We start from the raw sequence: 57,671 nt of genomic DNA, 5'->3' as shown, positions 1-57,671 counted from the left end.
TAAAACCATGAAGATAAGACAGAACAACAGGCTAATAAAAGTTTAAAACTGTCATTCGTCATTCGCATGCATCGCAAACTAACCTGTTTTATTTTTTATGAGAAGATATATATAACGACTTAAAATCAACATATGGAGTAAAGTCACAAATTTTATAAATCAGGCTTATTTATAACGAATTTTTCTATGTAAACTTGCGCCAATTGAGTTAGAAAATTAAAAAATCGCTTTGTCAAGACATGGTAAAATATAAATGGAAAGTAGCAGCAAGATATCTATTCCAGATTATCAGACTCTAAGCATTGAATCGTTAGGGAAACCGATTCACATTATTCGGGATAAACTGGAAAGTCTAATATCCAGCTCGTGTAATGGCCTGACTTATGAGCTGCAAAACTGGTTAAAAACGCATCACGCAGAAGCTAATATAAATCTAGTTTCACTGCATACTTTTACACCAAATGAAATGGATAAGTCTTCTATCAGCACTTTCCGTCATGATGGTGGAGGGCAAGTATTTATCCATGCCGATAGTCAGACTCTAATTAAGTTAGCTGACAGCTTTTACGACGCCAAGATGCAAAGAAGCCACACGTCACTGAACAACAGTGATTTGCGTCTTCAGGAAAAAATCGGCCGGATGATCATTAACTGGCTGGCTCCAGAGGAAATGTGGTCCAAATGCGAGTTCGAGCCAGCACAAGGGACAGGTCTTTACGCCACCATTGACGTCAGCCTGAACGACCACCAAGGCACTATACACATTAAGCTAGACGAAATGCTTGTTGTCACATTGACAGAACAACTGGACTTGCAGCCCAAAGGGTCATTGTACGAGTCTTTTTGTCAATCTCTGACTTCAACACCAGTCAAACTCAATGTCTTACTTAGTAAAAAAACCATACCGCTCAGTGAGTTAATTTCACTGCAGCCTAACGATGTGTTACCGATCGAATTATTGTCTTCAGCTCCCGTCAGTATTGGCCAAGAACACCTTTTTTTCTGGTCGAGTCGCGGAGAATGATGGCCAGCTAGTTTTAATTCTTAATCAAGATAAGGAATCTTTTTAATGAGCGAGACAACAGAGAACCACGCATTTAATGGTGAAGAGCTGAACTTTGATGACTTTCAACTGGAAGAGACTCACAGCGACATTATCAATGCTGAGGTACCAACCCCAGAACGTGATCTGAGCTTTTTTAAGAATATTCCTGTGACCGTTACTTTGGAAGTTGCCAGTAAAGACATCGCGTTGGGCGATTTGATGAAAGCCGGTGAAGGCAGTGTCATCGAGCTCGACAAACTCAACGGCGAACCTCTAGACGTGAAAGTCAACGGATCCTTGATGGGCCACGCTGAAGTGGTCGTAGTTAACGAAAAATATGGTTTGAGACTGATTGATATTGTCGATTCAGCTCTGGCCTCTGCGGTTCAGTAAGGATTCACTGAAACATGACTAAGTCACCTTCCTTTCAGGGATGGGGGATCCTAATCGGTTTGGTTGGCCTGCTCTTCGCGTTCCCTTCTGTAGCGAATGAGTCAGGCTTAACCATCTTATCGGTCAGCGACGGAGCAACCCAGCAAGAGTACAGTGTCAAACTACAGATTCTGTTATTAATGACAGCCCTGAGTTTTCTCCCTGCATTTATACTGATGGCCACCAGCTTTACTCGCATTATAGTGGTTCTCGCGATTCTTCGTCAGGCTTTGGGGTTACAACAAAGTCCACCAAACCGAGTGTTAGTCGGTATTGCACTCGCGTTATCGCTGTTGATCATGCGCCCCGTTTGGACGGATATTTACCAAAATGCTTTCCAACCCTACGACCAGGGCGAAATTACCTTAATGGAAGCATTTTCTGTCGCAGAAAAACCCGTGCGTAATTTCATGTTGGCACAAACTCAACAGACGTCTCTTGAGCAAATGTTACGCATTGCCAATGAACCACTCGATACTGCGCTAGAGGACATCTCCTTTGCCGTGGTTCTGCCCGCTTTTGTTATCAGTGAGCTAAAAACCGCTTTTCAAATCGGTTTCATGCTGTTTATTCCTTTTCTGATCATTGACCTTGTCGTCGCGAGTGTCCTTATGGCAATGGGTATGATGATGCTCTCGCCATTGATCATCTCACTTCCATTCAAATTGGTGGTGTTTGTTCTAGTCGATGGCTGGGCCATGACTGTCGGCACCTTATCCGCCAGTTTTGGATAACAGGAGTTCACATGACACCAGAAATGACCGTCACGCTGTTTTCCAATGCGGTATGGCTGATCATCACTATGGTTGCAGTATTGGTTGTGCCAGGTCTGATTGTTGGCCTCGGCATTGCCATTTTCCAGGCCGCCACGCAAATCAATGAACAAACATTGAGTTTTCTGCCAAGGCTACTGGTCACCCTTTTGATGGTGATCTTTGCTGGACACTGGATGCTGCGCAAAATCATGGAGTTGTTTGACTACCTGTTCCACAACATTCCTGGAATGATTGGCTGATGGAAGTCAACTTCGCAGAAATATCTCGCCTGCTTGGCCAGTTATGGTGGCCTTTTTTCCGTATTGGCGCCGTGTTTATTTCCATGCCTTTCTTTGGTGACTCATTGATACCGGTTTGGGTACGTAGCTTGCTAGCCCTTTCGATTGTGATGGTCTCAGCACCACTGATGCCACCGATGCCAACCGTCGAATTTTTCTCAATGACCTCACTGTTTCTCGCCTTTGAGCAAGCCATTTGGGGGCTGTTCTTTGGCCTGATTTTGCACATGTTGTTTAGTATTTTTACGACGCTGGGCCAAATTGTCTCAATGCAGATGGGCTTAGGCATGGCGATGATGAACGACCCTGTTAATGGCATGTCTGTCGCTATTCTTGGTCGTATTTTCCTGATTTTCAGCACCTTATTGTTTTTGTCTCTCGAAGGCCATTTAGTGGTGATTGATGTGCTTATCCAGAGCTTTGTTGTTTGGCCAGTCGGTTCTGGCCTGACTACAGCGTCTTTGCAAGGCATCGTCAATTTGTTTAGCTGGATGTTCGCTTCAGCACTCGCACTGGCACTTCCCGCCATTGTTTCTATGTTGTTAGCGAACATCAGTTTTGGCGTAATGAACCGCGCTGCGCCTTCATTAAATGTCTATGCATTAGGATTCCCGATGACCATGTTACTTGGGCTATTCAGTGTCCTTATCTCTGTGTCGGGCGTGCCGGGCCGATATACAGTGCTGGTCAATGACACCCTACGTTTTATGAATCAATTCATGTTGGGGGGCGGATGAGCGAACAATCGTCACAGGACAAAACCGAAAAAGCCTCCCCGCAGAAAATCAAAAAGGCGCGTCAGGAAGGCCAAATACCCAGAGCGAAAGAATTCACCACTGCGGCTATTTTTCTCGCGGTAGCTTTGTATTTCTACAGTCAACTTTCTGTTATCTGGGAAAGCGTCGCAGGTATTTTTCGTTTTAACATGGCATTAACTAAGCAAGACCTTGCTCATCCGCAGCAAATGATCGAGCAGCTCGGTCATAGCCTTGGCATGATCATTACCCTGCTTCTGCCAATGTTCATCGTGATTATTGCCGTGACACTGGCGAGTACGATGGTGCTGGGTGGCTGGATGTTTCGTTTAGCAAATGCTTTTCCTAAACTGAGTAAACTTAACCCGCTTAGCGGCATCAAGCGCATATTTTCCACCCGTTCATTGGTTGAACTGCTCAAGTCTACCCTCAAAGTGCTGGTTATTTTTGGCGTGCTTTACGCGTATCTCGATAACCACTTGCAACCTTTGTTGGGAATGCAACGACTCTCGCTTGAGCAAGGTGTGGTTAATGTCATGCAGATCCTGTTCGATGGACTATTAATGATGGGGTTCGCTTTGCTGTTGTTCGGCGTGATTGATATCCCTTACCAACGCTGGGAACACATGAAAGAGCTCAAAATGACCAAACAGGAGCTCAAAGAAGAGTACAAAAATAACGAAGGACGACCTGAGGTCAAACAACGTATTCGTCAGATTCAGCAACAATTTGCTCGACGTAAAATTGATAAGATGGTGCCGACAGCGGATGTGGTCATCACCAACCCGACCCATTATGCCGTAGCGATGAAATATGACCCTGCTTTATCTGACGCTCCATTTGTCGTCGCTAAAGGGGTCGATGAAACGGCAATGCACATTCAACGTATCGCCCGTGAAAACAAGGTCGAAATCGTCAATTCGCCACCACTGACCCGTTCTATTTACTACACCACAGCAATCGAGCAAGCCGTACCAAGTCAGCTCTACATCGCTGTGGCACATATTCTGACCTACGTGATGCAATTGAAAGCATTCCGTACCGGAAATGGTGATAAGCCAATGCCTTTACCTCACTTCGCCATTCCAAAGCATTTACAACACTGATCATCCGTATATACCCAAGGACACCCACCTATGCTCAATCGGTTAAAACAGATACAACAATCCACAAAAGGCTTTGTCGGTATTCCGCTGGTCTTACTCATGGTGCTGGCAATGGTCATCCTGCCACTACCTCCCCTACTGCTGGATGCCTTGTTCACTTTTAATATCGTGCTCGCCATTTTGGTGCTCTTGGTCAGTACTACCGCAAAACGTCCACTCGACTTTTCTATTTTTCCAACCATTCTGTTGGTCGCGACGCTATTACGCTTAACCCTCAACGTCGCCTCGACTCGAGTCGTCCTACTTGAAGGTCACAATGGTGGCGATTCTGCGGGTAAGGTCATTCAAGCTTTCGGTGAAGTGGTGATCGGAGGTAACTATGTGGTCGGTATGGTAATTTTCGTTATCCTGATGATCATAAACTTCGTCGTGATCACCAAAGGTGGCGAACGGATTTCAGAAGTATCCGCACGTTTTACGCTTGACGCTTTACCCGGTAAACAGATGGCAATCGATGCAGACCTCAATGCGGGGTTGATCGATCAGGACGCCGCTCGCCAGCGCAGACGTGAAGTCGCCAACGAAGCTGATTTCCACGGTTCTATGGATGGTGCATCAAAATTTGTTCGTGGTGATGCAATTGCCGGCTTGTTGATCCTGTTCATCAACATCACAGGGGGTATCAGCATTGGTGTGTTCGAACACGGACTTGCCGCTTCAGAAGCATTCAAAACCTATGCCCTACTGACTATTGGTGATGGCTTAGTCGCGCAAATACCATCGCTGCTTTTAGCAACCGCAGCCGCGATTATCGTTACTCGCATCAACGATAGCGATAACGACATGTCAGAAACCATGCAAAAGCAGTTGTTAGCGTCACCGGCGACCCTATTTACCGTCTCCGCTGTGATGTTGATTATTGGCATGGTGCCGGGAATGCCCCACTTGGCCTTCTTTACCTTTGCAGCCGTACTCGCATTTGCAGCTTGGCGACAACACAAGAGCCCAGTTCATGATGCTCAGATTGAAGACGTCGAAGTGCTCACTCAAGCCATGCAGCAGGAAGACGCACCACTGAGCTGGGAAGATATTCCGCATGTGCACACACTGTCATTAGCGCTCGGCTACCGATTAGTTCATCTGGTCAACAAAGAGCAAGGAGCACCGCTCACCCAACGAATCCGCGGTGTAAGACGCAACCTGTCTGAGCAAGTCGGCTTCTTACTGCCAGAAGTACGCATTCGCGACAACTTGAGCCTAAAACCTAATCAATACACCATTTCACTCAATGGAGAAACCATAGAGCAAGGCTTTATTGAACCAGAGCGTTTGATGGCGATTGCCGTTGGCGAAACATATGGCGAGGTCGATGGCATTCTCGGCAGTGATCCGGCTTACCAATTGCCCGCGGTGTGGATTGAACATACGGATAAAGCTAAAGCGTTAAACATGGGTTATCAGGTGGTAGACGATGCAACGGTGATCGCTACTCATATCAGTAAAGTGATCAAAACCCATCTTTCTGAGCTGTTTAATCACGATGATGTCGACGCCATGATGCAGCGACTGACACAGCAAGCACCGAAATTGGCCGAAGCACTTGGCGCAGCGCTCAATCCAGGGCAACAACTCAAGGTGTATCGTCAACTTTTACTCGATCAGGTGCCTTTGCAAGACATTCGTACTATTTCAAACACCATGCTCGAGTCTTCAGAAAACACCAAAGACCCGATACTTTTGGCAGCCGATGTGCGCTGCGCATTACGCCGAACATTGGTGAACTTGATCGCTGGCCAACAAGTGGAACTCAAGGTGTATGCCCTTTCTGACGAACTGGAACAAATGCTGATGACCTCTCTGCAGCAGGCACAAGCGAGTGGCAATGTGAACCTCGACAGTTTTCCTGTCGAGCCTAACATTCTGTCTCAGTTCCAACAAAATTTACCTTTGATCAAACAGCAGCTAAAACAGCAAGGGCTGGCTCCCATACTTCTTGTGATGCCACAACTTAGACCCTTGATTGCCCGCTATGCTCGCACGTTTTCTCAAGGATTGGCGGTATTGTCATACAACGAAATACCAGAAACAAAACAAATCAACGTGGTAGGAAACCTTGGCTAACCTCAACTCAAATCAGGCGATGTACCGATACATCGCCAAGCTCATGGAAGAACATCTCGAGACCGAAGACGACCAAATCATCCATCAAGCACTGGTCCACAATGACATCCGACATGCTTGTCAGGCTATCCGCTCTACTGACTCTGGCGAAGTCGAGTTTCAGCACCTGACTCTCAGGTTTGGCGGTGATGGCGAACAAAGCGTGTATCAATTCGACCTGTCTCAAAAAGTCACATATTGCTTAGACTTATTTAGCCTGTACCTAGCCCTGCGCCAAACAGGCTTTCAACTCGAAACCTTTCATCCTGATTTGATCAGCAATGTAGTGGTGCCTCTTCAGGTTGATGCACTCGTTTGGGCACCGGGTGAACAGTTTTTAGAACAAGTGTTGCTTTGTCATAAGAAAGCATTTCAGCATGTCATTCCTTCATTGCAGCTCAGTCAATCTTTGGGGTTTCATACGTCGGTAGAAGCACTGATCGAGCGTGTGGAACAATGTGCTTATGCGCTGTGGTTTGAAGTGACTCCGCCCTGCACTTTGCTTGAACAGCTTGCTCACTATCAACCCTCCATGCTGAAACTCTCGGTGTCATTGAAAGAAAAGCAAGATCGCATGGCCTTTTTTGCCCATCGTGCGTTTTATGAAAAAACACAAATTAAAGTGGGTCGCCAGTCGGGTTGCTTGCCAAAGAGAGCTCAATCAATACAAATTACTGGGTGCCAGCTACTATTTTGGCTACTTCAGTGATATCCCGACCTCGCTCTCTTTTAAGACATTTACCAACGAATACGACATCTAATCAATCCACTAATCGGCGCTTACAGTGGCGATTAGTGGAATCAACTTCACTAAATCTGTCGCCAATCTCTATAAATTTTCGTTATTTACAATTTTTAATTAATCTTCGATATTATTCGTCCGCCTCTTGTTAGTGACCAGGGAAATCCTGAAGCCAAAATCTGAGTATTGTAATTATCGAAGGAGACCATAATGGCTTTATCAATGCACACTAACTACGCATCACTTGTTACACAGAACACGCTAAGCAGTACAAACGATCTGCTTTCTACTGCAATGGAGCGCCTAAGTACAGGTAAGCGTATCAACTCTGCAGCAGATGATGCCGCAGGTCTAACAATTGCCAACAAACTTGAAGCGCAAACTCGTGGTATGTCTGTGGCAATGCGTAACTCTCAAGACGCAATTTCAATGCTGCAAACAGCAGACGGCGCACTGGAAGAGCTAACTAACATCGCTTACCGAATGAAAGACCTTGCAACACAATCTGCGAACGACACGAACGGCACAACAGAACGTACAGCACTACAAGCAGAGTTTACAGAGCTAGGCAAAGAAGCTACACGTATCATGACTGAGACTTCATACGGTGCAGGTCAAAAACTTTTAACAGGTGGTAAACTTGATGGTAAAGTCATATTCCAAATTGGTGCCTCTGAAAATGAAACACTTGAGCTTGATCTTTCAGGACAGCTAGCTGGTATTAATTTCTCTACTGCTGGTGCCTTAACGGACCAAGGCACTTCAGCAGCGGCAATCACTAGTGTTGATGCTCTATTTGACACTATCAACACAGCACGCTCAACACTTGGTGCTAATATCAACCGTCTAGACCACACCATCAACAACCTAGCAAACGTCTCTGAAAACACAGCGGCAGCAAAAGGCCGTATCGTAGATGCTGACTTCGCAGTCGAATCTTCAAACATGACTAAGAACCAAATGCTAATGCAAGCAGGCACAACGGTTCTTGCGCAAACGAACCAAATGCCAAGCATGGCAATGTCTCTACTTCGCTAATTGGCGAGAGACACTCTTCTATTTATTTAACTCCAACAAGCTGATGGGCAGAATACCTGCTCATCAGGTACTCTCGAAGTAGCCCATCAGTGCAACACAAAACACCCTCAAGGTTTACTTGAGGGTGTTTTTTATTCATCGTTCTCTAGCTTCAACCTCATACGCTAAGGTTCCCTCGTTGCTTTTCAACACACCGCGGTTTTGAACCGATCAGACGTTAAGCTTAAACGTTCAAGAGGCTAGGCCGAAGCAGCACCTTAGCGAGTGATAATACCAAATGAAACAGCCTAGCTAGGCTATCACATTCGTGGCGTTGCCCCTCAGTCGCGCTAGGTGAATTTCTCGCTCAAAACTTGATGTTTACTCTAATGGATGGACGTGATGTTAACAGGTGTCCACAAGCTTAAATACTCAATTACCCTGTTATCTATGTGGTATTCGCTATTCAATTGATGGCTAGTTACGATGTTTAACTAAACGCACCGGCAACCCGAGTTTAACCAAATGATTAAGTACAAACCGACAGTTCCAAGCACAATCGTTTAACGAGATAAGATTATCATCAACACCAATCAGCTTTATATCTTGATCTATATACATTGTAGGTGGCACCGCATCCTCTGTTTTAGCTTGAATATCAGCGTAGCTAATATAAGCAATGGCGGCCCGTGATATTTTTCTGGATTCATGACCATTTATGCTGGGAGTTAGCAACCAAAGTCCTTCATTAGTGGCGCAAACCGCTTCAAATGTGGAAAATCTTACGTTGTGACAAAAGTTATATATGGCTGAGAAACAAGGCAAAGCAAATATGATAAACATAATGAACATCATAAAATGTACGCCAAAGTCAGGCATAGATTCAGTCCCATTTACCATATAACCAAACTTATTTTGATGACGTTCAACAGGGAACATAAACTCAAATAGGCTAGGCAACCAAAAGACGTAAGCGTACAAACAAACCAGGCTCAGTACAAATGGCGGTGCTGTATCTCGCCACGACTTTCTAGTCATAGTATCTCCCATAGTCGTGGATAAATGCTGATTGATCTCTGTAATGATAGTCGCCGCATCATCAGCTTCGAATGGTTCTTCTTCAAAAGAGATCGTACCCACAAACTCGAGTTCCCTCTCTTTATCCGCGCTTTGATAAGTCTCATCCACTGCAGATAGTGCAAGTACTTCAGCGGGCCGCTTGTCTATATAGATATCAAATCTTTGCATTAATAGGCAATTGGACTGCTTGTTCTCAAGCAGTAAATACTTATTCGTCAAAGGTAAAGCCAGTTCTTCTTGTTGATGCATCCATCTATAAACTAATACGGACAGACAAATTTGATAAGCCACATTACCAAGCATTAACATAGTGACATCAGCCCAAGCATAGGCATTGCCCACTACGGAAATCAAAATAAAACAGCATAATACTCGTTTATCAAGATTGGACATTAGTGCCGACTTTACTACATGAAGGCAGTCATCTTGCTTGTATATGTGCTGGTGTAACCTAGGCTTGAAAACAAAACTAACGATAACGTAAACCGTGGCTATTCCGCTTGTTACTAGCGTAATAGTCTGAGCATCATAGAAAAACGCACTAACAAGTATACACAGGCCAATCAGCAAAAAGGCTTTTTGATAAATACTTCGAGTAAATGGGGTGAGAACGGTATCTTGAATACTGACTATTGTATTCACTGTATCTCCTAGGTTTATCAGATGGTTCATTAGGGGAGTGAATCTATCGACAACGGCTAGCGAAGCCCTGAGCTACCATGAACAAAAGGCTGAGCTTTGGTGGTAAATACATCCTAGCATCGATGTCTCGTTATCACTTGGGAACAAGGATTCGTATCTTGTTGGCTTTTTGGGCATAACGATTTGTAAGCATTCGCTATAATTTCTTAGCCTTGTAAATAGCGGGAAGCTGATGTTCTTTGCTCAGTATTCTCTCCAATCTTTGTTCGAACTGCTTGGGCTTCTTAGAAACAAAAAAATACGTTTTAGGGGCTTCACGCTCAAATTCCTCGCCAGTAATTATCGCTTTTTTCCCATATTTCATGAAATCAACGATCTGGGACAACAAGAAGTTTTGGTTTCCATGTTTACTATTTGCGTGGCTTTTTGAGGTAGCTTCAAGACGAAATGGACGAGGCTTGTAGGTGCTGGAAGATAAGGTTTTCTCACCTAGTAAGCACACAAACCCTCCATGACAATTGATGTATCGGTAGCCTAGACTCTGGAATGAACATGCCGAAATCTTGCCTAAGCGCCATGTGTAAACAATCCCACGCCTTCGATCAAAGTGCAGATAAGCTCGGCGAGGAATAGCCAGAATAACGATAGATATAATGAGAGCAACGAGAAGATAAGCGGCAATAAATATTAGAGTTTCATTGAGCCGTTCTTTTTCTGATTCTGTGCCGTATGCCTGTATTGCTTGTACATATCGAATAGCCGAGCTTGTTCCCTTGTCAGATAACAACACTCTATAGAAATCTATCCTTCGCTGGTCCTCTTTGAGTAGGGTATCAATGTCCACTCCTCTGCGCTTTCGGCTATAGATATAGTACTCATAGGTATAGACCCGCGGGTTGATGGAAGCACGTGAGATTGTGCCGAGATACCGACTCTTATCGGGCGTGATACCTTGCTCTAACTCATCTAGAGTGCTGTTGGCAACGTCAATCATGAACTTACTTGGCCCAAAGTCAACGATACGCCATAAGCCAAAGGCCCAAATGGCGACTAAGATAGGTAGCAACAAAAACAGTCTCAGTTGATGCCAAGATACATCTTTAATAGTGAGTATATCGTCATTTACTGACATGATCGGTGACAATGGATCATCGTACGGCTGTGAATAAGCATGGTTCTCTGAACGAGCAACCCAGTCCAATATGGGCTGATAATGCTTTCGATTCAGAGAAGCCAATAATAGCAGAAGACTCCCACCAATTGCTGGCATAGCGGGGAAAGGAATTTCTCCATTTAAAATACGCTGAAAAAATTCCTTCCCCTCATTTAGCCAGTAAAGTACTGTTTCCAAATCCATCGATTGCCCTACCTCACTCTGTTCATTTAGGGATTTTTATTGCATCTACGCCTTGAGAACACGGGTAACATTATTCTCTGCCGAGATACTTCCAGCCACTCCGTATAAGTTTGATCCCGCTTTTGTCCGGATAGATTCCAGACAACTTGCCTCACTATGGCCTTGAGGTGGGGAAACAAGCCATTCATAATTTGAGTTGACCTTCTTTTTCCCTAAGTATTCAAAAATGAGCAATGCATATTTGTAATCATCGGAGTGACGCCCCGTTTGCAATTGGACTTTATAAACACTGTCATCTAGGGGCAGACCGTCGATACTTGTCTTGTGTCCTAGCAACTCAATCCCCATCAGCTCTGCTAGGGCAATGGCAGAGGCACTCTTATGCTCAGCCGCAACCTCTGGCTTGTAAGTCAGCGCCGGAATAGCGGTTTCTAGGCGAACTTTAATGCCACAATAAAAATCAGAAGCACCACCATCGAATAAGGAAGTTCCGCCTTCTGTATAATAAATTCCAGCATTGGCAGATTTCCAACTGACTTTAGACGTGGTCACATCACCACTTTGGACGCCAAACAAGTCTAACGTGGGCTGCTCTGTCTCTGTAATTTCAACAGAGACTGTCACCTCGGGATCTTTCGCAGAGAATGCGTCACTGAGACGTTTAATCACTTTGTCGACCGAGTAATCTTCGATACCTTTCTTAGCATTGATGCTGATGTTTACGTATCGGTTATCTCCTAACTTACCTGGTACTTTCTCCCACTCAAACCTATTAACGATAGCAATATCTTTGATGGCTGTTTTTATTTGATACTCGGCTTCTTCGATTTGGTCGACACTTCTTTCAAACTTAATATTGACTTGATCGCTACATCCTGTGATCAGTAACAAAAATAAAAGGGCAATGATTTTCATGCTTATACTTTCTGGCTAATTTTAATTCTGGAATACTAGCAGAAGTGTTGTTATTCATATACCGACCATATGACATGCTCATAGTGAGTAAAATAATTCCAGTAGCTTTATATTTTCTGTTAGTTTGTCTAAACCTTTAGTCAAAATGAAACTTCAAATAGAGAAAGTGAAGCTCTTTGTTATAATTTATATTTTTGTTTTTGTGATCTCTTACTAACAATTATATTTAATATCACAGAGTAGCTATAATCCAATCGCTGTACATTATTTGTACCATTGCTAGGATATGAACGTGCTAATGCCGCCTCGATGGGCAGATGGTAATGGCCTGTGGGCCGCACTACTCTTGTAAATACCGATACAATTTAGGAAGAACGTGTTCTTGTTGCAAAAGCTTTTCCAATCGTGCTTCGAAAGGCTCTGGTCTTTTATCAATCATAAAATATGTTTTAGGTTGAGGGCGGTAAAACTTCTCACCAGTAATGACGGCACTTTTGCCATTTTCCATAAAGTTGAAGATTTGTTGGAAGAAGTCATTATTGTCTCGAGCAGTATTAAGAATTATTTTACCCGTCGGTTGAATTCTGATCGGAACCATATCGTAGCCATCTTTACCCTTTCTATTTTCAGCGTATAAGTAGAGAACAATACCCGTACTTTTCTCTAAGAACCCCAAATGTTCAAATCGACAAGCGGCCACACGGCCATAGAACCACGTATATACAATCCCGCGTTTTCGATCAAAGAAAATATCAGTAGGCCTCAACGTTGTTATGAAAAACACACTCACAAGAAAAACGATCAAAGCCGACACACCTGTAGCTTTTAATTCTATTTCTAAGCCCTCACGTAATCCTTCATGACCATATTTGTAGACAGCTCGAATATAATTGACTAATGAATAATCGCCATTATTAGCAAACACTGTTTGATAAAATGAATAATCCCTTCGGTCATAGTCATCAAAATAAGCTCCTTTTTGTTCTTTTTGTTGGTAGCGACTCAATTTCTCTTTCCCATGAGATATGGAGGCTGAATTTAAGCCGAAATCACTGAGTATAACAATAAAGAGAAACCACACTACCACCACAACAGGAACAAGGTAAACGGAGCGAATAGTATGCCTTGCATCGCGAATGGATATAATATCGTCAGTCACCTGCATAAATGGCTCTGGTGGTTGATCTGTAGGCGTTATAACTTTCTGATTGACAAATTCATCTCGCCCATCCACCAACTTTTGTGCATACCGAAACCTAACCAGGGTTTCTTCGGTATTGGCTCTGCTCATCGATTAATCCCTTTTCACGCCTGTCTATCCTTCGTGACGGTATTGCATGGCCTGTGGGCCGCACTACTCTTGTAAATACCGATACAATTTAGGAAGAACGTGTTCTTGTTGCAAAAGCTTTTCCAATCGTGCTTCAAAAGGCTCTGGTCTTTTATCAATCATAAAATATGTTTTGGGTTGAGGGCGGTAAAACTTCTCACCAGTAATGACGGCACTTTTGCCATTTTCCATAAAGTTGAAGATTTGTTGAAAGAAGTCATTATTGTCTCGAGCAGTATTAAGAATTATTTTACCCGTCGGTTGAATTCTGATCGGAACCATATCGTAACCATCTTTACCCTTTCTATTTTCAGCGTATAAGTAGAGAACAATACCTGTACTTTTCTCCAAGAACCCCAAATGTTCAAATCGACAAGCGGCCACACGGCCATAGAACCACGTATATACAATCCCGCGTTTTCGATCAAAGAAAATATCAGTAGGCCTTAACGTTGTTATGAAAAACACACTCACAAGAAAAACGATCAAGGCCGAAATACATGTAGCTATGAATCGCTTTTTTAAGCCATTTTTTCGCTTTCATACCCAAATCTGTATACAGCTTGAATATAATTGACCAATGAATATTCTCCATTATTAGCAAACATTGTTTGATAATATGAATACTCCCTCCGTTGGTAATCACTAAAGTAACTGCCTTTTTGTTCTTTTTCTTGATAGCGACTCAATTGCTCTTTCCCATGAGATATAGAAGCTGAATTTGAGCCCAAATCACTGAGTATAACAATAAAGAGAAACCACACTACCACCACAACAGGAACAAGATAAACGGAGCGAATAGTATGCCTTGCATCGCGAATAGATATAATATCGTCAGTCACCTGCATAAATGGCTCTGGTGGTTGATCAGTAGGCGGTATAGCTTTCTGATTGACAAATGCATCTCGCCCATCCATCAACTTTTGTGCATACCGAAACCTAACCAGGGGTTCTTGGGTATTGACTCTGCTCATCGATTAATCCCTTTTCACGCCTGTCTATCCTTCGTGACGGTATTGGCCGCACTACTCTTGTAAATACCGATACAATTTAGGAAGAACGTGTTCTTGTTGCAAAAGCTTTTCCAATCGTGCTTCGAAAGGCTCTGGTCTTTTATCAATCATAAAATATGTTTTAGGTTGAGGGCGGTAAAACTTCTCACCGGTAATGACGGTACTTTTGCCATTTTCCATAAAGTTGAAGATTTGTTGAAAGAAGTCATTATTGTCTCGGGCAGTATTAAGAATTATTTTACCCGTCGGTTGAATTCTGATCGGCACCATATCGTAGCCATCTTTACCCTTTCTATTTTCAGCGTATAAGTACAGAACAATACCCGTACTTTTCTCCAAGAACCCCAAATGTTCAAATCGACAAGCGGCCACACGGCCATAGAACCACGTATATACAATCCCGCGTTTTCTATCAAAGAAAATATCAGTAGGCCTTAATGTTGTTATGAAAAACACACTCACAAGAAGAACGATCAAAGCCGACACACCTGTAGCTTTTAACTCTTTTCCTAAGCCCCTACGTGCACCTTCATGACCCAGTTTATGTACAGCTAGAATATAATTGATTAGTGAATAATCACCATTATCAGCAAAAATCATTTGATAATATGAATACTCCCACGATTGAAATTCATTAAAATAGCCTCCTTTTTGTTCTTTTTCTTGATAGCGACTCAATAGCTCTTTCCCATGAGATATAGAAGCTGAATTTAAGCCCAAATCACTGAGTATAAAAATAAAGAGAAACCACACTACCACCACAACAGGAACAAGATAAACGGAGCGAATAGTATGCCTTGCATCGCGAATAGATATAATATCGTCAGTCACCTGCATAAATGGCTCTGGTGGTTGATCAGTAGGCGGTATAGCTTTCTGATTGACAAATTCATCTCGCCCATCCACCAACTTTTGTGCATACCGAAACCTGACCAGGGTTTCTTGGGTATTGACTCTGCTCATCGATTAATCCTATTCAATATTGCTATGCTTACCATCAATCATGCCGTGGTAGGTTGTGACTAAATTGCCATCATTTGTGACCATACGCTTGGGTACTGTGACACCCGGGCTTTGCTCATAATACCAGCGAACTTCCAGTGTTTCTCCAGGTTCACTCTCCATTATGACCGAAAAGTAGATATTGAAATTTTGACAGAGTTCAGGCGGGCTATACTGTGGAAACCTCTCTAAGTCGGTCTCCGCCTCAGAGAATGCCTTTCTAAAAGCTTGCGTAGCTTCTGTATTTAAAGAAGCCTTTATTTGCATACTATTAGTTGCTGAATAAGTGTGCCCTAAATTGATCACTCTTTTGCTGTAAACCGCTGCAATGATATTTGATTGACCAAGCGTAAAGCTCGGTAGTCTAAACTCGTATTGATAACACTTTTTGGTTTTAGATATCTCGGAGACCTCCACAAGCATTCGTGGCTGGTAAAAATAATTTAAAAACTCTTGTTGTTCAATTTGCAGTGCAAGCTGAAATTTTTCATCATGATACTTTTCAGCTACAAATTTTAAGCGCATTGGAAGAGTAATCTTTCCACCTTCTTGAAAATACCAGAACGAATATTTATCACTTTTCCCCCAAAACCCACGATATAATAAGTTATCAAAATCTGACTTAAGGCCAATTTTTTTTTGCCATATCTGCCGCAAGCAAAAATACCATGCCAAAAAGGAAGAAATAGGCATTACCATACCTTATCGTCGCCATATTTTTTAACGCGATAACAGGCCCCGCTAAGAAAAAGGCAGAACTCAGTATTGTGTATATGTGGCCATTAAATAATTCTCGATTGCCCGTTTGATAGGCATCATAAGCTCCATAGCCAGATGAAGCCATGACTGCCAAGTTAGAAATCACAACTAGCTTAGAGACCGCTTTTCCAGTTGAAATTTTCTCTAAGCCTCCAATAATTGAATCCATCTTTGCCGTTATCGCGTTCCTTGCTCCAATGGTCGTTACCGCAAATAACTGGGGCAAACCAGACCTCAATGCATAATAAACGCGATTTGAATTTATCAATCTCTTTTGCAGGAGTAGATTTGCACGGGAAACACTCACATAATCGGTAATGCCCGCAGACAAAGCTGCGACTAATTTTGCATAGTCGAGCATCGAATCCGTTTCTGTTCCACGTTTGAGAGGATCGGCGTTCTCGAATGCACTATTTTGCAGTAGCTGAATAAGTACATCGATATTGGCGCGTAATGAAACCATAGCGATAACGCCATCTCCTCCTTTACCCAGTAGCTCCAATGATGACTCAGCAGTAAAATTAGAGTGGCGCCCACCAAACTTTGGAATTTCAAGTTCCGGCCATTGTGCACTTTTGGCACTTGATTCCATTTCAGGGATTCGGTTCTTCCATTGACTATTTGCCCAATTAATCATTTTCTTACCATTATGATGAGCAGTAAGTACTCTATTCAGAGGGCTGTCGTTTTTCCCAACAGAATCAATGTTTTTGGCTAACACTTCTGCCAGTTTATCCAGAGTGATTCTTACATTTCCGTCGAGTTCTTTGATACCGAACCCTTTTTCAAAGAAGATAGGGATGAAGTTTAATAGCTTGGTGAAAGCGAGCGGTCTTAAAATTAGTGCTGACGTTATCGTGCCTTTTTGTACATATTTTGCAGATGAACAGATCCAACAATAAACAAACTCTAAAATATTCGCTGTGTTTTTAATCAGTGCTTGGGTCACATCACTCCAATCAACACCATCCTGACATTGAAGTAGAATTGCTTCTAAATGCCGTTGGTACGTTACGTAGGCAGAATCTTCTGCGGCCTCGTCACTCACCATATAAAAGACAACTTTTTGGCCTTCTTCGGTCCCTTCTATTCCATCCAACGTGGTTTGCATCACTTTACTGAGCTTTTCAAGCTCTTTCACTTTATCCTTTGGTGATAGAGAATAAAAATAAAGGTCGAAATAAGCGTTTAAAGAACCTAAGGAGTTATCAGCAAGATCCTTATAAGCAAAAGAGGAATAGAGGTCTAAGATTTTTGTCCTTTGCGATGTCGCTTTCTCTTTAACAAAAGAGTTATCTTGGTAAAAGTTATTTAGTTCCGTAAGGTCAACATTTTCATTAATAGATTCTTTGACTGCTCCACTGCCGTTTTTTTGTAATTGTAAAATAATATCGCCAATAGTCTTTGGATAGACTCGACTTGCTTCAAAGGCTTTCTCTGCGAGAAACAGCATTGATAGTGATAATGCAATATCTGCCTGGCGCCCAACCGGGTCAAATAACACCACTAAGGTGCCGTCTTTTTTCTCGCTGTGGCTTTTTTGCATGGTTTCAGCCAGCTCATCAGCAGCAAGGTGATAATTGTTGGCTGTGGTAAACACATCCAAACCGTATTGACTGGGTTTGTCTTTGTTCTTATCTGCCAACCATTTGGTATCTGGGCTGCGGTAGTCTTCGACCAAAGCGCTTAACGTCTCTTGGCTGGCGGTGTCGCTAAAGTCATCGCTGGCGGTCATGTCGACTTGCTGCATGGCTTGGGTGCGCCACTCTTGGTCGCTGTTCATCTTATCGATGATTTCAGCGGCCCATTCGTGCTCTGAGTAAACGATCGAGATTTTTTGCGTGCCATGGGTAACAAACGCAAACGGGTAAAAGGTCGCGCCAGAGGAGGTATCGAGCGTTAAACCATCTTGGGCGTTTTCTTGGTTGGTGAAGTAGTATTTCTCAAACTTTTCCAGCACGCCAGTGGCGGTTTCCGTTTGCGCGTAGCGGAAGATATGAATTTGCTGGTTATCGGCTTGGCCCCCTTCCTCTTTGATGTAAATCCAGCCTTCACGCAGCAGGCGCAGAAGATAGCCGCCGGTGTCATTAAGGCCAGACGCGCTGGCCATGTCTGGCAAGGTAGGCGGCGCTTGAGCGGGCATAATGGTGTCAAAGAAGTTGGCATAGCCATAGCGCACGGGGTAAATGGGTAGCACATTGGCTATCTTGCCCGCGACTTCGTTCATAAAGGGTTCGACCACATCGATCGATTGTGTGGTATTGACAACGACTTCCGCCGTTTCCCCCTCGGTGGCAAAGACACTCTTACTGGCTTTGATAACTTCGACATTGTCGAGATGACTCAGCAGATTGGAGGCTCTGAGCTCCATTTTGCTGAACACGCCTGCCATCAAGTCGGGTAAGCCTTTGATGTAGGCTTTCATGGTGGAGATGTGCTTGTCAAACACTTCATCCGATAGGTAGGCGTATCGCAGCTTAGTGGCTTGGTCGTGGAGAAATTCCAGTCGAGACTGAAGTTTGCTCAGCAGCGACTCGAGGTTGTCACTGACCGCTTTCTTTGCCGCCGACCAGTCATACTCTTGCAGGTAACGCTGCGGGTTGCCCTGACCACGGGCACGCATGTACGCCAACATTCTATCGGTGGTTTCATACGGGGCAAGGCGTAATAATACCGAGAGTATTTCGCCCTCTTCGAGTACCTGTGGCATGCAGTAAGCCAATAAGGTTTCTGTGGTATGGGGCAGTGGCTGGTTGAGGTTGCCTATCACCGCCTCACAGAAATGGTCTAAGGCAAAGGGGCTTTCTGGGTGGAGATGGCTAAAGTGCAGCCGCGCCTCAACCTTAAGCATGTCGTGAAAGTAGCGGTCACTGCTCAGCTCATGACCTAGGCAGCCCCATGGCATCATGTTGGTTTCGACTCGCGCGGCTTGCCAGAACCCCTGATGACGGCCAATCGCTTGTGTAAAGAAATCCTCTTGTGAAATGTCTGGGTTATGGTGTGGGTTAGGGCGTCGAATTGGCTTAATGACAAAAGGATCTTGGCTTTCTTCGACGGTGATTTTCACGTTGTCGGACTTCAAGTCTCTGATGTATGACTCGCCTTTGCCACTCAATACGCCGTCTGCCATTGGCTGACCACTCTGATTGGTGAGCGTATACGGCGCATTCTTCAATAGCTGTCCATTAGGGTAGCGAGCTTTGATTACGATACTGTTCGGGATATCGAGATCGGGGTCGACGGTCACACTTGGGTTTTGTACACCGGCCAGGCACATGGTGTTGGCGTTGTTCATGGTCATCTGATCGCTGAGGCGAGCCACCCCTTTGCCTTCAATCAAGACCGTCGGTGAAGCGGTGATGAACTCCGCTTGCGCCTCGATAGTACCGGAGGCGATGCCTTTTTTATCACCGCCCGCATCGCCGGTACTTTTGGCAAACTTACTGCCTTGTATCGCTATGCTGTTTCCACCATCCGCGCTGACCGTGGTGGTGCCATCGACTAAGTCTTCTGATTTAGCATTATTGCCATAAGGAACGGGAACGACAGCAGAGCCCACTGTCGTTAAGCACACATCGGGGAGTGTCGCGTTGGCTTCACCGCCCGATCCTTTGTGAACAATACTTAACCCATTTGCATTAATCGTCACTGCCATGTTGTGTTCCCTCACAATTAGGTCACATTAGTTAAGGTCGATTTTTTGCGCTTGAAGTGTTTGCAGCTTTTCTGCTCTTGAAGCGATATAGTCTGCTTTCGACGTAATGCGACCTGACCGAGCATCGTAGTGAGTCGACGCCTGTTGACTCATTAATGTCAGGCTTTCCGTTCCTTCTAGGGTTATCTTATCGGCTTTAATGACCAGCGTTTCTTCGCCTAACAGGGAAAAATAGATATCGGTCAAGATAGGTTGAGCGAGGTCGTTGGCAATAAATTCAATTTTGCATGTCAATTGATTATCGATCGCCATATGTATCTCGGCGGAGGTAAATGCATGACCTATCGCCGCCCAAATCGGCACCCCCATCGGGTTACCGTCAAAATCCACACTCACCTTGTTATGCTCAGAGTCCGCTTCAAGGATACGACCAAAGCGTGCGAGTAGTTTTCCGTTTGTGTCATTTAAGTAAGTCATGTTGTTGCCTCTCCGTGATGGTTATGAACTTACCCTCAACCTACCATCAGCCCCTCTGGACCAAAACTGTCATAACAACTGGCTTTAACCGATAAAATCACCAAAAAAGGAACACATATATAGGTCAATTACCTATAAATGGCACCAAATTAAATTAAAGCATTTAAAAAACAACTGAATTAAATTGATCAAATTTTGATCAACCATGAATGGAGATCACATAATTTAGGATAAATTCACAATAGGTAAATAGGGTAAATCAACCAACCAAAAACAAGGCTTATCAGTATTTATGGTTACATAAAAACCAATGATATTTTTTACTCACCACACCACGATGAGACCACAACCTACACGTTGCACAGCCTTTCGCTTATGCAGCAATGACCTCACTCTTTCATTTAACAACCTCGACCATTGGGTCGCCTTAGACCCTTGAGCAAAGCTGAATTGACCATCTCCACAAGAATTTTTTTTCCTTTCTTGTTTGGAGCTTAAACTTTCATAAAAACCTTGAGTAATGAATGCAAGTTTTTCAGTTTCAATTGGGCCAGACGCGCTGGCCATGTCTGGCAAGGTAGGCGGCGCTTGAGCGGGCATAATGGTGTCAAAGAAGTTGGCATAACCAGAGCGCACGGGGTAAATGGGGAGCACATTGGCTATCTTGCCCGCGACTTCGCTCATAAAGGGCTCGACCACATCGATCGATTGTGTGGTATTAACAACGACTTCCGCGGTTTCCCCCTCGGTGGCAAAACACGCTTACTGGCCTTGATAACTTCGACATTGTCGAGATGACTCAACAGATTGGAGGCCTGAGTTCCATTTTGCTGAACACGCCCGCCATCAAGTCGGGTAAGCCTTTGATGTAGGCTTTCATGGTGGAGATGTGCTTATCAAACACTTCATCTGATAAGTAGGCGTATCGCAGCTTAGTGGCTTGGTCGTGGAGAAATTCCAGTCGAGACTGAAGTTTGCTCAGCAGCGACTCGAGGTTGTCACTGACCGCTTTCTTTGCCGCCGACCAGTCGACTCGTACTGGTAGCGCTGCGGATTGCCTTATTCGAGGGTGTCAGAAGTTCAACTCTTTACCCACTTTTCTGAGGTTAAACACCTCTACACTATTAGAAAATGTCTGAAGTTGCTGAGAATCCACCCCAGCGATAAATTTTGAATCTGGCTTTTCGAATGCCCCAAGTCCAGCAAAGAACTTGATTAGCGTTTTATTTTCACTTTGAGTCAGAGACTGCATCAGAGCGTCCGATTCTCGCTTTGAACAGCCATATAATTTCTCTTGGTAAAGATAAAACGTTACTCCCTTTTTCTTTTCCACATCCAAAGATTGGAACCAAGAATTATCAGGAAAACTTGCTTCGCTCGCTTCTGACAAGGCTAGGCACTTCTCTGTTTTCGCAACCCAATCAGTAATGGTTTGCTCTGTATTTGCTTGAGCTGCACATCCAGTTAATAACGCGATAGACGCCACGAATTTATATAGCTGCATTACTGACACACTCCCAAAACCTTTTTTCTTTACCAGATGTCTCCCACGACATTTGGCTAGCAACAAAATGTATTCTACTTTTGACGATAGCAGGAACCGAACCCATTAGTTTCCCAAACATTTCCCAATCATGCTCTCTGATAGTTAACATCATAGAGTAGGGAGTTTTAGTCATGCTTGGAGTGCCAAAAATATAATAAAATGGTGTAGCAGATAACGCACTCGCCAACAAATTTCCAGAAGACATGATCTCTTTCACTTCTGTGATTGCTCGCTTACTTCTATGATTCAGCTTCAAATCACTAATTTGACAATAACCTAACTCAGCCATTCTATTTTCTCCTATTGTAGATAAAGTTTTTATTTGACATCAATGAAATAATAAAATGATCATTGAATACGTGCGCGCATGTACGCCAACATTCGATCAGCGCTTGGATATGGGGCAATACACATGGTGTTGGCGTTGGTCATCTGATCGCTGAGGCGGGCCACCCCTTTGCCTTCAATCAAGACCGTCGGTGAAGCGGTGATGAACTCCGCTTGCGCCTCGATAGTACCGGAGGCGATGCTTTTTTATCACCGCCCGCATCGCCGGTACTTTTGGCAAACTTACAGCCTTGTATCGCTATGCTGTTTCCACCATCCGCGCTGACCGTGGTGGTGCCATCGACTAAGTCTTCTGATTTAGCATTATTGCCATAAGGAACGGGAACGACAGCAGAGCCCACTGTCGTTAAGCACACATCGGGGAGTGTCGCGTTAGCTTCACCGCCCGATCCTTTGTGAACAATACTTAACCCATTTGCATTAATCGTCACTGCCATGTTGTGCTCCTAATATCCAGATAGAAGGAAAGTTAACCACTGCTTTCAACCTACCATCAGCCCCTCTGGACAAAAACTGTCATAACAACTGGCTTTAACCGATAAAATCACCAAAAAAATGAACACATATACAGGTCAATTACCTATAAGTGGCAGCAAATCAAATTAAAGCATTTAAAAAACAACTGAATTAAATTGATCGAATTTTGATCAACCATAAATGGAGATCACATAATTTAGGATAAATTCACAATAGGTAAATGGGGTAAATCAACCAACCAAAAACAAGGCTTATCAGTATTTATGGTTACATAAAAACCAATGATATTTTTACTCACCACACCACGATGAGACCACAACCTACACGTTGCACAGCCTTTCGCTTATGCGGCAATGACCTCACTCTTTCCATTTAACAACCTCGACCATTGGGTCGCCTTAGACCCTTGAGCAAAGCTGAGTTTCATTCAAGGAAGCAGCGGAACTCATGATGGGAAGTCACACTTCCGCAAAACCAAGAATGAATACATAAACCTTTGATTTAAAAGAGCTAAACCTATGGCATTCATCTTGCTATTTCTCTAATCAAATCAGAATGATGATGGTATGAACCACAACGGTCATACGCAAAAGACAAGGGAGTACTCTGATGAGTTCAATTGATCCAGCAACGATGGCAAAGCAACTGGCTACCTTTGACGTCCAGTCGTTCAAACAACGCTATACCGAGCAATCCTCTCAGTATCAATCTCAACTGAATGCGCTTGGCAAAGTCGAATCTGCATTGCGTGAATTCCGTACTGCTGTGAATGAAATGAACAACAGCACATCAGGGATCATAAAAAACAGCGCTACCGTGTCGAGTGAAGGGTTCTTCACCGCGAGCGCAGATTCCAAAGCTCTTAAGGGCAGTTATCAGATTTTTGTTGAAAAAGTCGCCACCACGTATCAGGTGTCAACGGGTATGCCTGCGTCGCTACAGTCCACGACAGAAGTGCCGCTGACGGGCACGCTGACATTTGAAGTCAACAGCAAAACCATGACGCTGGACCTCTCCACACTAGACAGTGACGGAGACGGTAAAGCCACCATGGCTGACTTAACTTCTGCCATCAACAACGATCCCAATAATCCCGGCGTCAATGCGACCTTAGTTCGCTCAGATGGACAAACTCATTTCATGCTTTCTAGCGAAGAGACTGGAGAAGCGAACGCGATAAAGGTCTCGGCGGCGGGGACTGGGCAAAGCTGGTTCGAGGATGCCTTCACTAAGACTAACCTCAAACAGATCAGCGCAGCACAAAACGCCATCGTTTGGTTGGGAGAAAAGGACACTGGCCTAAAACTCGAAGGCAGTAGCAACACGTTTAGCAATGCGATCGACGGTCTCGACATCACTGTTACCAAAGCTCAGCAGGCGGGCGAATCTCCTTTAACGCTTAATGTCGATGGTGACAACGACGCGACCAAAGAGCAGGTCAACAAATTTATCGACGCTTATAACAGTTTGATGTCTACGGTTGATGAGTACACAAAAATAGACACGGAAAATAACACCCGAGCGGTGTTAGCGAGTGACCCTACCTTGCGCGCGATCGAAAGTCAGGTGAAATCTGTTGTACGTGGAGATTTCGGCGGTCTTCGACTGAGTCAGGTCGGTATCGAGATCGATCGCAACGGTAAAATGAAGCTGGATTCGGACAAGTTCGAACAGGCCCAAACCGATAATAGCCAGGGCCTTGAGGCGATGTTCAACGGAGATGGCAATCTGCTAGATAGCATCGATACCATCATCGAACCTTACCTTCAGTTCTCTTCTGGTCTGTTTAAATCTCGCAAAGACGCGTTGAAGCAGAACATCGATCGCATCAGCGACAAACAGGTCGTGCTGGAACGTAAATACGATATGGCATACGACCGATACCTCAAACAATTTACCCAAATGAACACAATTATGCGCCAGATGAACCAAACCATGTCGCTGTTTGGTTAACGGTCACCAGGAGACGTTTTTATGTTAATGGATTCGGGCTACAACTCTTATCAACAAGTCGATCTAGATGCTCAGGCAGCCGCAGCAAACCCACATCAATTGGTGGTAATGCTGATCGACGGTTTGCTCAATGAAATCGAACGAGTTCGTGGCCACATGGCCTCAGGTCGTCTTGCCGAGAAGGGAGCAGGCATCAATAAATGCATGAATATATTAGTAGGTCTAGATAGCGCGCTAGACGCAGATAATGGCGGCGAAATCGCGGCGAATCTTCACCAACTATACGACTTTTGTCAGGTTGAACTTTATCAAGCAAGCGTACAAAACAATCAGGATAAACTCACCAGTGTCGAACATGTGATGAACAATATACGCGAGGGGTGGATGCATTTTGGTCAGCAAGCATAAAGTATCCCCAGAGCGATTCCGCCATTTGGCGAAACGGATTCAAATCGCAACAAAAACTCAGGACTGGCAAGGGCTAAAGCGCTATGACCTTCTTTTGAGAGACCTGCTCGAAACTCATCAGCCTTATCTCAAAGATCCCTGCTCGCGCCTGTCATCACTGAGGTGAAGGCAGTACATAAGCAGGCTTTTGACGCACTGGATAAGGCCATCAACGAACTGGAAGCAGAAATTAATGTGGTCGACTCTCAACACGAGCGCGCAAAAAGCTTACCAGCTTGCTATGACCATGGAGTACTAGCAATGAACACACCTTCACTGCAAACCATGACAGGTCAAAAACCTGAGTCGTTTTCCGCTGACGGTACGATCCAAAAAGCACGTGGTTTTGGTCAACCTGACGAGCACAGCACTGGCTTTGCTTTCATGGCTCATCCGACTCCGATGCAGGGTGGCGGTCAACCAAACGCTGAAGATACGGTAGCAACATTCACGTCTGACAGTGAAACGCTGTCAGAGGCTGAAATGACTTCTGTGCCAGCGACGTCATTGGTGGAAAACTCGCCGCCTTTTCACACGCAGTCGGCCACCATGGATACATTGGCTTTGCTGCAACTGAAACAACAACGCATCGTAAATGGAGTGCAGTCCTTCGACGCCACACCAATGCCAGCAGCGACTCATTCTTCACAGAAGATGACGCCGCAAAATATCACCAGTCAATTGGTGAAGCCGACCAGCGTTGCTTTAAACATCGACGCACCGGTCAGCCAGAGTGCGTCCGTACAGACTGTTCTGCAAACTTTAGTCTCCACACAAGCGTCAGCGCAGTCTCACGTTACTCACCAGTCACCTGCGGCAACGACGGTTCAAACCGCAGAGTGGGCCGCCGTCAAGATCGATACCAATGCGGCTAAGTGGGGCGAACAAATGATGCAGGTATTACATGACAGAGTATCGCTTCAAGCACAACAAAGCATGCAAGAAGCCAAGATTCGTCTCGATCCGCCAGAACTCGGGAAGCTGGACTTACTGGTTCGTGTTGATGGTGATCGCCTCAACGTGCAGATTAACGCCAATGCAGCGGCGACACGAGAAGCCTTGCTTCAGGTATCTGACAGGTTAAGAGCGGAGTTGCAAGACCAGAACTTTGTTCATGTCGACGTCAACGTCGGCTCAGGAGAAAGTGAGCACAACCAGTCTTCTCATCAAGGCGAACATACCACGCACATTTTCGATAGTCGCGAGTTTGCCAATTCAGACAGTCCCAATGAACCATCAGAGCATTGGCTCAGCACACAAGCATAATTAGGAATAGGGTTATGACAAAACAACAATTGATCGCGTTATTTTCAGCGATGGTCCTCACCAGTGCTTTAGTTTCGGCAGCAACGGTAATCGGCGGGATCTGGGTCTTAAAGCAATCAGGCAACAGTAGCCATTCAGAGTCCTTTTTCGCAGATTCGCCTCTTGCCTTCCTTGCCGAGGAGCATCATCCAGCACAGACACCTAGCTTTCACTCGCTAGAAAAGATTGTTCTCAGCGTCAAAGGTAAACGCCAGAACCACTTCGTGATGCTGGAAGTCGCGATTGAAACTCGCCGTCCGGAACGCATTAAGAACATTGATGATTACATGCCGATTGTACGTAATTCGTTACTGAAGCTTTTTAGTGACAAAACCTACGAAGATCTGCATCAGGAAGGCACCGTGAACCTGCTCCAGAATCAAGTCAAACAAGCGGTACTGCTCGCGTTTGACAAAACCGACATTCTTCGCGATATCGATGACGTCTTACTGACGAAATACGTCGTGCAATAAGGAACACGGCCCATGTTGGATATGAATTTTCAGGAAGAATACGGTGTAGAAGGTGAAATCAGTTCACCTTCCATCCCTATCGATGAGAACAAGTTGCTCAAACAACACAAGGTGTTGGTCAACCGTATCGTCAATCAACTCAGAGCCCATGCCACCCCGCATTGCAGTATCGAAGACATGCAGCAAATTGGCCTTATTGGCTTACTGGAAGCAGGCCGCCGATACGGCAATGTTGAAGATCCCAACTTCCCGGCTTTTGCCGTGTGCAGGATCCGTGGATCGATATTGGACGAGTTACGCCGACTTGACTGGCGGTCACGAAAAACACGTCAGCAAGCGCATGAACTGAATGACGTGACGCGCGATCTTATGCGCTCTCTTGGCCGGCAGCCTACTGATGCAGAAATTATCAAAGCATTGGGAACGGACGAAAAAGATTATCTTACTCGACAAAATGCGGCTCTGGCTGGGGAAATGCAAAGTCTGGATCAACTGATTGAGAATGGTATCGAGGCTCAATCTGACGCTGTGTATGACGGCATGTCCCATGAGCAGACTCGACGTAGCCTTGAAGCTGCTCTGGATAAGCTACCCAAAAGAGATCAGCTGCTACTGACGCTGTTTTATCAACACGAACTTAACCTACATGAAATCGCTTTAGTGCTCGATCTGACACCTCCAAGGATTTGTCAGTTACACAAACAGGCACTCAAACAACTCAATCAATATTTATCCTCCTAGGAGTCACAAATGCAAAAGTTTTTTGGAGCCATCACCGTTTTACTGTGTGTCTTTGGCGGGTATATGTGGGCAGGTGGCAAGCTTGGCGCTATCTGGCAACCCGCTGAATTTCTGATCATTATTGGTGCTGCGGCCGGTTCTCTGATCATCGGTAACCCACCGCAAGTGCTTAAAGAAATGCGTCACCAAGTTCGTGCCACCATCTCTGCACCGCGCGAAGAATATGAATATTACATGGAGCTGATGGCGCTGCTGAATAACCTACTTGAAACCGCACGCAGCAGAGGTTTTAAGTTTCTTGATTCTCACATCGAAGCTCCAGATCAGAGTTCGATTTTTCTCGCCTACCCGAAAGTTGGCTCAGATTATCGCCTCATTTCGTTCGTGACAGACAACATGCGTTTAATGGCCATGGGCCAGATGTCGCCTCACGAGTTAGAAGGTTTACTGGAACAAGAAATCGAAGCTATTCAAACCGAAATGCTACTTCCTTCTCGCTCGATGCAGAGAACCGCAGAAGCATTACCAGGCTTTGGTATTCTGGCAGCCGTCGGCGGCATCATCATTACGATGCAGGCGATTGATGGCTCAATCGCACTCGTGGGCTACCACGTAGCAGCGGCTCTGGTTGGAACATTCGTTGGTATCTTTGGTTGTTACTGCTGTCTTGATCCACTCAGCAATGCCATGGCCCAGCGCGTGAAGCGCAACATGACAGCGTTTGAGTGTGTCAGGGCGACGCTCGTTGCTTATGTTGCGAAAAAACCAACCTTACTTGCTATTGATGCTGGCCGTAAGCATATCCAGCTAGACATTAAACCGACATTCAATCAGATGGAGAAATGGCTCGCTGAGCAGGAGGCATAATGCAAAGACAAGAACAGGTGGTGTTCAAACGAACAAAAACCGTTGATAACAGTGAATTTCACGGAGGTGCCTGGAAAGTCGCTTTCGCTGATTTCATGATCGCCCTTATGGCGCTGTTTTTGGTCTTATGGGTGATGCAGATTGTCGACAAGGAAGAGCGAAAAGCGATTGTTGCTCACCTTCAAAGTGCAAGTGTGTTTGATAAGAGCTACGGAAATCCGTTTGATACTTCACAAAGTATTTCTCCGATTGATTTGGCTGCAAACTCTTCTGTCACCAGTCGACATGATTCGAACCATGTGGTCAGCTCATTCTTTCAGGGAGACGGTGAAGGTCCGGAAACAGACTCACTGATCCCCGGAACATTCGACACTCAGGAGCGACTGGCAGCCTTAGCGAAAGTCATTAAGGAAGCGGTTCGACAAATCAGTGCTCAAGGGAATGTGAACGTGACGGTGACGCCACAAGGTCTGCGGATTGTGCTTCAGGACGACTATAAGCAGCATATGTTTGGCCGTGGTGATTCTGAGTTGACACCCTTCTTCGAAGATCTGCTTCTTGCGCTAGCGCCTGTCTTTAAACGTGTAGAGAATCCATTGATCATCAGTGGTCATACCGACTCTACCCGCTTTACAGGTCATGCTGAACGTGGTTCAAACTGGGCGCTCTCTGCATCACGTGCCAATGTGGCCAGACATACTCTGGTTGCCGGAGGGATGCCGGATGATCGTGTGTTACAAGTCACAGGGATGTCTGATCGTGCCTTACTCAATGGTGCCGAGCCGGAATCCAGTGAGAACCGACGTATCGAGCTGTTTATCCTGACGACACCCGCCGCCAAAGTGTTGGAAACGTTTTTTGGCAATAACGCGGAAAGCGAATTGCAAAAAGCCAAGCAGAAAGCGGAATTTAATCAGCCGGTGATTCGCCAGGAAGTCATCAAGTTTTCAGACACCCAAACGCCTTCGAAGCCAAAGCTTCAGCAACTTTAAACCTCTCAGGCGCTTTTATAGCGCCTGCTAACTCAAACGAAAAATCACATGCCTCAATATTCGGTCAGACACGCAAAAAAAGATGGATTACAAAAAGCCTTTATGTGGCTGATTGTCATCGACTACGTGTTGCTTTCTTTGTTTCTCATTCAGCTCTTCAACCTGACTTTGAACGGAGGCACGGCGATCAGTACTTTGTTGCTGATCTACAATGTCCTTTTGACCTCCCTCTGCTTTCAACGTACTGACAAGCGCGACTCCTACATTATTTACCCAACATTGTCAGCAACGTTGTTGGCGTTCGTCTGCTTCCTATACTTCTTCTTTCTTGTCTGACCCTATTTCTTATTGCTTGTCGCCCCTATTTGTTATTTCTCCTCTGACTCTACTTTCCTTTAGGCAAAAAAAATGCTCTTCAATCAATGAAGAGCCAAACGAGCGAAAATGGAACAAAGGGTTTAACTAGGCTTTCGCCTTAACTTCTCATCAACGCAACCACAGAGTGGCGCTTTACGTTAGCCTGAGCATTAAGTGCCATAAAGGCGGTGGAAAACTGGCCAGAATTGTCATCAAATAGTTTAAGTTTGTCTTGGACTTGGTGAGCAGAAATCACCGAAGACTGCTTGTGGAGGGTTTGCATTTGCATCGTCAATTCAGAGCCGATCGCATTTGCCTGCTCAAGCCCTATCTGTACTTGACGAAAGTGCTTGTTTACTTTGGCAATGGTCTGTTTAACGCCTTCTCGAGAGCTCAAATCAAAGCTCAGCTCCGCGATGCCTTCTGGCTCCGCTTTGAGTGTCATCACATTAGATTGCCCGGCTGGAAAGCGATATCCTTGGCCTGTCACCATGACCTTTTGTTGCATCTGCTGATAGGCTTTCTCAGAGGATTCAAACAAAATAGTACCGTCCTCAGACAATGACGCTCTAAGTCCTAGAGGAATAAGACTTCGATCTAGCATTTTAACAGTCTGCTTGCCCTCAGACTGTCCATCAAACTGCACCATAACGGAGTGGCCCTGAGGGAAATCTAAGCGAATTTGCTCCGCTTTGTCACTCAAGCGGTGGATGTTAAGCCCGGGAATGGAAAAACGGCGCATGTCGGCCTTCTCAAGCTTAAGCTTCAACTCATTGTCGATCACTTTATTGCCGTCAAAGCGTGCGTTGTCGATAACGCGCTCTATGTTTGCTTTCGAGCCCGCCAAGCCTTCTTGCAGACCTGAAACCTGATTCGCGCCGAGATTCATGGCTCGAGTCAGGCCTTGTTTTATCTTGGCCAATTCGACACCAATGGCTTGTAAGGAACGTGTCGCTATCTGAACTGAGGTCGCGTTTTGCTGCCCCTGAGTAAGCAAAACACCAGACACCGAATACGATGCTGGTGTTTGATTGCGGGCAGCCAATTTTCGCTGCCCAATATCACCATGAGTCTCCGAAGAGCGAGGGGGAGAAATAGAAGCTCTGTCATGCCCCGTCAACTTGACGTTGTGGGGGCGAACCTCAACCATGCTCATTACCATATTTTGATTCCTGATTGTTAAATGCGGTCGAATAAGTTGAGATCGTTAATCTTAACGTAGCTCGCTTGAGTCGCTTGCAGCGCCGCCATGTAATTGCTCAAGCGAACTGAAGCTTCACCATAATCTAGAGCTGAGAGATCACTGCTGATCTTATCAACAAATAACTTGTTCTCACCGTGGGCACTATCCATCAAATCGAGGTTATTATGGCGACCACCGATTTCAGTCATTGCAGACAACACGTTATTCGATGTCGCTTCGATAGCACCAAGCGTCGATTCAACTGCAGTCCGAAACGCTGGTGTGGGTGATTTGAACTCCGAAATCAATGCATCAAGTTCGTTGAGAACATTGTTGCCGCCAAGGTCTAGGATTTCTTGCGCGGTCATATTCGCTTCCATCGTCACGCCTTTGGCTACAGTGACCATACGTTTATCGCTGTTACCTTGCATGACGTAACTGCCACTCGCATTCGACAAAGCCGCGGTGTCCGTTTTGGTGCCGGAGAATAAGTAACGACCTTCTTCATCCTGCGCGTTAAACGCCGAAGCGACCGCAGAACGCAGACTTTCAAGTTCGCTGATAATGCCTGTACGTTCGGCTTCGGTTAAGGTACCGTTTGCGCCCCATAGCACTCGTTCGTTCATTTTCTTCAGGCTTTCATTCACGGAATCAAGTTGAACTTCCTGATTGGACAAGGCCGTCTTTACATTAGAAATATTGGTCTTGTACTGAGAAATGGCCGAGCCTTCACGTTCTAAATTGAGCAATTGTACTGATGCCATAGGGTCATCAGATAATTTGGTCAGACGCTCACCAGTGGACATCTGTTGCATAACTTGTCCAAGTCCTGCGTTGTTGATCTGCAAGCTTCGCAGCATCATCTGACTGAATTGAGTATCACTAATTCTCATCTGATTTCCCTGTAATTAAAATAACTGAAGAACGGAATCAAACAGCTGGTTTGCTGTGCTGATCACTTTCATGTTGGCGTTATGAGCGTTGGCAAATGTCATCAGATTTGCCGCTTCTTCATCACGGCTTACCGCGCTGACGTTGTCTCGGGCAGCCTTTGCTTGCTCGCTCATCGAGAGTTTTGCCTGATAATCTGCATCAGCCTGACGCGCTTTGATTGCCGTTTCACCGACAATGGCAGCAAAGGCATCATTCAATGTCACTGAGCCAAAGCCACTGATCGACACGTTTTTATTGCTGACCGCAATCAAGCCGTCCAATATGTCAGCGTTACCTGGATTACCGTCACCGGACAAAGCCAGTTCCTCTGGTTTCATATCGGTGATCGTTAGGCTAGCCGCTGGGTTGGCAGGGTCATAACTGAACAAAGGCTTACCCGCATTACCATTAAGGTCCTGACCAGCGACTAACAAAGCGTTGAACTCATCGGCCAGCGCCTTAGCCATATCGTCAATCGCCGTGCGGTATGGCTTTAATACGTCTGTCTGATAGTCCGACAGAGCACCAATCTGCCCGCCCGGAGTGTCTGTAATCGCAAAACTTTGCGTACCAAACTCAACATGGAGTTGAGCAAGGTAAGGATCGCTTGGATCAGGCATGGCAATGAGCTCAGCAGCTTCAGTCCCCATGACCAATGGTTGTCCAGAAGATAGCGTGACTTGTAAGCTACCATCGCTTTGTGACGTTGTTTTCACATCGACGACCTTAGATAACTCACCAATTAACGTGTCACGCGTGTCCATTAACTTAGCCGGATTCCCTCCCGTACCTTGCATTTCCACCAGCTGCTTGTTCACGTCAGCAATATTACTCATCAAGCTATTGGCATGAGCAATGGCGGCATTGCGCTGGTCGTTCACGTCTTTATGTTGGTGAGAAAGAGATTCGGTGAGCGTATTGAATCGACGTGAAAGCGCTTCTGATTCATTAATGATTTGCTGGCGGTAAGGCACAGATTCCGGTTTCACTGTCGCATCATTAAGGGCAGAAAATAGCGTATCCAAACCCGCAGAGAGACTGAATCCGTCAGCACCGAGTGTATTTTCGAGTTGACTCATCTTACCGGTGTAACTAGTTGCGTAAGCGGAAAGACTGTTTGTTTCCCAAGTCTGCTTAACCAAGAAATCATCCGTTACCCGACGGATACTCGTAACTTCAACACCCAGTCCTGGATTTAGCTTGTCGTGTTTCGTGCCACCAACCGAAGCCATCAAGGCTTGTTGACGACTGTATCCAGGCGTATTGATGTTGGAGACGTTCTGCGCTGTGACATCCAGTGCCACGCGATTCGCATTAAGGCCTGAGAGGGCAATATTGACGAGATTCATTTACAGCTCCATTTTTCGAATCAATGGTTGGGCGAAGGCTGTTGTTGCACTGACTTCTCCCATCATTTGTCTAACTGAGGCGACCGATTCCTGAGTAGAATGAAGTGCGGGTGCCGAATTAGACGCTGAAGAAGCTTCAGCGTGTGAGCTTGCTTCCACCTCACTAAAATTGTCATTCGCGGACACGGTTGAGGCATTGGTGTCAAAAGCCACCTCTGAAATCGAAGGGCTGAGCTGTTTGATCAACATTTCTGAAATACCAGAATGTTGTTTCTTCGCCATTTCAATCGCCAGTTGACCATCATACATATCGCGAAAAACGCCCTGTTGCTGACTGGAAAAAGGACTGTCTTCGTCAGCCAACACATCGCTACTACTGCGCATCTGGCGCAGTACCATTTGTAAAAACATCGCTTCAAACTGGCCCGCTACCGTTTCCAGTGCGGCCCCTTGTTCGTTGCTATTCTTTATGTTCATCAAGGCACTGTTATCGTGATAAAGCACCGAGTTCATTTGTGACCGCTCATTCAGTCCGTCAAATTTCATAAAGACTCCTTAAATCACTACCAGCTCTGCATTTAGTGCCCCAGCTTCATGCAAGGCTTGCAGAATCGACATCAAATCCGTTGGTGTCGCCCCTAAACTGTTTACTGCACTAACGATGGTATTAAGCTCAGTTCCCGGAGGCCAAATCACCATTTGCGCCTGTTCTTCACTGACATCTAATAACGATTGATCGACCACTTTGGTTTCACCGTCAGCAAACGCGTTTGGCTGGCTAACCTGTTGTGATTCGGCAATGGTCACTGTTAAGTTGCCATGGCTTACCGCGGCTTCACTGACCTTGACACTTTTGCCGATGACAACGGTACCGGTTCGAGAGTTGAAAACGATGCGCGCAGGCTTACGCCCTTCCTCGACACTGATTTCTTCCAGCATCGACATCATGACAACACGTTGTTGAGTGTCCTTCGGCGCTTTGACGCTAATGCGCACGTTATTCTTAGCCACCGCAACTTTCGGCCCGAAAATGTTGTTGATCTCACGTGCGATATTCTTAGCCGTTGTAAAGCTGGGCTTTCTCAAATTCAGCACCACGTTATCTTGTTCCGCAAAGTCATTGGGCACTTCTCGCTCCAATGTCGCCCCACCAGGAATACGGCCCGAGGTTGGCGTATTGATCACGATTTTAGAGCCGCTTTTGCCTTCGGCAGACACACCGCCCACCACCACGTTACCTTGAGCGACAGCGTAAACCTCACCATCGATACCGCGCAGTGGTGTCAGTAACAAGGTGCCCCCTCGCAAACTCTTTGCGTCACCAATGGATGACACCACCACATTCAACGTCTGGCCTGCCCCTGCCATCGGCTCAACTGTCGCAGTGACACTTACTGAGGCAACATTGCGTAGTTTAGGATTCGTTTTGTCGTCGATTTGGACACCAAATTGTCGCAGCATATTGGTGATGGATTGCGCAGTAAACTTGACCTGATTGCGGTCACCCTGTCCATCGAGGCCAACGACCAAACCGTAACCCACTAACTGGTTTTCACGAATACCCTGAACATCAACGAGATCCATGATGGGGATTTCTACTTCAGCTTGAGTCGGTAAGGCGGTGCCTAACAACATCGTCAACATCATCGCCATCAGGAATGAAGATCGTTGATCTCCAGCCCTGTTTCGATTTGTCGAGCTCAATCGCTGGCGTCGCAGAGAAAGAGGGATAAAAGCGGCGGTAAGCATAGTCATTTTCTGTTTCATTAAAACGGCATCCAAGGGCTGTTAAAGAATTGGCTCAGCCAACCAGCAGCATTGCTGTCAGCCAAAGTGCCTCGACCTGAGTAGGTGATTCGCGCATCACCGATTCGAGCGGATGAAACCTGATTGTTACGGCTGACATCATCAACTCGTACAATGCCGGTTAAGCGAATGAACTCATCTCCCTGATTGAGTCGAATCCACTTCTCTCCGCTGATACGCAATACACCATTAGGCAGCACTTCATGAACGGTCACGGTGATAGCCCCCTCCAGCTTGTTACCCTGAGAGCTGGAAGCACTACCATCAAAACCGCGTTGAGCGTCGACACTGGCAGCGAGCTCATCGATGGTTTTACCTCCCAGACTCGGGGTAGCAAAGCCGACGCTCGAGTTTTTTCCATACTTGGTATCGGCTTTTTGCTTGATTCCGTTTCTTCGGAGAGAACCACCGTGAGCATGTCGCCAACACGGTATGCTCGCCTGTCCTGAAACAGGGTCATGGAATATTGATGACGATAAAGGCTGCCGTTTTGGGCTGCTGGAAGTGAATAGTCCAGTTTAGGCGGCGCGTATTTTTCTTCATCAGGCTCGGGAGGGGTAAACTCCTGTCGACCAGCGCACCCAGCCAGCAAAATGACAACCAGAGGCCAAACTCTCAATAATGCCTTCATTCCCTGTTCCTTTATTACTTAACGATTACACTGATTGAGCGACAAACTTCAGCATGTCATCAGCAGCTGACACGACTTTAGCGTTCATCTCGTAGGCTCGCTGAGTGGTGATCATGTCAACCATTTCCTCAACGACCTGAACGTTTGAACCTTCTAAAGCGCCTTGTTTGATACTGCCGACACCATCAATGCCAGCTGTCAACTCATCCGCTTGACCACTTGCTTCTGTTTCGCGGAACAAGTTACCTCCCACCGCTTCCAGACCCGCTGGGTTGATGAATTTCGCTAGGGTGATTTGACCCAGAGATTGCGGTGTGGTGCTGTCCGCTGTCGTCGCTGACACCGTGCCATCTGTGCCAACAGACACAGACAAAGCGTTCTCTGGTATCTGGATTTGTGGCTCCAGCGGTAGGCCTTGGCTATTGACCATCAAGCCTTCTGAATTCACATGAAACTGGCCATTGCGAGTGTACATGAGCTGGCCGTCTGAGTTTTCGATCTGGAAGAAGCCTTGCCCCATTACAGCAAGGTCAAGTTCTTGACTGGTGTTTTGCGTATTACCCTGAGTAAACACTTTCTGTGTACCCACTACTCGAACACCACTGCCTAACTGTACACCTGATGGCAGTTGATTGACTTCATCCACCTGCGAGCCGGGTTGGCGTTGAATACTGTAAAACAGATCTTCAAACACCACTCGATCACGCTTAAAACCAACCGTATTGACGTTGGCTAGATTGTTGGAGATGGCGGTCATTTTGGTGTCTTGAGCGGCCATGCCCGTTTTACTTACCCATAAAGCTGAGTGCATTTTTTACTCCTTTCGCCGCGCTTAGCGTGACGACATTAATTTGTTACCGGCTTGCGCCAAAGTCTCTGCGGTTTTCATCATCCGCACTTGCATTTCAAAGTTGCGTGTCAGTGACATCACATTCAGCAGTTCATCAATCGCAGAGACGTTGCTGCCTTCGATATGCTCAGGTGCGAGCTGAACGGTTTGGTCAGCCGCAAATGGGTTGCCATCGACGCTGTGAAGCAAACTGTCGCTCTGTTTCTCCAGTTGGCTAGTTTCCGGCTTAACCAGCTTTAAGGTCCCTACTTCAAGCTCAGCGCCTCCCCCAGGAGGCACGACAGAAATACGACCACGTTCGCTAATTTCCACTTTCTGATAATCGGGAAGAACCAAAGGGCCTCCTTCACCGACAACCGCAAACCCGTTAATAGACAAAGCACCAAAGGAGTCAACTTTGATGTTACCGGCGCGGGTATACGCTTCCTGACCTTCTGCGGTCTGCACCGTCAGATAACCGTCCCCCATCACAGCGACATCCAATGAACGGCCAGTTTTAACGATATCGCCTTCATCAAAACGCGTAGACGCCGAGTTGGTAACGACCATGGTGCGACCGTCAAAGCCCGCGCCCTGAAGTGGGATGCTTGACACACGTTCCATATCAGCACGAAAACCCGCAGTATCGGCATTGGATAGGTTATTTGAGCGCACATGCTGAGCTTTAAGTACTCGGCTTGCGCCAGACGTTGCGGTGAATAACAAACTGTCCATATCAGGCTCCGTTAAATTGCGTTAAACAACGCCTGAGTCAGTTTGTCGTTGGTCGAAATGGTTTTTGCATTCGCCTGATAGTTGCGCTGCGCCGTCATCAGGTTAACCAACTCGCTGGTCAGATCGACGTTAGACCCTTCTAGCGCGCCTGGTGAAAGATCACCTAACGTGCCTGAACCTGGTACTCCCAATACGGGTGCACCTGAACTGAAACTTTGAGTCCAGGCAGTACCGCTGACTTTTGAAAGGCCTTGTGGGTTGGCAAAATCCGCCAGTACAACTTGGCCTTGTAACTGAGACTGACCGTTAGTGTAGGTAGCGTAAACCATGCCATTATCTTCAACACGAACGCCCGTCAATTCTCCCGATGTGTACCCATTCGGGTTGTTAGTGCTGACACCAAAACCTGTACCAAATTGCGTGCTGCCTGACAGGTCTATATCAATACTCATTGGGTTAGCGCCCGCCGCTGGGAACGAAACGTTGTAAGCGCCTGTCGGAGTGGCGATAGAGCCATCTGGGTTGAACGTCATCGCGACCGTTGAAACCGCACCCACTCCACCGTCAACCTGCACGTTCACTTCCCATGTGTTGTCAGCCGTTTTGGTGAAGTACTGGGTCACCGTGTGTGGCTTACCTTGCGAGTCGTAAACTTTTGTCGTGTAGGAAGAGTTAAATGAATTATTATTGCCCGGATCAAACGGATTCACCGTCTGGTCGATGACCGGATTCTTTGCATCCAGATTGGCAATAAACTCCATTTTATCTGTGGCTTTGGCTGCCAAAGAAGACGTCGAGATTTTAATGTCTCCCGTTGCACCTGTGAGCAGGTTATTGTTGCCGTCTACGCTGTAACCTTGCAATTTCGCGCCCGTGTTACCAACGACATAATTGTCTTTATCAGTACCGAATACACCTGAGCGGGTGTACAGCATTTGGCCAGCACTGTCTTTAGTCACAAAGAAGCCGTTACCATTGATTGCCAGATCCATTGCTCGACCAGTTCCGCTCACCGAACCGTTTTTCTCAAAGTTCTGAGAGATGGAGGCAACCTCTACGCCACCGGGTTGCATGCCGTTGTACACAGCCGCAAACTCAGTACGTGCTCCTTTAAATCCATAAGTCGATGCGTTGGCAATATTGTGGCTGATGGTATTCAGCTCTGTGTTGGTCGCATCAAGGCCGCTTAGGGCAATATTAAAACTCATAACTAACCTCTGTCTTCCTTATTGGTTAAGCACCAAACTGAGTGATTTCATAGAAAGGTACGCTGCCAACACCTTCGATGTTAACAAACGCTGCGCCGCCTGAGCTTGGGATACGAACTTGCTCAACCTGGCCGGCTAAAAGAATGTTTGGAGCAGACTGCCCCTCCTGAACCTGAACAGATACTGTGTATTTTCCGGGTTTAAGACCCAACTCTTCAGGATGGATACTAAAATCGACGTCACCTGCGGGATGGGCGCCTAAAGGCACTTTTTTGGCCTGACCGAACTCATCCGTCACGACTAAAGTGACTTGGCTTGAGGGATGCTCAAGCTCTATTTTTCCGCCTTGAGCGGTATCATTCATTTCAAACTCATTGCCAGACACATAAACCGTCTGCCCCACCAAGCCAGCCGTTGACAGTACTTGCATGTTATCGAGCAATACCATGCTGTTTTGCATCATTGAAGCCATGTTCTCTGTACTTTGTACTTGGGAGAACTGTGCCAATTGACTGACATACTCAGTGCCATCAAGTGGGTTGAGCGGATCCTGATTCTGAATCTGTGCCACCATCAAGCTGATAAATTCATTTTCCAGTGACGTCGCGCTATTGGCATCTTGTGGGTTGCCTGTCACTGATGTTGTATTTGCCCCTGAATTCACTGGCGTGTCAGAAGACAAAGCATTATAAGAAGCGATGCTCATTAGCTGCCCTGCCCTAATTTAAGCAAACCTTGCTGCATGCTTTTTACGTTGCTCAGTACTTCTACGTTAGTCTCGAAGCTGCGGGTTGCAGACATCATATCTGCCATTTCAGATACAACATCGATATCAGGGTAGTAAACGTACCCCTCGTCATTCGCAAGCGGGTTACTTGGTTCAAAGCGTTTTTCTGCCTGACCTGAACTTTGGATCACATCCACAATTCTCACTTCAGCGTTCGGGTAACTCTCTTTACTCGCAGATAACTCGGTTTTTGCTGTACACGGTGGCAAACACGGGTTTCAAGGCCTTGTACGCGTCATCTGGGTTGGCCGAGACAGCATCTGCGTTAGCAAGGTTACTCGCGACCGTATTCAAGCGTACTGTCTGCGCATTCATTGCTGAGCCAGCAATCGAGTAAATATCGGTAAATGACATGTTTAACGTCCCTCTATCACTTTCGCCAGTCCCTGAAACTTCATGTTCAAAAAGGTCAGGCTGGTCTGAAAGTCCATGTTGTTTTGTGTGAATTTGCCTTGTTCAACCCCCAGTTCAACAGTGTTGCCATCTTTGCTGTTCTGGTACGGAATCGAGTACATAGATGACACCTTCAGCTGTGGTACGGACTTGTTCACACCATGAGGTGATAACTGATTCATTGCAGTGGTAAAACTCAGGTCCTTAGCCAGATACCCAGGGGTATCAACATTTGCTAGGTTACTGGCAAGGACTTTGGTACGCTGAACTCTAAAGTTCAGCGCATCAGGGTGAACACCCAACGCATTTTCAAATGAAATTGCCATGTCTCTTTCCTTTTAAGTTGGCTCGAATAAGGATGAATAAGACAAGATGCATGCCATAAAAAACAAACAACAAAATCAATGACTTACAAAAATACAAGGAAAGGCAATTTCCGCTTTACGGAAATCAAAAAAAGTGAGGGGAACCGAATTACTTCCCCTCTAAACTGGGGGTTAATCGTCAGTATGATGCTTTGTAGTCCAACCGTATTTAGCAATGAAAAGGGTACTACCAAGCAGGCCATTCTTCAGGCCGTTGAGAGCAATTTTAAACAACAAGTTCAGATTCAAGCGGACCAGCGTCAATGGCAAGACTATCAACTCGATTATGATATTCGTACTCCAACGGCAGCTGAACACCTGCCTATGTGTCCTAGACCATTGAGTATTTCGGGTATCGATAACAAAACACTCCCTGTAGGCAACCTTAAACGCTCGGTTGACTGCGATGCGCCGTCGGTGACATGGCGCATCAATGTGACCATTAAATCAGCGCTAACACTCCCAGTGGTGGTCACCCAGGCAGGCATCAATCGAGACCAAGCTATTTCTCCCATGAGCCTTAAGCTTGAAACCAGAACCTTAAGCCGAGAGCAAGATTTCTTCACTCAGATCTCACAAGTCTCCGGCATGCTCGCGTCGAGGCGCATACGCTCTGGGCAGATATTGGACCCGAGAAAGCTCGAGTCCCCACCTTTGGTCATCAAAGGTAATCAAGTTGTGATTACTGCGACTAAAGATGGGTTTACTGCGTCCACAAAAGGGGTCGCCCTAGAACCGGGCACGCGTGGTGAACAAATCGACGTACAGAACAGTTCTTCTGGCAAAGTCATTAAGGCTGTCGTCACTGGACTCAACCAGGTACAAACCCAATTCTGATTTTTGGACTCAGGTTATCATTTTCGCGGTTTACTACTCGTAAAGAGACAATGATTTCAGGTAGATATAAAAAGTGATTATGTTGACTTAATGTTTCGAGCAGCATGGTCGCATTGAACCTGTAACCACGATGATTAAGGAACCCATTAATGAAAATCGACAAAGTTGCAGGTGGGCACGTCCCTCACACCAATCTAAATCAATCTTCCAAGAAACCCGCAGAGCCTTCGGCTGCGCAAGCGATTTCTGAAGCTATGGTCAATACCAACACTGCAGCGATAGATAAAGCACAAGCAGAAATGCAGTCGCTACCAAACGTGGATATGGAAAAGGTAGAGCAAGTACGCAACGCGCTGGTAAAAGGTGAGCTAGCACTCGACACCAAGGCGTTATCACAAGCGGTCCTTCAATTTCATACTGGTCACGAATAGTGCGGACTGGAGTTCATTATGGCATCTGAAACCTCGCGTATGATTCAGCGCTTTCTCACCTCCATAGGTGAAGATATAAAGTCATATCGCCAATTAGCCACGCTTTTACAAGAGCAAAAATCGCTGTATCTGTGTTTCGATGCAGCGAAGCTTAATCAAAATCTTGCCCAGCAGAAACCATTACTTAACAAGCTTGGTCAGCATGCCAAAGAACGCAGTCAAACAATGACTGCATTGCGGCTTACTCGCGATCAAGGCGGCATGAATAAGCTTTTTTCTGCATTGCCGACTTCGTTGTCAAACAAAGTTCATTCACAATGGCGCGAGTTAGAATCTCTGGTAAAACACTGCCAAGCACTCAATCAAGAGAACGGCCAGAGCTCTGCCAGTTTCCATGAGCTAATGTGCCACATTACTCAACCAAGACAGCATACCTACGAAGAGCAGCCACTGCTGAAATGACGCATCATCGCAGCCTTTGGAAACCAGCATTGTGCCTGTTTTTTTCGCTCTTTCTTTGTCCTATATACCCTCTAAACGCTGCACCTCTGCCGACTGAATATGGGCAGGAGCTAGCGTTGCTTACGCCCTATAAAAAACACATTGAACAACGGTTGGTGCTGAACCGAGCACTGATTGATGACATCGCCAAGCAGTTGTCATCTCAATCTTTGCCATCGCAGTTGGTGTTGTTGCCCATGCTAGAGTCTTCCTTCGATCCAAATGCTGTCTCTCACGCCAACGCAGCGGGTCTATGGCAACTGATGCCCGCCACAGCACAGCGCTTCGGCCTTAAAGTCGACGCAAATCAAGATCAGCGATTTGACATTCAAGCCAGCACTAAGGTGGCCATCGAATATTTAGCATTTTTGCACAATAAGTTTGACGATTTAGCACTTACCATTGCCGCATACAATGCAGGTGAAGGCCGAATATCTCGGGCGATCAAAAAATCTGGCAGTAAAGCGTTTTCATCACTCAAGCTCCCTGCTGAAACGACTCAATATGTGCATCGATTTTATGCACTACTCAACTTGATTCAGTTAGAGAAACTCCTAGGCAAGCAGCCTAATCCTCTGTTTTTATTCGGTGAATCGAATCATTCACCGCTCGTCGATTTATCTCCGCTACCACCCCTGATCACCTTATAAAAACTCAATCGCTGAACTAGGGCTTTATCGAACCAGTACAGAGACTTATTCTCATAAGCTATTAACACACTCATATTAATACTCTGCTGCTCTATGCGTATCGCTACATAACCAGAGTTTTTGCAGATTTAGACTCGAATTTGCTCCCGAGAACGGGAATATCCCGTATAATTTTTATTCAACAATACAAAACCCTAGCTTTCGTTGGTTGTTATTGACTCAGCAAAGCAGGATAATATCGGGATCGGAATCTCTTAAATATATAATTATGACCGAATATCTTTTGTTGCTGGTCGGCACTGTGCTGGTCAACAACTTTGTACTGGTGAAGTTTTTGGGCCTATGTCCATTCATGGGTGTTTCCAAGAAGCTGGAAACAGCAATCGGAATGGGGTTGGCAACCACGTTTGTCCTGACCCTAGCCTCGGTGTGCTCGTATCTGGTGGAAAGCTACGTTCTTGAGCCTTTGGGACTGGAATATTTGCGTACCATGAGCTTTATTCTCGTTATTGCCGTTGTGGTTCAGTTCACCGAAATGGTGGTGCACAAAACCAGTCCGACGCTCTATCGACTTCTGGGGATTTTCCTACCACTGATCACAACTAACTGTGCGGTTTTAGGTGTTGCTCTCCTCAACATTAACGAAAACCATAATTTCATCGAATCGATCATCTATGGGTTTGGTGCCGCGGTCGGTTTCTCACTGGTTCTTATTCTCTTTGCCTCTATGCGTGAGCGCATCGCGGCGGCCGATGTTCCTGCGCCGTTTAAAGGAGCATCGATTGCAATGATCACCGCTGGATTGATGTCTCTCGCTTTCATGGGCTTTACTGGACTGGTGAAATTGTAATGAGCGCTATTCTTATTGCTGTATTGGCACTAGCTGCACTAGCCGCATTATTTGGAGCCATATTAGGATTTGCCTCGATCCGCTTTAAAGTCGAAGCGGACCCGATTGTCGACCAAATTGACAACATCTTGCCTCAGACCCAATGCGGCCAATGTGGCTATCCGGGCTGTCGTCCCTATGCCGAAGCGATTGCTAATGGCGACGAGATCAATAAGTGTCCTCCTGGTGGTCAGGCAACCATCGAAAAGCTGGCCGACCTTATGGGCGTCGAGGCAACAGACTCTGCACACGATCTAGACGACAATGTCAAAACCGTCGCATTTATTCATGAAGACATGTGCATTGGCTGTACTAAGTGTATTCAGGCTTGTCCCGTCGACGCGATCGTTGGCGGTACTAAAGCTCTCCACACGGTGATCAAAGACGAATGCACCGGGTGTGATTTGTGTGTCGCACCTTGCCCGACAGACTGTATTGAAATGATTCCTGTAGAAACCACTACAGCGAGCTGGAAGTGGCAACTGGACGCCATTCCTGTTGTTGATGTTACCCATTCTGCCAAGCAGCAGAATCGCGTGAATTAAGGACTGGTATGCTGTCACTCATAGAACAAATTAAATCAGGCGCACTTTGGGATTTCCCGGGGGGCGTACACCCACCTGAAAACAAAAAACAGTCGATAAAAAGCGAGATTGCCAGAGCGAGTATTCCACAAGAAATCGTTCTGCCAGTGAAACAACACATTGGTAAACCAGGTAAGATAACCGTAGAAGTTGGCGACATGGTACTTAAAGGCCAAGCGTTGACCAAGTACGACACTAGCTTCATGCTGCCAGTTCATGCACCAACATCTGGTAAAATCACAGCGATTGAGTCTCGCACCACGGCTCACCCATCGGGCCTAGCCGAAACTTGTATTGTCATCGCTCCTGATAACGAAGATCGTTGGATTGAACGTGACACCAACAACGACTTTACACAACGTACATCGGATGAGTTGATTGAAATTATTCGTCAGGCTGGCGTTTCAGGTATGGGCGGCGCAGGCTTTCCTACCGCGAAAAAAATCCAAGCAGGCTTGGCACGGACAGAGATACTGATTGTTAACGCGGCGGAATGTGAACCGTACATCACCGCCGATGACATGTTGATGCAAGAAAATGCCGACGAAGTTATTAAAGGTATCGAGATTGTAGAACACATCTTAAAGCCCAAACTGACCATTATCGGTATTGAGGATAATAAGCCTCAAGCTATCAAAGCGTTAGAACAAGCCGCACAGCACAAAGATATCGTTATCCGCGTGATTCCCACCAAGTACCCATCGGGTGGTGAGAAGCAACTGATCAAGATACTGACTAATAAAGAGGTACCAGCAAACGGTATTCCTGCAGAGATTGGGGTACTGGTGCAGAATGTTGGTTCGCTGCAAGCCATTAAGCGAGCGGTTTGTGACGGTGAACCTTTGGTAGAGCGCATCGTTACTCTAACCGGAGATACCTTTAAACAGCCGAGAAATGTGATCGCACTGATTGGTACACCTGTTCAATCGTTGCTCGACGAGTTTGGCTACAAAGCCGATAAGAAGTTGCCTCGCCTAATCATGGGAGGCCCCATGATGGGCTTTACGCTTCCCCATGCCAACGTCCCCATTACCAAAACATCGAACTGCATTCTCGCTCCAACTCGTAAAGAGATTTCACCCGATCAGTATGAAATGGCGTGTATTCGATGCGGTCAATGTGCTGAGGTCTGCCCGGCTTCACTACTTCCTCAACAGCTTCAATGGCATGCAAAAGCAGCTGAATACGACAAGTGTGAAGAACTCAACCTGAAAGACTGTATTGAATGTGGTGCTTGTGCCTTTGTCTGCCCTAGTGAAATCCCACTGGTGCAATACTACCGTCAAGCCAAAGCAGAGATTCGCACGCGCAAAGAAGAGTCCGAGGCTGCTGAGCGTGCCAAAGTCCGCTTTGAAGAGAGAAAAGCGCGGCTTGAGCGTGATAAAGCAGAACGAGAGAACCGCTTCAAGAAAGCAGCAGATGAACGTCGCAAAGATATGAAGAAAACCGGCGGCGATGATGCGATTGCCGCTGCGATTGCGCGCGTAAAAGAGCAAAAATCGGAATCAAAATCGGCTCAACCCGCAATTAAGCCAGCGGTAGCGGCCGCCATCGCCAAAGCCAAAGCCAAGCAAGCGGCTGCAATGCAAGCAGGTGATACAGAGCCGGACAACTCTGAGATGGCAAAACTGCGTGAAGAACGCAAACGCCAGGCCAGAGAGAAAAGAGCTCAGAAGACCCAGGAATCTTCGTCAGCCACGTCATCCGATGATAAGAAAGACGCGGTTGCAGCAGCGATTGCGCGCGCTAAAGCGAAAAAAGCCGCTCAACAGGATAGCGGTACTGATTCAGCAACTGCAGAGAAAAAGGCTTCCGTCGCCGCTGCCATTGCTCGTGCTAAAGCTCGTAAGGCGCAGCAAGAAGGTAAACCAGAATCCGTCACCGCTGAGCCTGAAAACGCTGAAGCCGGAGAGGATCCGAAGAAAGCTGCGGTTGCTGCCGCCATTGCTCGTGCTAAAGCTCGTAAAGCGCAGCAAGAAGGTCAATCGGAGCCTGTCACCACCGAACCAGCAAGCGTTGAAGCTGCTGAAGAAGATCCAAAAAAAGCCGCCGTCGCTGCCGCCATTGCTCGTGCTAAAGCTCGTAAAGCGCAGCAAGAAGGTAAACCAGAACCCGTCACCGCTGAGCCTGAAAGCGCTGAAGCCGGTGAGGATCCGAAGAAAGCTGCGGTTGCTGCCGCCATTGCTCGTGCTAAAGCTCGTAAAGCGCAGCAAGAAGGTAAACCAGAACCCGTCACCGCTGAGCCTGAAAGCGCTGAAGCCGGTGAGGATCCGAAGAAAGCTGCGGTTGCTGCCGCCATTGCTCGTGCTAAAGCTCGTAAAGCGCAGCAAGAAGGTAAACCAGAACCCGTCACCGCTGAGCCTGAAAGCGCTGAAGCCGGTGAGGATCCGAAGAAAGCTGCGGTTGCTGCCGCCATTGCTCGTGCTAAAGCTCGTAAAGCGCAGCAAGAAGGTAAACCAGAATCCGTCACCGCTGAGCCTGAAAACGCTGAAGCCGGAGAGGATCCGAAGAAAGCTGCGGTTGCTGCCGCCATTGCTCGTGCTAAAGCTCGTAAAGCGCAGCAAGAAGGTCAATCGGAGCCTGTCACCACAGAAACAGCAAGCGTTGAAACTGCTGAAGAAGATCCAAAAAAAGCCGCTGTTGCTGCTGCCATCGCTCGTGCTAAAGCTCGTAAGGCGCAGCAAGAAGGTCAATCGGAGCCTGTCACCACCGAAACAGTAAGCGTTGAAGCTGCTGAAGAAGATCCAAAAAAAGCCGCTGTTGCTGCTGCCATCGCACGCGCGAAAGCACGTAAAGCTCAACGAGAACAAAACAATAAATTTGAGGAGAACGAGTAGTGGCCTTTTTCATTGCCAGCTCACCCCACGCTCACAGCCGGAGAAGCACCCCAGACCTAATGAAGTGGGTCGCGATGTGTGCTTTGCCCGGCTTAATCGCTCAGACCTACTTTTTTGGCTGGGGAACGTTAATTCAACTCGGCTTTGGCATTATTGTTGGGCTTTTGCTTGAAGCAGGTGTCATGTTCGCGCGTAAACGCCATCCGATGTCAGCCTTGCGGGACAATAGTGCAATCGTAACAGCTTGGTTACTTGCTGTAGCGATCCCCCACTATCACCTTGGTGGCTCATCACGATTGGTTTAATTTTTGCGATTTTGATTGCCAAGCATCTGTATGGCGGTATTGGGCAAAATCTCTTTAACCCTGCCATGGTCGCTTATGTTGTATTGCTTATTTCCTTCCCAGTACAAATGACCAGTTGGATATCACCCGCCGAACTGCAGCCTACAACAAGTTCGTTAGGTGATGCTTTTTCACTGATTTTCACTGGATTTAACCTAGATGGTTTATCACTTCAGCAGATTCGAACGGGTATAGATGGCACGACGATGGCAACGCCACTCGATGCTTTCAAAACCGCACTGCATACAGGAAATACGGCTGCCGAGGCTCTCCACCAGCCTCAATTCAGTGGTCTGGCAGGTATCGGCTGGGAATGGGTCAACCTGGCTTATTTAGCCGGTGGATTAGTACTGATCAAGTTAAGAGTGATCAACTGGCATATCCCGGTAAGCTTCCTGGTTAGCCTGACGGTGATGAGCGGCTTGTTTGCTATCTTGATCCCAGGAGAGACGGCGTCTCCGCTCATACATATACTCTCCGGGGCGACCATGCTCGGTGCTTTCTTTATTGCCACCGACCCCGTTTCTGCTTCTACGACGGTCAAAGGGCGACTGATTTTCGGTGCTTTCATTGGCGCAATGGTATTCATTATCCGAAGTTGGGGAGGCTTCCCTGACGGTGTCGCCTTTGCGGTACTGCTTGGCAACATGTGTGTGCCCTTGATCGATTACTACACCAAGCCCAGAACCTACGGCCACTAAGGAGCAGCATGTTAAACGCTATTCGCAAAAACGGTGCAATACTCGCCATTTTCGCCTGTGCTTCAACAGGCGTGGTCGCACTCACGCACTATTTGACCAAAGATCAAATCAGCCGGCAAGAACAAGCGCAACTGCTGTCTGTCCTCAACCAAGTAATTCCTCCTGAGATGCATGACAACAGCTTATATGAGTCCTGCACCTTGGTTTCCGATCCTGCTTTAGGCACTGACGAAACCATGCCTGTCTATATGGCGAGTAAAAATGGCAAACCGACTGCATTGGCGATAGAGGCTATCGCCCCAGACGGTTACAACGGCGCGATTAAAATTATTGTTGGTATCCAACAAGACGGCAAAGTGTTAGGAACACGAGTTCTGAGTCATCAAGAAACACCTGGACTGGGCGATAAAATTGACTTGCGTGTCACCGATTGGATCCTGAGTTTCGCTGGTAAAAAGGTCACGCCTGAAAATGAAGCGGATTGGAAAGTACGCAAAGATGGTGGACAATTCGATCAGTTTACTGGGGCAACGATAACGCCAAGAGCCGTCGTCAAAGCAGTAAAAAAATACAGTACAATTTGTCAACGAAAACCGCACACAGATTCAAAACCAGCCACGCCATTGTGGAGGCAACAATGAGTGATCATAAAACACTGATTAAAAACGGTATGTGGGACAACAACCCAGCTCTGGTTCAACTGCTGGGTCTCTGTCCATTGCTGGCGGTATCTTCAACCGTCACCAATGCTTTGGGTTTGGGCATTGCCACATTACTGGTATTGGTTGGTTCCAACGTCACTGTGTCTCTAGTACGTGACTATGTGCCAAAAGAAGTACGCATCCCTGTTTTCGTGATGATCATTGCCGCTTTGGTCACCTGCGTTCAATTGCTGATGAATGCTTACGCCTATGGCCTTTATCTATCTTTGGGTATTTTCATTCCTCTGATCGTAACCAACTGCATCATCATTGGCCGCGCTGAAGCGTTTGCTTCAAAGAACGATGTATTACCTTCCGCACAAGATGGATTCTGGATGGGACTAGGCATGACGAGTGTCCTTGTTGTCTTGGGCGCAATGCGCGAAGTGATTGGTAACGGTACCCTATTCGATGGTGCTGACCTATTGCTTGGCAACTGGGCAAGTGCTTTACGAATTGAGATATTCCATTTTGACAACAGCTTCTTACTGGCGCTACTTCCACCTGGCGCCTTTATAGGCGTTGGATTGCTCATTGCACTGAAAAACATCATCGACAAACAACGAGAAGCTCGTCAGCCAAAACTAGAAAAACCGACTATTGAACGAGCTCGCGTCACCAACCAGTAATCACTGGCTTACACACTGGAAAGCAGCTTCATCATGAACAAAGAAAAACGAGTACAAATACTGGAGCGTCTTAGGGAAAACAACCCAAACCCTCAGACTGAACTGAACTGGAGTACACCTTTCGAACTCTTGATTGCGGTGCTCTTATCCGCGCAGGCAACCGATGTCAGCGTCAATAAAGCGACCGACAAACTTTACCCAGTGGCAAACACACCACAAGGCTTGTTCGATTTAGGCGTCGATGGTGTCAAAGCGTATATCAAGACCATCGGTCTGTTTAACTCAAAAGCAGAGAACGTGATTAAGACCTGCCGTATTCTGCTCGATCAGCATAATGGTGAAGTCCCTGAAGATAGAGCTGCACTTGAGGCTCTGCCAGGTGTCGGACGAAAAACTGCCAACGTTGTACTCAACACCGCGTTTGGCTGGCCGACGATTGCCGTTGACACTCATATTTATCGCGTCTCGAACCGAACCAAGTTTGCGATGGGAAAAAATGTCGATCAGGTTGAAGAGAAGCTACTTAAAGTCGTACCGAAAGAATTCAAACTCGATGTACACCATTGGTTGATTCTTCATGGACGCTACACCTGCGTTGCACGTAAGCCTCGCTGCGGTAGCTGTATCATTGAAGACTTATGTGAGTTTAAAGAGAAAGTTTACCCAGAAAACTAGGAGAGCAAAGCAATGTCAAACGGGCGTATTTTACACACCATGCTACGTGTGGGTAATTTAGATAAATCGATCCAATTTTATACTGAAGTCATGGGGATGCAGTTACTGCGGACCAATGAAAATAAAGAATATGAGTACACGCTTGCCTTCTTGGGTTACGGCGATGAATCTCAAGGAGCAGTCATTGAACTGACGTACAACTGGGGCACCACAGAGTACGATTTGGGTAGTGCATTCGGCCATATCGCAATCGGTGTTGAAAATATCTATCAAACTTGTGATGTCATCAAAGCTGCCGGTGGCAATGTCACTCGTGAACCAGGACCAGTAAAAGGTGGAACGACTCATATTGCTTTCGTTAAAGATCCTGACGGCTATATGCTAGAGCTCATCCAAAACAAACAAGCGTCAGCAGGTCTCGAGGGCTGATCGACCTCATCATGAATTCTGTAGGGCCGCATTCAGCTGCCCTATTATTTTTACTTTACATGATAATAATTATCATTTAATCTCCAGATATTGTGAATTCGGAGAGTGATAAAACAATGGGTATCGCTGAGTGGGAAAAACACACGCTACTGGCTGATCTGGCAATGAGCAATGACGATCATCTGCGTAGTATCCTTCACTATCAACAAGCCCTGACATTAAGTGAGAGAATTGGTGATTCCAGCGAGATTGATGTTGAAGACAGGCTGATGATCTCTGTCATTTCCTGCCACAATATGGCTTCGTTTTGGCGAACGGTTGGTGATACGAAATACGAACTCAAATACCTTCAGTTGGCTTCAGAAAAAGTCCTTACCTTGGTGCCTCAATGCCCAAATAGCGATTGTGATGCCTTCGTCGATTCCATGGGCTGTTGTAAGAAGGCGCTCATCGAATTCATGAAACGACACCCAAATCCAAAGATAGCGAAATTGGTCCAGGATATAGACTCTGCGACCAACTGTAACTTGATCGCTAAGTTCCGACTCAACTAATAGTCATGCACAATAAAAACACCAGCCTTACGCTGGTTTTTACTATCAGACTTGAGTCCGTCCCAGGGATATGACCACTCGGCGATTTTTGTCTTTACCCAATGGTGAAGCGTTGTCACCCACAGGACGACGACGCCCATAGCCCTGAACCTGAATCCGATCCTCAGGTAAGCCTAGAGATTGAAAGTAATCGCGCAGTACTTCCGCTCGCTGCTCTGACAAATTCTGGCTAGCACTTTTACTCTCATCATTCGCGGTGTATGTCGAGACTAAAACCAAATCTATGTCTTGATTATGGCGAATGTACTCCGCTATCTGGGCTAAGCGCTTCTGCGATGCCTTGTTCAACTGAACACTTGAGCGATCATAGTGCAAAATAGTAAAAGCAATATCTTCAAAGCTGTATGGCAACAAATTCGCGATACAGTCGCTGAACGCATTGTAGGAAGGTTGGAACAAGACTGAAGACAATGACACTTCTATACGCTGATCGCGACTTTGCCATTCCTGATAACTGAACGTTGGATAACGCCCTTTTTCGAGTTCAGTTAGAATACTCCAAGCTGTTTGCCCACCAACATAACCATCAAACTGTTGGAAAAAACGAATGTTAGTAATTCGCTCCGCACTGTCGCCAGGACGCCAAACTGGGGGCATAGAAACCAGTGACACGTCGCGGGTTTTCCCCATTGGTCGCTTCATTTTTAGCTCGAAATCGAGATTGATCTTTTTGCTTGCGTGGGAAGAAAAAACAGCGTCACCGTAATTTGGGATCGGATGCACCATCCGACACTCCAGTGGCGTGTTTGCTATCATTTGCCACTGCGACTGTTGTGGCTTAGCCGCATAGTGAACATCCATCGCCGATGCTGAACAGGCAATAGAGGCAAATGTTAACGTTAAGCTAGGGGCTAACAGTCTCTTCATGGGGGGCGGATTCTCTTACTAAACACGGCGCAAATTTGCCGCTGATACTTCTACAGCATTTAGAATGCAATAATCTCGCCAAAAACTCATTTGATGACTTCATTTCTATCAATAAATACCGAATATCATTAATTGAACGATCCGGTTTGTCTTACCCTGAGAATCTGCAATAATGCTGCCCTTGTCACATAATACTAGGCCAACATGACTGTAGAAAACGAAGCATTGACGCTCAAAAAACGATTTCGTGGCTATTTTCCTGTCGTTATCGACGTAGAAACTGCAGGATTTAACGCTAAAACAGATGCACTGCTAGAAATCTGTGCCGTCACTCTGAAAATGGATGAAAATGGCGACCTTCAGCCTGCTTCAACCATACATTTTCATGTTGAGCCCTTTGAAGGAGCAAACCTCGAGAAGGAAGCTCTGGATTTTAACGGCATTCATGATCCCTTCAGCCCACTGCGTGGTGCAATACCAGAGTCAGAAGCCCTAAAAGAAATTTATAAGCTTGTTCGCAAAGAGCAAAAAGCGGCCGATTGCAGTCGTGCGATTATGGTTGCACACAATGCAACTTTTGATCACAACTTTGTTATGGCCGCTAGTGAACGCAGCAAGCTCAAACGCGTCCCTTTCCATCCCTTCGCAACGTTTGATACCGCTACGCTAAGCGGCTTGGCTTATGGTCAAACGGTATTAGCCAAAGCGTGTAAAACCGCAGGGATGGATTTTGACAATAAAGAAGCCCACTCTGCCCTTTACGATACACAGAAAACGGCAGAGCTGTTCTGCGGCATCGTCAATAAATGGAAAGCATTAGGTGGCTGGCCACTTGTTGACAATGACGCTGAAGACAATAACTAAAAAAGTAAACACAACAAACGAGTAAACTATGAATCCTGTGGTAATTTCAGTATGTATCATGCTGCTTCTAGCCCTGATGCGCGTGAATGTCGTGGTCGCCCTGACATTCAGTGCTATCGTCGGTGGACTGGTCGCAGGCATGAGCCTAAATGATGCGGTAGCCGCATTCGAAAGTGGTCTTGGGGGCGGTGCAACGATTGCCCTGAGCTACGCGATGCTAGGCACCTTTGCTGTAGCAATTTCTAAGTCGGGCATTACTGACTTACTGGCCAACAGTGTCATCAAACGCATCCATGGAAAAGAAAATGGCTCTGCGTCAACAGGTCTCAAGTATGCAGTGTTAATCGCGCTGATCTTAGTGACCATGTCATCTCAGAATATCGTTCCTGTGCATATCGCCTTTATCCCTATTCTTATTCCACCTCTATTAGGCGTGTTCGCCAAGCTGAATCTAGACCGTCGTATGATAGCCTGTGTGCTGACTTTTGGTCTTGTCACACCCTATATGGTGTTACCTGTTGGGTTCGGTGGTATCTTCCTCAACAACATCTTGCTTAAAAACCTACACGACAATGGTTTAGAGTCTGTTGTGGCAAACCAAGTTCCCGTCGCTATGTTACTGCCAGCAGCGGGTATGATCTTCGGTTTGTTAACAGCCATTTTCTTTAGTTACCGTAAGCCTCGTCAATATAAGGAAACAGAGCTGACACACGTTGACGAAAACACACCGTCAATCAACAAAAAGAACATCCTAATTGCTTGCGCAGGTATCATCGCAGCACTTACTGTCCAGTTAACCACAGGTTCGATGATCATCGGTGCCCTAGCAGGTTTCATGGTCTTTACGTTTGGTGGTGTGATCGCATGGAAAGAAACCCATGACGTGTTCACTAAAGGCGTGCATATGATGGCGATGATTGGCTTCATCATGATTGCCGCCGCTGGTTTTGCTGCCGTAATGAAGCAAACAGGTGGGGTGGAGTCTTTGGTAGAAGCACTATCGACCAGCATCGGTGACAACAAACCGCTCGCCGCTCTTCTGATGTTGATTGTTGGCCTATTGGTGACTATGGGTATAGGCTCGTCGTTCTCAACTATCCCAATCATTGCAACAATCTACGTACCACTGGCTGCCGCATTTGGTTTCTCGCCAATGGCAACCATTGCTCTAGTCGGTACCGCTGCTGCATTGGGTGATGCAGGGTCTCCGGCCTCTGACTCAACACTTGGCCCTACATCCGGCCTGAATGCTGATGGTCAACATGAACATATTTGGGAAACCGTAGTGCCGACTTTCGTTCACTACAATATCCCATTGATTGTGTTTGGTTGGATTGCGGCTATGGTTCTCTAGTCGAGCCCACAGCAAATCAACACACATAAAAAAAGCTGACTTTGATAGTCAGCTTTTTTATTACCTGTTGGATGTTACTTAGCGTGCTTGTCTGCTACAGCAGACAGGACTGGCACCATGTCTTTCAGCAACTCTTCTTCTACAGGCTTGCCCGAAGAATCCGTCACGTTGATAGATGTACGGTTACCTAAATCACCGAATAGGAAAGTATAAGTCCCTGATGAAAGTCCAATCGGCTTTACGCCAATTTCGGTCCAGAATGCATCATCTGGTGCAGCGTACTTAGCTTTCACTGTACCTTGTGATTGATTACGCTCTTCAATAGTGAAGCCCATTTCAGGCAGTAGCTTAGGCAGACGAGGCCATAACATGTTGTATGGCGTACGTGCAATAATCACAGGGAAGCCACTGCGGTCAGTACCCATAGAGATCGGGATCTGCTTAACCAGCTCTTGAGCACGACGCGCCGCTTCCTCACGAATATCCAAGTCGTAACGAGCAGTCACTAGATTGGTCATCAAAGCGTTGTAGCGCTCTTTATTCGTTGCGGAGACTGGCATCTGTTTGCCTGCTTTGCGCCAATCAATCAAAGAGATTTTAAAGCCGTAGCGATTGTTCGCCTCAACACTGGTGATTTCGTAACGAGAACCGATTTCAGCGTCTTCGTCTTCAGACTTCCAGCTAACCCAATCCGTCTCGATACGATTATCCGTTTGCTCACGAATAGCAATGTTCTGCTCTTGCAGCATCTTAAGTGCCGTTTGCCAGACTTTATCCAGCTCATCTTCACGCAATAGCCACAGCGTTACTTCGCCATTCTTTCGCTCTGCACGCGCGCCTGGGATCAACTCCAGAACCTGTTGTGGTGGGCGAATATCCACATCACGACCGACACCACCACGAAACTCTCCTTGAGGGATCTGGTAGTTAGTGTAGTTACGCGGGTTCACACCTTCGATGTTATTCCACTCAGTCAGAGGCGGAGTATTGAGGTAATCAAAATCGTCCTTCGCCTGACGACGCTGAGTGGCATCGCCAGAACAGGCACTTAAAACAAAAACAGCTAGCGAACTGACCACTAGCTGATGAGACAATTTCATTGAAACTCCTGATAAGTAAATGCCGAAGTTTGTGCTTCGGCAATTCATTCTGATTTAGTAGATGCAAGCTTCCGTCATTGCCTGTGCCACAATTGGACGAGCATTTTCAGACAACTCTGTCAGCGGCAGTCTTAAGTCACCGTGAGCTATCAAGCCCATCTTGTGCGCAGCCCACTTCACTGGGATCGGGCTCGACTCGACAAACAAGTTTTTATGGAGCAGCATCAAGCGTTGGTTGATAATTTCGGCTTCTTCGTACTTACCTTCAAGAGCAAGTTTCATCATTTTCGCCATATCTTCCGCTGCGATGTTATTCGTAACAGAAATCACACCCTGGCCACCTTGCTTAACAAAATCGAGGCCACTCGAATCATCACCACTTAGTAAGATAAAATCTTTGCCACAAAGTTCACGATGAATTGCAATTCTGCTCAAATCACCCGTTGCGTCTTTCAGCGCCACGATATTATCGATTTCTGCAAGGCGAGCAACTGTTTCTGGCAACAAATCTACCGCAGTGCGACCTGGCACGTTGTACAGGATTTGTGGCACGTCACTTTCTTCAGCAATCGCTTTATAGTGTTGGAACAAACCTTCTTGGGTTGGTTTGTTATAGTATGGCGTCACACTTAAACAACCGGCAATTCCTGAGTTGTTCAATAAGCGACTGAAAGTGACGGATTCATGAGTAGCATTTGCACCTGTCCCTGCGATAACAGGAATACGGCCTTCAGCAAACTCTACCACTTTAGTCACAACCTTGACATGCTCTTCCACAGTTAAGGTTGCAGATTCACCTGTTGTGCCCACGGCCACAATGCCATCAGAGCCAGCGTCGACATGAAAATCTACAAGTTTTTTCAGGCTTACGTAATCTACTTCGCCATCATTATTAAACGGTGTAATTAACGCTACGATACTTCCTGAAAACATGTCCTTCTCCCTAATTTAGATACTGTCTGCATGGTACTGTAAGGCGATTGAAAAAGACAAGGAATTAAACCCGCTTAAATCACCTATTTGAGTGAATATTTATCAGATGTTAGAACTCTAGCAACTTACGCCTTTTTTACCGCTTGTTGTCAGCCTGAGGTTATAAGTACTAAGCCCTCAGACAAGGTTGGTAACGAGCGAAGAAAATTGCATTAGATTTGTATGTGGCGGACAGTTTTCTCTTCAGTAACTGTGCTAAGCTATTTGGTTAATAATCATAACAATGCTCGAAGTGATATTATGACTCAACATCTGGTGATTACAGCGGTAGGAACAGACCGCCCTGGTGTCTGCAACCAAGTGGTTCGCCTTGTCACACAATCTGGATGCAATATTGTTGATAGTCGCATTGCGCTTTTTGGCAATGAATTCACCCTCATTATGTTGCTGTCAGGCAACAACGCAGCCGTGACACGTGTTGAGAGCACTTTGCCACTATTAGGCCAACAACTTGATCTCATCACCATGATGAAACGTACATCACAACACGCTCGTGCTGACAACGCTTACAGTTTGGAAGTCTACGTTGAATCCAATGATGAAGTTGGCCTAACAGAGAAATTTACTCAGTTCTTCGCTGATAAAAATATTGGACTTTCCTCTCTCAGCGCACAGACCATAGACAAAACGAAAATTCAGTCATCGCAAAATCAGTTTCACATTGCCATCACGGCCACGGTTGACATTGATTGTAATTTGATGCAATTGCAGGAAGAATTCGAAACATTATGCTCAAGCCTTGGCGTTAAAGGCTCGTTAAACTTCATAAAGAACAGTCAATAAAAAGGAAAATCAATGAACACGCTAACAGCTGGTACTCCAGCTCCGGCATTTTCCCTGCTGGATCAAGACGGCAACACAGTGTCACTCAGTGACTTTGCTGGTAAAAAAATTCTTTTCTATTTCTATCCAAAAGCCATGACACCAGGCTGTACAGTTCAAGCGCAAGGTTTGCGTGATACGAAAGCAGAATTGGATGCTCACAATGTGGTCGTGCTTGGCGTCAGCATTGATCCAGTGAAACGCCTAGGTAAATTTATCGAACGTGACAACCTCAACTTTACCTTGCTGTCAGATGAAGATCACGCGGCGGCTGACCAGTTCGGTGTGTGGGGCGAAAAGAAGTTTATGGGTAAAGTCTATGACGGCCTGCATCGCATCAGCTTCCTTATCAATGAAGAAGGTGTTATCGAGCACGTCTTTAATAAGTTTAAAACGAAAGATCACCATGAAGTGGTTTTAGATTACTTGAACGGAAACAAGTAACTCATTGCTGTCAAAAAACGCCAGCGTATCGCTGGCGTTTTTTAATTCATTACACTTACACAATAAACTTGTTCAGTATTGCATCTTGCTCACGAACGTTTTCCGTCTGTACTTGCATGGCAATATTGGCGTTTTCTGC

Annotated in this window: 58 protein-coding genes and 7 pseudogenes (1 of these 65 only partly in view); 35 read left to right on the top strand and 30 right to left on the bottom strand. The window is 46.1% G+C overall.

The annotated features are described in order from the left end of the window. Positions 1-253 precede the first annotated feature (253 nt). From KW548_06790 to lafA, 9 genes and pseudogenes are all read left to right on the top strand, one after another. Positions 254-1,070: pseudogene (locus KW548_06790) on the top strand (FliM/FliN family flagellar motor C-terminal domain-containing protein). Continuing rightward, the gene (fliN, locus tag KW548_06785; GenBank protein QXX07671.1) at positions 1,070-1,438 is read left to right on the top strand and encodes a flagellar motor switch protein FliN; all 369 of its coding nucleotides are present in this window, start codon (positions 1,070-1,072) and stop codon (positions 1,436-1,438) included. The pseudogene KW548_06790 and the gene fliN overlap by 1 nt, the downstream one beginning before the upstream one ends. A 14-nt stretch (positions 1,439-1,452) precedes the next feature. Then, positions 1,453-2,211 carry a flagellar type III secretion system pore protein FliP gene (gene fliP / locus KW548_06780; GenBank protein ID QXX07670.1) on the top strand — a complete coding sequence of 253 codons (759 nt, stop codon included), beginning with the start codon at positions 1,453-1,455 and terminating at the stop codon, positions 2,209-2,211. Positions 2,212-2,222: 11 nt separating this feature from the next. Next, a complete protein-coding gene (gene fliQ / locus KW548_06775; GenBank protein ID QXX07669.1) occupies positions 2,223-2,492 on the top strand; it encodes a flagellar biosynthesis protein FliQ in 270 nt (89 codons plus the stop codon). Further along, positions 2,492-3,268 (top strand): flagellar biosynthetic protein FliR, encoded by a 777-nt coding sequence (gene fliR / locus KW548_06770; protein QXX07668.1) that lies wholly within the window; start codon positions 2,492-2,494, stop codon positions 3,266-3,268. The genes fliQ and fliR overlap by 1 nt, the downstream gene beginning before the upstream one ends. Then, positions 3,265-4,392, top strand: coding sequence for a flagellar type III secretion system protein FlhB (gene flhB, locus KW548_06765; GenBank protein ID QXX07667.1), 1,128 nt, complete (start codon positions 3,265-3,267; stop codon positions 4,390-4,392). The genes fliR and flhB overlap by 4 nt, the downstream gene beginning before the upstream one ends. A gap of 30 nt (positions 4,393-4,422) precedes the next feature. Further along, positions 4,423-6,513, top strand: a complete 2,091-nt coding sequence (gene flhA, locus KW548_06760) for a flagellar biosynthesis protein FlhA (GenBank protein QXX07666.1) — start codon at positions 4,423-4,425, stop codon at positions 6,511-6,513. A 19-nt stretch (positions 6,514-6,532) separates the two neighbouring features. After that, positions 6,533-7,313: pseudogene (locus tag KW548_06755) on the top strand (diguanylate phosphodiesterase). 191 nt (positions 7,314-7,504) lie between these two features. Then, entirely contained in the window at positions 7,505-8,332 is an 828-nt protein-coding gene (gene lafA, locus KW548_06750) for a lateral flagellin LafA (protein ID QXX07665.1), read from the top strand. A 456-nt stretch (positions 8,333-8,788) separates the two neighbouring features. On the opposite strand, the gene KW548_06745 is transcribed toward lafA, so the two are convergent. From KW548_06745 to KW548_06680, 14 genes and pseudogenes are all read right to left on the bottom strand, one after another. Then, entirely contained in the window at positions 8,789-10,033 is a 1,245-nt protein-coding gene (locus tag KW548_06745; protein QXX07664.1) for a hypothetical protein, read from the bottom strand. A gap of 196 nt (positions 10,034-10,229) precedes the next feature. Then, positions 10,230-11,390, bottom strand: a complete 1,161-nt coding sequence (locus KW548_06740) for a hypothetical protein (GenBank protein ID QXX07663.1) — start codon at positions 11,388-11,390, stop codon at positions 10,230-10,232. A gap of 45 nt (positions 11,391-11,435) precedes the next feature. Next, on the bottom strand, positions 11,436-12,305 hold the full coding sequence (locus KW548_06735; GenBank protein ID QXX07662.1) for a hypothetical protein: 870 nt from the start codon (positions 12,303-12,305) through the stop codon (positions 11,436-11,438). Between the two features lie 340 nt (positions 12,306-12,645). Then, positions 12,646-13,596 carry a hypothetical protein gene (locus KW548_06730; protein ID QXX07661.1) on the bottom strand — a complete coding sequence of 317 codons (951 nt, stop codon included), beginning with the start codon at positions 13,594-13,596 and terminating at the stop codon, positions 12,646-12,648. A 63-nt stretch (positions 13,597-13,659) separates the two neighbouring features. Then, complete coding sequence (locus tag KW548_06725) at positions 13,660-14,109, bottom strand: hypothetical protein (GenBank protein ID QXX07660.1); 450 nt, start codon at positions 14,107-14,109, stop codon at positions 13,660-13,662. A gap of 47 nt (positions 14,110-14,156) precedes the next feature. After that, on the bottom strand, positions 14,157-14,609 hold the full coding sequence (locus KW548_06720) for a hypothetical protein (protein QXX07659.1): 453 nt from the start codon (positions 14,607-14,609) through the stop codon (positions 14,157-14,159). Positions 14,610-14,660: 51 nt separating this feature from the next. After that, positions 14,661-15,611 (bottom strand): hypothetical protein, encoded by a 951-nt coding sequence (locus KW548_06715; protein ID QXX07658.1) that lies wholly within the window; start codon positions 15,609-15,611, stop codon positions 14,661-14,663. Positions 15,612-15,620: 9 nt separating this feature from the next. Continuing rightward, positions 15,621-16,343: a hypothetical protein gene (locus KW548_06710; GenBank protein ID QXX07657.1), complete on the bottom strand. Its 723-nt coding sequence runs from the start codon at positions 16,341-16,343 to the stop codon at positions 15,621-15,623. Then, positions 16,273-20,064: a DUF4150 domain-containing protein gene (locus tag KW548_06705; protein QXX07656.1), complete on the bottom strand. Its 3,792-nt coding sequence runs from the start codon at positions 20,062-20,064 to the stop codon at positions 16,273-16,275. Before KW548_06705 ends, KW548_06710 begins: the two co-directional genes overlap by 71 nt. 27 nt (positions 20,065-20,091) lie before the next feature. Then, positions 20,092-20,541, bottom strand: a complete 450-nt coding sequence (locus KW548_06700; GenBank protein ID QXX07655.1) for a hypothetical protein — start codon at positions 20,539-20,541, stop codon at positions 20,092-20,094. Positions 20,542-20,865: 324 nt separating this feature from the next. Next, the gene (locus KW548_06695) at positions 20,866-21,225 is read right to left on the bottom strand and encodes a hypothetical protein (GenBank protein QXX07654.1); all 360 of its coding nucleotides are present in this window, start codon (positions 21,223-21,225) and stop codon (positions 20,866-20,868) included. A gap of 388 nt (positions 21,226-21,613) precedes the next feature. Further along, the gene (locus tag KW548_06690) at positions 21,614-22,045 is read right to left on the bottom strand and encodes a hypothetical protein (protein ID QXX07653.1); all 432 of its coding nucleotides are present in this window, start codon (positions 22,043-22,045) and stop codon (positions 21,614-21,616) included. Then, complete coding sequence (locus KW548_06685) at positions 22,032-22,376, bottom strand: hypothetical protein (protein ID QXX07652.1); 345 nt, start codon at positions 22,374-22,376, stop codon at positions 22,032-22,034. Before KW548_06685 ends, KW548_06690 begins: the two co-directional genes overlap by 14 nt. Before the next feature lie 116 nt (positions 22,377-22,492). Then, positions 22,493-22,872: pseudogene (locus KW548_06680) on the bottom strand (DUF4150 domain-containing protein). Between the two features lie 649 nt (positions 22,873-23,521). On the opposite strand from KW548_06680, the gene fliD reads away from it, so the two are divergent. The 9 genes and pseudogenes from fliD (at position 23,522) to KW548_06635 (ending at position 30,026) form a co-directional block, all read left to right on the top strand. Further along, a complete protein-coding gene (fliD, locus tag KW548_06675) occupies positions 23,522-24,865 on the top strand; it encodes a flagellar filament capping protein FliD (protein ID QXX07651.1) in 1,344 nt (447 codons plus the stop codon). A gap of 21 nt (positions 24,866-24,886) precedes the next feature. Beyond that, positions 24,887-25,273 carry a flagellar export chaperone FliS gene (fliS, locus tag KW548_06670; protein QXX07650.1) on the top strand — a complete coding sequence of 129 codons (387 nt, stop codon included), beginning with the start codon at positions 24,887-24,889 and terminating at the stop codon, positions 25,271-25,273. Then, positions 25,257-25,571: pseudogene (locus KW548_06665) on the top strand (LafD). Before fliS ends, KW548_06665 begins: the two are co-directional and overlap by 17 nt. Before the next feature lie 2 nt (positions 25,572-25,573). Further along, entirely contained in the window at positions 25,574-26,578 is a 1,005-nt protein-coding gene (locus KW548_06660; GenBank protein ID QXX07649.1) for a flagellar hook-length control protein FliK, read from the top strand. Positions 26,579-26,592: 14 nt separating this feature from the next. Further along, a complete protein-coding gene (locus tag KW548_06655) occupies positions 26,593-27,090 on the top strand; it encodes a flagellar basal body-associated FliL family protein (GenBank protein ID QXX07648.1) in 498 nt (165 codons plus the stop codon). Between the two features lie 12 nt (positions 27,091-27,102). After that, positions 27,103-27,831 carry a FliA/WhiG family RNA polymerase sigma factor gene (locus KW548_06650; protein QXX07647.1) on the top strand — a complete coding sequence of 243 codons (729 nt, stop codon included), beginning with the start codon at positions 27,103-27,105 and terminating at the stop codon, positions 27,829-27,831. Between the two features lie 9 nt (positions 27,832-27,840). After that, positions 27,841-28,698 (top strand): flagellar motor stator protein MotA, encoded by an 858-nt coding sequence (gene motA / locus KW548_06645; GenBank protein QXX07646.1) that lies wholly within the window; start codon positions 27,841-27,843, stop codon positions 28,696-28,698. Then, entirely contained in the window at positions 28,698-29,690 is a 993-nt protein-coding gene (locus tag KW548_06640; protein QXX07645.1) for an OmpA family protein, read from the top strand. The genes motA and KW548_06640 overlap by 1 nt, the downstream gene beginning before the upstream one ends. Before the next feature lie 48 nt (positions 29,691-29,738). After that, positions 29,739-30,026, top strand: a complete 288-nt coding sequence (locus KW548_06635; GenBank protein ID QXX07644.1) for a hypothetical protein — start codon at positions 29,739-29,741, stop codon at positions 30,024-30,026. A gap of 139 nt (positions 30,027-30,165) precedes the next feature. Here the strand turns inward: KW548_06635 and KW548_06630 are convergent, their stop codons facing one another. From KW548_06630 to flgB, 12 genes and pseudogenes are all read right to left on the bottom strand, one after another. Then, the gene (locus KW548_06630; protein QXX07643.1) at positions 30,166-31,209 is read right to left on the bottom strand and encodes a flagellin; all 1,044 of its coding nucleotides are present in this window, start codon (positions 31,207-31,209) and stop codon (positions 30,166-30,168) included. A gap of 17 nt (positions 31,210-31,226) precedes the next feature. Beyond that, positions 31,227-32,123, bottom strand: coding sequence for a flagellar hook-associated protein FlgL (gene flgL / locus KW548_06625; GenBank protein QXX07642.1), 897 nt, complete (start codon positions 32,121-32,123; stop codon positions 31,227-31,229). Between the two features lie 15 nt (positions 32,124-32,138). Further along, entirely contained in the window at positions 32,139-33,512 is a 1,374-nt protein-coding gene (flgK, locus tag KW548_06620) for a flagellar hook-associated protein FlgK (protein QXX07641.1), read from the bottom strand. Beyond that, positions 33,513-34,058 carry a rod-binding protein gene (locus KW548_06615; protein ID QXX07640.1) on the bottom strand — a complete coding sequence of 182 codons (546 nt, stop codon included), beginning with the start codon at positions 34,056-34,058 and terminating at the stop codon, positions 33,513-33,515. A 9-nt stretch (positions 34,059-34,067) separates the two neighbouring features. After that, positions 34,068-35,165 carry a flagellar basal body P-ring protein FlgI gene (locus KW548_06610; GenBank protein ID QXX07995.1) on the bottom strand — a complete coding sequence of 366 codons (1,098 nt, stop codon included), beginning with the start codon at positions 35,163-35,165 and terminating at the stop codon, positions 34,068-34,070. Positions 35,166-35,278: 113 nt separating this feature from the next. Next, positions 35,279-35,949 (bottom strand): annotated as a pseudogene (gene flgH, locus KW548_06605) (flagellar basal body L-ring protein FlgH). A gap of 25 nt (positions 35,950-35,974) precedes the next feature. Continuing rightward, complete coding sequence (flgG, locus tag KW548_06600; protein ID QXX07639.1) at positions 35,975-36,760, bottom strand: flagellar basal-body rod protein FlgG; 786 nt, start codon at positions 36,758-36,760, stop codon at positions 35,975-35,977. Positions 36,761-36,781: 21 nt separating this feature from the next. Then, on the bottom strand, positions 36,782-37,513 hold the full coding sequence (gene flgF / locus KW548_06595; protein ID QXX07638.1) for a flagellar basal-body rod protein FlgF: 732 nt from the start codon (positions 37,511-37,513) through the stop codon (positions 36,782-36,784). 11 nt (positions 37,514-37,524) lie between these two features. After that, positions 37,525-38,721 (bottom strand): flagellar basal body protein FlgE, encoded by a 1,197-nt coding sequence (gene flgE, locus KW548_06590; protein ID QXX07637.1) that lies wholly within the window; start codon positions 38,719-38,721, stop codon positions 37,525-37,527. Positions 38,722-38,746: 25 nt separating this feature from the next. Next, positions 38,747-39,427, bottom strand: coding sequence for a flagellar hook assembly protein FlgD (gene flgD / locus KW548_06585; protein ID QXX07636.1), 681 nt, complete (start codon positions 39,425-39,427; stop codon positions 38,747-38,749). Continuing rightward, positions 39,427-39,862 (bottom strand): annotated as a pseudogene (gene flgC, locus KW548_06580) (flagellar basal body rod protein FlgC). Before flgC ends, flgD begins: the two are co-directional and overlap by 1 nt. A gap of 2 nt (positions 39,863-39,864) precedes the next feature. Then, on the bottom strand, positions 39,865-40,227 hold the full coding sequence (gene flgB, locus KW548_06575) for a flagellar basal body rod protein FlgB (protein ID QXX07635.1): 363 nt from the start codon (positions 40,225-40,227) through the stop codon (positions 39,865-39,867). A 78-nt stretch (positions 40,228-40,305) separates the two neighbouring features. Between flgB and flgA the strand changes: the two genes are divergently transcribed. The 13 genes and pseudogenes from flgA to KW548_06510 all read left to right on the top strand — a co-directional run bounded on the left by flgA (position 40,306) and on the right by KW548_06510 (position 51,028). Then, a complete protein-coding gene (gene flgA / locus KW548_06570) occupies positions 40,306-41,103 on the top strand; it encodes a flagellar basal body P-ring formation chaperone FlgA (protein ID QXX07634.1) in 798 nt (265 codons plus the stop codon). 149 nt (positions 41,104-41,252) lie between these two features. Beyond that, positions 41,253-41,534, top strand: a complete 282-nt coding sequence (gene flgM / locus KW548_06565) for a flagellar biosynthesis anti-sigma factor FlgM (GenBank protein ID QXX07633.1) — start codon at positions 41,253-41,255, stop codon at positions 41,532-41,534. An 18-nt stretch (positions 41,535-41,552) separates the two neighbouring features. Next, positions 41,553-41,996 carry a flagellar protein FlgN gene (locus KW548_06560; protein ID QXX07632.1) on the top strand — a complete coding sequence of 148 codons (444 nt, stop codon included), beginning with the start codon at positions 41,553-41,555 and terminating at the stop codon, positions 41,994-41,996. After that, positions 41,993-42,685: a lytic transglycosylase domain-containing protein gene (locus KW548_06555; GenBank protein ID QXX07631.1), complete on the top strand. Its 693-nt coding sequence runs from the start codon at positions 41,993-41,995 to the stop codon at positions 42,683-42,685. Before KW548_06560 ends, KW548_06555 begins: the two co-directional genes overlap by 4 nt. Positions 42,686-42,953: 268 nt before the next feature. Further along, positions 42,954-43,535 (top strand): electron transport complex subunit RsxA, encoded by a 582-nt coding sequence (rsxA, locus tag KW548_06550; protein ID QXX07630.1) that lies wholly within the window; start codon positions 42,954-42,956, stop codon positions 43,533-43,535. Next, on the top strand, positions 43,535-44,119 hold the full coding sequence (rsxB, locus tag KW548_06545; protein QXX07629.1) for an electron transport complex subunit RsxB: 585 nt from the start codon (positions 43,535-43,537) through the stop codon (positions 44,117-44,119). The genes rsxA and rsxB overlap by 1 nt, the downstream gene beginning before the upstream one ends. 8 nt (positions 44,120-44,127) lie before the next feature. After that, positions 44,128-46,995, top strand: a complete 2,868-nt coding sequence (gene rsxC, locus KW548_06540) for an electron transport complex subunit RsxC (GenBank protein ID QXX07628.1) — start codon at positions 44,128-44,130, stop codon at positions 46,993-46,995. Continuing rightward, positions 46,995-48,040 (top strand): annotated as a pseudogene (gene rsxD / locus KW548_06535) (electron transport complex subunit RsxD). Before rsxC ends, rsxD begins: the two are co-directional and overlap by 1 nt. A gap of 8 nt (positions 48,041-48,048) precedes the next feature. After that, a complete protein-coding gene (rsxG, locus tag KW548_06530; protein ID QXX07627.1) occupies positions 48,049-48,681 on the top strand; it encodes an electron transport complex subunit RsxG in 633 nt (210 codons plus the stop codon). Next, complete coding sequence (locus KW548_06525) at positions 48,678-49,370, top strand: electron transport complex subunit E (GenBank protein ID QXX07626.1); 693 nt, start codon at positions 48,678-48,680, stop codon at positions 49,368-49,370. Before rsxG ends, KW548_06525 begins: the two co-directional genes overlap by 4 nt. A 33-nt stretch (positions 49,371-49,403) precedes the next feature. Beyond that, positions 49,404-50,045 (top strand): endonuclease III, encoded by a 642-nt coding sequence (nth, locus tag KW548_06520; protein QXX07625.1) that lies wholly within the window; start codon positions 49,404-49,406, stop codon positions 50,043-50,045. Between the two features lie 12 nt (positions 50,046-50,057). Further along, on the top strand, positions 50,058-50,474 hold the full coding sequence (gene gloA, locus KW548_06515) for a lactoylglutathione lyase (protein ID QXX07624.1): 417 nt from the start codon (positions 50,058-50,060) through the stop codon (positions 50,472-50,474). 116 nt (positions 50,475-50,590) lie between these two features. Beyond that, positions 50,591-51,028: a DUF2753 domain-containing protein gene (locus tag KW548_06510; GenBank protein QXX07623.1), complete on the top strand. Its 438-nt coding sequence runs from the start codon at positions 50,591-50,593 to the stop codon at positions 51,026-51,028. Positions 51,029-51,073: 45 nt separating this feature from the next. On the opposite strand, the gene KW548_06505 is transcribed toward KW548_06510, so the two are convergent. Next, positions 51,074-51,955, bottom strand: coding sequence for an OmpA family protein (locus tag KW548_06505; protein ID QXX07622.1), 882 nt, complete (start codon positions 51,953-51,955; stop codon positions 51,074-51,076). A 204-nt stretch (positions 51,956-52,159) separates the two neighbouring features. Here KW548_06505 and rnt point away from each other — a divergent pair, with 204 nt between their 5' ends. Then, positions 52,160-52,819 (top strand): ribonuclease T, encoded by a 660-nt coding sequence (rnt, locus tag KW548_06500; protein ID QXX07621.1) that lies wholly within the window; start codon positions 52,160-52,162, stop codon positions 52,817-52,819. 28 nt (positions 52,820-52,847) lie between these two features. Further along, positions 52,848-54,173, top strand: a complete 1,326-nt coding sequence (locus KW548_06495; protein QXX07620.1) for a Na+/H+ antiporter family protein — start codon at positions 52,848-52,850, stop codon at positions 54,171-54,173. Positions 54,174-54,247: 74 nt separating this feature from the next. Here KW548_06495 and bamC read toward each other — a convergent pair whose 3' ends face one another. Both bamC and dapA read right to left on the bottom strand, forming a co-directional pair. Then, complete coding sequence (gene bamC / locus KW548_06490) at positions 54,248-55,273, bottom strand: outer membrane protein assembly factor BamC (GenBank protein QXX07619.1); 1,026 nt, start codon at positions 55,271-55,273, stop codon at positions 54,248-54,250. Positions 55,274-55,327: 54 nt separating this feature from the next. Continuing rightward, positions 55,328-56,206 carry a 4-hydroxy-tetrahydrodipicolinate synthase gene (gene dapA / locus KW548_06485; GenBank protein ID QXX07618.1) on the bottom strand — a complete coding sequence of 293 codons (879 nt, stop codon included), beginning with the start codon at positions 56,204-56,206 and terminating at the stop codon, positions 55,328-55,330. Between the two features lie 300 nt (positions 56,207-56,506). On the opposite strand from dapA, the gene KW548_06480 reads away from it, so the two are divergent. Next, entirely contained in the window at positions 56,507-57,049 is a 543-nt protein-coding gene (locus KW548_06480; GenBank protein ID QXX07617.1) for a glycine cleavage system protein R, read from the top strand. 12 nt (positions 57,050-57,061) lie between these two features. Continuing rightward, the gene (gene bcp, locus KW548_06475) at positions 57,062-57,532 is read left to right on the top strand and encodes a thioredoxin-dependent thiol peroxidase (protein QXX07616.1); all 471 of its coding nucleotides are present in this window, start codon (positions 57,062-57,064) and stop codon (positions 57,530-57,532) included. Between the two features lie 55 nt (positions 57,533-57,587). On the opposite strand, the gene KW548_06470 is transcribed toward bcp, so the two are convergent. Next, a protein-coding gene (locus KW548_06470) for a methyl-accepting chemotaxis protein (GenBank protein QXX07615.1) crosses the window boundary here: on the bottom strand, positions 57,588-57,671 show its final stretch. Its footprint extends 1,788 nt past the window's final position; the window shows 84 of its 1,872 coding nt (coding positions 1,789-1,872); its start codon lies off the right edge, out of view; it ends in the stop codon at positions 57,588-57,590.

The sequence above is a fragment of the Vibrio neptunius genome (assembly GCA_019339365.1).
GTDB classification, from domain to species: Bacteria; Pseudomonadota; Gammaproteobacteria; order Enterobacterales; family Vibrionaceae; genus Vibrio; species Vibrio neptunius.
This window is presented reverse-complemented; position numbering and strand designations above follow the sequence as displayed.

Excerpts from the sequence above, each read along its gene's own strand:
- fliN (QXX07671.1), top strand. The coding sequence starts at position 1,070 with ATGAGCGAGACAACAGAGAACCACGCATTTAATGGTGAAGAGCTGAAC.
- fliP (QXX07670.1), top strand. The coding sequence starts at position 1,453 with ATGACTAAGTCACCTTCCTTTCAGGGATGGGGGATCCTAATCGGTTTG.
- fliQ (QXX07669.1), top strand. The coding sequence starts at position 2,223 with ATGACACCAGAAATGACCGTCACGCTGTTTTCCAATGCGGTATGGCTG.
- fliR (QXX07668.1), top strand. The coding sequence starts at position 2,492 with ATGGAAGTCAACTTCGCAGAAATATCTCGCCTGCTTGGCCAGTTATGG.
- flhB (QXX07667.1), top strand. The coding sequence starts at position 3,265 with ATGAGCGAACAATCGTCACAGGACAAAACCGAAAAAGCCTCCCCGCAG.
- flhA (QXX07666.1), top strand. The coding sequence starts at position 4,423 with ATGCTCAATCGGTTAAAACAGATACAACAATCCACAAAAGGCTTTGTC.
- lafA (QXX07665.1), top strand. The coding sequence starts at position 7,505 with ATGGCTTTATCAATGCACACTAACTACGCATCACTTGTTACACAGAAC.
- KW548_06740 (QXX07663.1), bottom strand. The coding sequence starts at position 11,390 with ATGGATTTGGAAACAGTACTTTACTGGCTAAATGAGGGGAAGGAATTT.
- KW548_06735 (QXX07662.1), bottom strand. The coding sequence starts at position 12,305 with ATGAAAATCATTGCCCTTTTATTTTTGTTACTGATCACAGGATGTAGC.
- KW548_06730 (QXX07661.1), bottom strand. The coding sequence starts at position 13,596 with ATGAGCAGAGCCAATACCGAAGAAACCCTGGTTAGGTTTCGGTATGCA.
- KW548_06720 (QXX07659.1), bottom strand. The coding sequence starts at position 14,609 with ATGAGCAGAGTCAATACCCAAGAACCCCTGGTTAGGTTTCGGTATGCA.
- KW548_06715 (QXX07658.1), bottom strand. The coding sequence starts at position 15,611 with ATGAGCAGAGTCAATACCCAAGAAACCCTGGTCAGGTTTCGGTATGCA.
- KW548_06710 (QXX07657.1), bottom strand. The coding sequence starts at position 16,343 with ATGCCTATTTCTTCCTTTTTGGCATGGTATTTTTGCTTGCGGCAGATA.
- KW548_06705 (QXX07656.1), bottom strand. The coding sequence starts at position 20,064 with ATGGCAGTGACGATTAATGCAAATGGGTTAAGTATTGTTCACAAAGGA.
- KW548_06700 (QXX07655.1), bottom strand. The coding sequence starts at position 20,541 with ATGACTTACTTAAATGACACAAACGGAAAACTACTCGCACGCTTTGGT.
- KW548_06695 (QXX07654.1), bottom strand. The coding sequence starts at position 21,225 with ATGAGCGAAGTCGCGGGCAAGATAGCCAATGTGCTCCCCATTTACCCC.
- KW548_06690 (QXX07653.1), bottom strand. The coding sequence starts at position 22,045 with ATGCAGCTATATAAATTCGTGGCGTCTATCGCGTTATTAACTGGATGT.
- KW548_06685 (QXX07652.1), bottom strand. The coding sequence starts at position 22,376 with ATGGCTGAGTTAGGTTATTGTCAAATTAGTGATTTGAAGCTGAATCAT.
- fliD (QXX07651.1), top strand. The coding sequence starts at position 23,522 with ATGAGTTCAATTGATCCAGCAACGATGGCAAAGCAACTGGCTACCTTT.
- fliS (QXX07650.1), top strand. The coding sequence starts at position 24,887 with ATGTTAATGGATTCGGGCTACAACTCTTATCAACAAGTCGATCTAGAT.
- KW548_06660 (QXX07649.1), top strand. The coding sequence starts at position 25,574 with ATGAACACACCTTCACTGCAAACCATGACAGGTCAAAAACCTGAGTCG.
- KW548_06655 (QXX07648.1), top strand. The coding sequence starts at position 26,593 with ATGACAAAACAACAATTGATCGCGTTATTTTCAGCGATGGTCCTCACC.
- KW548_06650 (QXX07647.1), top strand. The coding sequence starts at position 27,103 with ATGTTGGATATGAATTTTCAGGAAGAATACGGTGTAGAAGGTGAAATC.
- motA (QXX07646.1), top strand. The coding sequence starts at position 27,841 with ATGCAAAAGTTTTTTGGAGCCATCACCGTTTTACTGTGTGTCTTTGGC.
- KW548_06640 (QXX07645.1), top strand. The coding sequence starts at position 28,698 with ATGCAAAGACAAGAACAGGTGGTGTTCAAACGAACAAAAACCGTTGAT.
- KW548_06635 (QXX07644.1), top strand. The coding sequence starts at position 29,739 with ATGCCTCAATATTCGGTCAGACACGCAAAAAAAGATGGATTACAAAAA.
- KW548_06630 (QXX07643.1), bottom strand. The coding sequence starts at position 31,209 with ATGGTAATGAGCATGGTTGAGGTTCGCCCCCACAACGTCAAGTTGACG.
- flgL (QXX07642.1), bottom strand. The coding sequence starts at position 32,123 with ATGAGAATTAGTGATACTCAATTCAGTCAGATGATGCTGCGAAGCTTG.
- flgK (QXX07641.1), bottom strand. The coding sequence starts at position 33,512 with ATGAATCTCGTCAATATTGCCCTCTCAGGCCTTAATGCGAATCGCGTG.
- KW548_06615 (QXX07640.1), bottom strand. The coding sequence starts at position 34,058 with ATGAAATTTGACGGACTGAATGAGCGGTCACAAATGAACTCGGTGCTT.
- KW548_06610 (QXX07995.1), bottom strand. The coding sequence starts at position 35,165 with ATGGCGATGATGTTGACGATGTTGTTAGGCACCGCCTTACCGACTCAA.
- flgG (QXX07639.1), bottom strand. The coding sequence starts at position 36,760 with ATGCACTCAGCTTTATGGGTAAGTAAAACGGGCATGGCCGCTCAAGAC.
- flgF (QXX07638.1), bottom strand. The coding sequence starts at position 37,513 with ATGGACAGTTTGTTATTCACCGCAACGTCTGGCGCAAGCCGAGTACTT.
- flgE (QXX07637.1), bottom strand. The coding sequence starts at position 38,721 with ATGAGTTTTAATATTGCCCTAAGCGGCCTTGATGCGACCAACACAGAG.
- flgD (QXX07636.1), bottom strand. The coding sequence starts at position 39,427 with ATGAGCATCGCTTCTTATAATGCTTTGTCTTCTGACACGCCAGTGAAT.
- flgB (QXX07635.1), bottom strand. The coding sequence starts at position 40,227 with ATGGCAATTTCATTTGAAAATGCGTTGGGTGTTCACCCTGATGCGCTG.
- flgA (QXX07634.1), top strand. The coding sequence starts at position 40,306 with ATGACTTACAAAAATACAAGGAAAGGCAATTTCCGCTTTACGGAAATC.
- flgM (QXX07633.1), top strand. The coding sequence starts at position 41,253 with ATGAAAATCGACAAAGTTGCAGGTGGGCACGTCCCTCACACCAATCTA.
- KW548_06560 (QXX07632.1), top strand. The coding sequence starts at position 41,553 with ATGGCATCTGAAACCTCGCGTATGATTCAGCGCTTTCTCACCTCCATA.
- KW548_06555 (QXX07631.1), top strand. The coding sequence starts at position 41,993 with ATGACGCATCATCGCAGCCTTTGGAAACCAGCATTGTGCCTGTTTTTT.
- rsxA (QXX07630.1), top strand. The coding sequence starts at position 42,954 with ATGACCGAATATCTTTTGTTGCTGGTCGGCACTGTGCTGGTCAACAAC.
- rsxB (QXX07629.1), top strand. The coding sequence starts at position 43,535 with ATGAGCGCTATTCTTATTGCTGTATTGGCACTAGCTGCACTAGCCGCA.
- rsxC (QXX07628.1), top strand. The coding sequence starts at position 44,128 with ATGCTGTCACTCATAGAACAAATTAAATCAGGCGCACTTTGGGATTTC.
- rsxG (QXX07627.1), top strand. The coding sequence starts at position 48,049 with ATGTTAAACGCTATTCGCAAAAACGGTGCAATACTCGCCATTTTCGCC.
- KW548_06525 (QXX07626.1), top strand. The coding sequence starts at position 48,678 with ATGAGTGATCATAAAACACTGATTAAAAACGGTATGTGGGACAACAAC.
- nth (QXX07625.1), top strand. The coding sequence starts at position 49,404 with ATGAACAAAGAAAAACGAGTACAAATACTGGAGCGTCTTAGGGAAAAC.
- gloA (QXX07624.1), top strand. The coding sequence starts at position 50,058 with ATGTCAAACGGGCGTATTTTACACACCATGCTACGTGTGGGTAATTTA.
- KW548_06510 (QXX07623.1), top strand. The coding sequence starts at position 50,591 with ATGGGTATCGCTGAGTGGGAAAAACACACGCTACTGGCTGATCTGGCA.
- KW548_06505 (QXX07622.1), bottom strand. The coding sequence starts at position 51,955 with ATGAAGAGACTGTTAGCCCCTAGCTTAACGTTAACATTTGCCTCTATT.
- rnt (QXX07621.1), top strand. The coding sequence starts at position 52,160 with ATGACTGTAGAAAACGAAGCATTGACGCTCAAAAAACGATTTCGTGGC.
- KW548_06495 (QXX07620.1), top strand. The coding sequence starts at position 52,848 with ATGAATCCTGTGGTAATTTCAGTATGTATCATGCTGCTTCTAGCCCTG.
- bamC (QXX07619.1), bottom strand. The coding sequence starts at position 55,273 with ATGAAATTGTCTCATCAGCTAGTGGTCAGTTCGCTAGCTGTTTTTGTT.
- dapA (QXX07618.1), bottom strand. The coding sequence starts at position 56,206 with ATGTTTTCAGGAAGTATCGTAGCGTTAATTACACCGTTTAATAATGAT.
- KW548_06480 (QXX07617.1), top strand. The coding sequence starts at position 56,507 with ATGACTCAACATCTGGTGATTACAGCGGTAGGAACAGACCGCCCTGGT.
- bcp (QXX07616.1), top strand. The coding sequence starts at position 57,062 with ATGAACACGCTAACAGCTGGTACTCCAGCTCCGGCATTTTCCCTGCTG.